General features: G+C 62.0%; 59 protein-coding genes (2 of these 59 cut by a window edge). 33 read left to right on the forward strand and 26 right to left on the reverse strand.

Going from position 1 to position 54476, the window contains the following annotated elements; all coding sequences use genetic code 11:
* Positions 1 to 315, forward strand: the end of a protein-coding gene (locus L8K08_RS21200) for a sulfurtransferase (RefSeq protein WP_242199812.1). Its footprint begins 540 nt before the window's first position; the window shows 315 of its 855 coding nt (coding positions 541-855); its start codon lies beyond the left edge, outside the window; the stop codon is at positions 313 to 315.
* Between the two features lie 121 nt (positions 316 to 436).
* Here the strand turns inward: L8K08_RS21200 and L8K08_RS21205 are convergent, their stop codons facing one another.
* The 4 genes from L8K08_RS21205 to L8K08_RS21220 all read right to left on the reverse strand — a co-directional run bounded on the left by L8K08_RS21205 (position 437) and on the right by L8K08_RS21220 (position 5068).
* Entirely contained in the window at positions 437 to 1432 is a 996-nt protein-coding gene (locus tag L8K08_RS21205) for a hydrolase (protein ID WP_242199813.1), read from the reverse strand.
* 180 nt (positions 1433 to 1612) lie between these two features.
* The gene (rsmD, locus tag L8K08_RS21210; RefSeq protein ID WP_242199815.1) at positions 1613 to 2230 is read right to left on the reverse strand and encodes a 16S rRNA (guanine(966)-N(2))-methyltransferase RsmD; all 618 of its coding nucleotides are present in this window, start codon (positions 2228 to 2230) and stop codon (positions 1613 to 1615) included.
* A complete protein-coding gene (locus L8K08_RS21215; RefSeq protein WP_145157752.1) occupies positions 2230 to 3720 on the reverse strand; it encodes a pitrilysin family protein in 1491 nt (496 codons plus the stop codon). Before L8K08_RS21215 ends, rsmD begins: the two co-directional genes overlap by 1 nt.
* The gene (locus L8K08_RS21220; RefSeq protein ID WP_242199817.1) at positions 3713 to 5068 is read right to left on the reverse strand and encodes a pitrilysin family protein; all 1356 of its coding nucleotides are present in this window, start codon (positions 5066 to 5068) and stop codon (positions 3713 to 3715) included. Before L8K08_RS21220 ends, L8K08_RS21215 begins: the two co-directional genes overlap by 8 nt.
* Positions 5069 to 5406: 338 nt before the next feature.
* On the opposite strand from L8K08_RS21220, the gene ftsY reads away from it, so the two are divergent.
* The 4 genes from ftsY to rpoH all read left to right on the forward strand — a co-directional run bounded on the left by ftsY (position 5407) and on the right by rpoH (position 9508).
* Positions 5407 to 6837 carry a signal recognition particle-docking protein FtsY gene (ftsY, locus tag L8K08_RS21225; protein WP_242199818.1) on the forward strand — a complete coding sequence of 477 codons (1431 nt, stop codon included), beginning with the start codon at positions 5407 to 5409 and terminating at the stop codon, positions 6835 to 6837.
* On the forward strand, positions 6834 to 7505 hold the full coding sequence (gene ftsE, locus L8K08_RS21230; RefSeq protein ID WP_003213784.1) for a cell division ATP-binding protein FtsE: 672 nt from the start codon (positions 6834 to 6836) through the stop codon (positions 7503 to 7505). Before ftsY ends, ftsE begins: the two co-directional genes overlap by 4 nt.
* Entirely contained in the window at positions 7502 to 8524 is a 1023-nt protein-coding gene (gene ftsX / locus L8K08_RS21235) for a permease-like cell division protein FtsX (protein WP_145157743.1), read from the forward strand. Before ftsE ends, ftsX begins: the two co-directional genes overlap by 4 nt.
* Positions 8525 to 8653: 129 nt before the next feature.
* Positions 8654 to 9508, forward strand: a complete 855-nt coding sequence (gene rpoH / locus L8K08_RS21240) for an RNA polymerase sigma factor RpoH (RefSeq protein WP_003176698.1) — start codon at positions 8654 to 8656, stop codon at positions 9506 to 9508.
* 194 nt (positions 9509 to 9702) lie between these two features.
* Here the strand turns inward: rpoH and mtgA are convergent, their stop codons facing one another.
* Entirely contained in the window at positions 9703 to 10425 is a 723-nt protein-coding gene (gene mtgA, locus L8K08_RS21245; RefSeq protein WP_145157741.1) for a monofunctional biosynthetic peptidoglycan transglycosylase, read from the reverse strand.
* A gap of 74 nt (positions 10426 to 10499) precedes the next feature.
* On the opposite strand from mtgA, the gene L8K08_RS21250 reads away from it, so the two are divergent.
* From L8K08_RS21250 to trmB, 4 genes are all read left to right on the forward strand, one after another.
* A complete protein-coding gene (locus L8K08_RS21250; protein ID WP_106575688.1) occupies positions 10500 to 10877 on the forward strand; it encodes a DUF423 domain-containing protein in 378 nt (125 codons plus the stop codon).
* Positions 10878 to 10948: 71 nt separating this feature from the next.
* Positions 10949 to 11149, forward strand: a complete 201-nt coding sequence (gene thiS / locus L8K08_RS21255; RefSeq protein WP_015886354.1) for a sulfur carrier protein ThiS — start codon at positions 10949 to 10951, stop codon at positions 11147 to 11149.
* 65 nt (positions 11150 to 11214) lie between these two features.
* The gene (locus tag L8K08_RS21260) at positions 11215 to 12009 is read left to right on the forward strand and encodes a thiazole synthase (protein ID WP_017530960.1); all 795 of its coding nucleotides are present in this window, start codon (positions 11215 to 11217) and stop codon (positions 12007 to 12009) included.
* Between the two features lie 9 nt (positions 12010 to 12018).
* Positions 12019 to 12744, forward strand: a complete 726-nt coding sequence (trmB, locus tag L8K08_RS21265; RefSeq protein ID WP_060753471.1) for a tRNA (guanosine(46)-N7)-methyltransferase TrmB — start codon at positions 12019 to 12021, stop codon at positions 12742 to 12744.
* Positions 12745 to 12883: 139 nt separating this feature from the next.
* Here the strand turns inward: trmB and L8K08_RS21270 are convergent, their stop codons facing one another.
* From L8K08_RS21270 to L8K08_RS21310, 9 genes are all read right to left on the reverse strand, one after another.
* Positions 12884 to 13207, reverse strand: a complete 324-nt coding sequence (locus tag L8K08_RS21270) for a DUF3392 domain-containing protein (RefSeq protein ID WP_016972961.1) — start codon at positions 13205 to 13207, stop codon at positions 12884 to 12886.
* Positions 13208 to 13224: 17 nt separating this feature from the next.
* Positions 13225 to 14427: a radical SAM family heme chaperone HemW gene (hemW, locus tag L8K08_RS21275; RefSeq protein ID WP_242199819.1), complete on the reverse strand. Its 1203-nt coding sequence runs from the start codon at positions 14425 to 14427 to the stop codon at positions 13225 to 13227.
* Entirely contained in the window at positions 14424 to 15020 is a 597-nt protein-coding gene (gene rdgB, locus L8K08_RS21280) for an RdgB/HAM1 family non-canonical purine NTP pyrophosphatase (RefSeq protein ID WP_049711104.1), read from the reverse strand. The genes hemW and rdgB overlap by 4 nt, the downstream gene beginning before the upstream one ends.
* Positions 15017 to 15451, reverse strand: coding sequence for a DUF4426 domain-containing protein (locus L8K08_RS21285; RefSeq protein WP_106575685.1), 435 nt, complete (start codon positions 15449 to 15451; stop codon positions 15017 to 15019). Before L8K08_RS21285 ends, rdgB begins: the two co-directional genes overlap by 4 nt.
* 21 nt (positions 15452 to 15472) lie before the next feature.
* The gene (gene metW / locus L8K08_RS21290) at positions 15473 to 16093 is read right to left on the reverse strand and encodes a methionine biosynthesis protein MetW (protein WP_003213768.1); all 621 of its coding nucleotides are present in this window, start codon (positions 16091 to 16093) and stop codon (positions 15473 to 15475) included.
* Positions 16094 to 16100: 7 nt separating this feature from the next.
* The gene (locus L8K08_RS21295; protein ID WP_145157735.1) at positions 16101 to 17240 is read right to left on the reverse strand and encodes a homoserine O-acetyltransferase; all 1140 of its coding nucleotides are present in this window, start codon (positions 17238 to 17240) and stop codon (positions 16101 to 16103) included.
* 202 nt (positions 17241 to 17442) lie between these two features.
* The gene (locus L8K08_RS21300; RefSeq protein WP_145157732.1) at positions 17443 to 18030 is read right to left on the reverse strand and encodes a YggT family protein; all 588 of its coding nucleotides are present in this window, start codon (positions 18028 to 18030) and stop codon (positions 17443 to 17445) included.
* A gap of 35 nt (positions 18031 to 18065) precedes the next feature.
* Positions 18066 to 18884 carry a pyrroline-5-carboxylate reductase gene (gene proC / locus L8K08_RS21305; protein ID WP_242199820.1) on the reverse strand — a complete coding sequence of 273 codons (819 nt, stop codon included), beginning with the start codon at positions 18882 to 18884 and terminating at the stop codon, positions 18066 to 18068.
* 33 nt (positions 18885 to 18917) lie between these two features.
* On the reverse strand, positions 18918 to 19604 hold the full coding sequence (locus L8K08_RS21310; RefSeq protein WP_242199821.1) for a YggS family pyridoxal phosphate-dependent enzyme: 687 nt from the start codon (positions 19602 to 19604) through the stop codon (positions 18918 to 18920).
* A 57-nt stretch (positions 19605 to 19661) separates the two neighbouring features.
* Here L8K08_RS21310 and L8K08_RS21315 point away from each other — a divergent pair, with 57 nt between their 5' ends.
* Complete coding sequence (locus L8K08_RS21315) at positions 19662 to 20696, forward strand: type IV pilus twitching motility protein PilT (RefSeq protein WP_242199822.1); 1035 nt, start codon at positions 19662 to 19664, stop codon at positions 20694 to 20696.
* 140 nt (positions 20697 to 20836) lie between these two features.
* On the opposite strand, the gene L8K08_RS21320 is transcribed toward L8K08_RS21315, so the two are convergent.
* Positions 20837 to 21478 carry a C40 family peptidase gene (locus L8K08_RS21320; RefSeq protein ID WP_145158570.1) on the reverse strand — a complete coding sequence of 214 codons (642 nt, stop codon included), beginning with the start codon at positions 21476 to 21478 and terminating at the stop codon, positions 20837 to 20839.
* A gap of 249 nt (positions 21479 to 21727) precedes the next feature.
* Between L8K08_RS21320 and L8K08_RS21325 the strand changes: the two genes are divergently transcribed.
* Positions 21728 to 22156 (forward strand): NINE protein, encoded by a 429-nt coding sequence (locus L8K08_RS21325; RefSeq protein WP_145157723.1) that lies wholly within the window; start codon positions 21728 to 21730, stop codon positions 22154 to 22156.
* Between the two features lie 151 nt (positions 22157 to 22307).
* Here L8K08_RS21325 and L8K08_RS21330 read toward each other — a convergent pair whose 3' ends face one another.
* The 7 genes from L8K08_RS21330 to gshB all read right to left on the reverse strand — a co-directional run bounded on the left by L8K08_RS21330 (position 22308) and on the right by gshB (position 28403).
* A complete protein-coding gene (locus L8K08_RS21330; protein WP_242199823.1) occupies positions 22308 to 23579 on the reverse strand; it encodes a dihydroorotase in 1272 nt (423 codons plus the stop codon).
* Entirely contained in the window at positions 23576 to 24580 is a 1005-nt protein-coding gene (locus tag L8K08_RS21335; RefSeq protein ID WP_159960639.1) for an aspartate carbamoyltransferase catalytic subunit, read from the reverse strand. Before L8K08_RS21335 ends, L8K08_RS21330 begins: the two co-directional genes overlap by 4 nt.
* A gap of 24 nt (positions 24581 to 24604) precedes the next feature.
* A complete protein-coding gene (gene pyrR, locus L8K08_RS21340) occupies positions 24605 to 25111 on the reverse strand; it encodes a bifunctional pyr operon transcriptional regulator/uracil phosphoribosyltransferase PyrR (RefSeq protein WP_106575674.1) in 507 nt (168 codons plus the stop codon).
* A 72-nt stretch (positions 25112 to 25183) separates the two neighbouring features.
* Complete coding sequence (gene ruvX, locus L8K08_RS21345; RefSeq protein ID WP_003195067.1) at positions 25184 to 25621, reverse strand: Holliday junction resolvase RuvX; 438 nt, start codon at positions 25619 to 25621, stop codon at positions 25184 to 25186.
* On the reverse strand, positions 25621 to 26190 hold the full coding sequence (locus tag L8K08_RS21350) for a YqgE/AlgH family protein (RefSeq protein WP_106575672.1): 570 nt from the start codon (positions 26188 to 26190) through the stop codon (positions 25621 to 25623). Before L8K08_RS21350 ends, ruvX begins: the two co-directional genes overlap by 1 nt.
* 276 nt (positions 26191 to 26466) lie before the next feature.
* Positions 26467 to 27372 carry an energy transducer TonB gene (locus L8K08_RS21355; protein ID WP_106575671.1) on the reverse strand — a complete coding sequence of 302 codons (906 nt, stop codon included), beginning with the start codon at positions 27370 to 27372 and terminating at the stop codon, positions 26467 to 26469.
* A 77-nt stretch (positions 27373 to 27449) separates the two neighbouring features.
* Positions 27450 to 28403, reverse strand: coding sequence for a glutathione synthase (gshB, locus tag L8K08_RS21360; protein WP_099550340.1), 954 nt, complete (start codon positions 28401 to 28403; stop codon positions 27450 to 27452).
* Between the two features lie 239 nt (positions 28404 to 28642).
* Here gshB and pilG point away from each other — a divergent pair, with 239 nt between their 5' ends.
* The 19 genes from pilG (at position 28643) to madM (ending at position 48448) form a co-directional block, all read left to right on the forward strand.
* Positions 28643 to 29050 carry a twitching motility response regulator PilG gene (gene pilG / locus L8K08_RS21365; protein WP_106575669.1) on the forward strand — a complete coding sequence of 136 codons (408 nt, stop codon included), beginning with the start codon at positions 28643 to 28645 and terminating at the stop codon, positions 29048 to 29050.
* Positions 29051 to 29096: 46 nt separating this feature from the next.
* On the forward strand, positions 29097 to 29462 hold the full coding sequence (gene pilH, locus L8K08_RS21370) for a twitching motility response regulator PilH (protein ID WP_014720320.1): 366 nt from the start codon (positions 29097 to 29099) through the stop codon (positions 29460 to 29462).
* A gap of 12 nt (positions 29463 to 29474) precedes the next feature.
* The gene (locus L8K08_RS21375; RefSeq protein WP_119737459.1) at positions 29475 to 29999 is read left to right on the forward strand and encodes a chemotaxis protein CheW; all 525 of its coding nucleotides are present in this window, start codon (positions 29475 to 29477) and stop codon (positions 29997 to 29999) included.
* Entirely contained in the window at positions 29996 to 32047 is a 2052-nt protein-coding gene (locus tag L8K08_RS21380) for a methyl-accepting chemotaxis protein (protein WP_145157715.1), read from the forward strand. Before L8K08_RS21375 ends, L8K08_RS21380 begins: the two co-directional genes overlap by 4 nt.
* A gap of 177 nt (positions 32048 to 32224) precedes the next feature.
* Positions 32225 to 38041 carry an Hpt domain-containing protein gene (locus L8K08_RS21385; protein WP_242199824.1) on the forward strand — a complete coding sequence of 1939 codons (5817 nt, stop codon included), beginning with the start codon at positions 32225 to 32227 and terminating at the stop codon, positions 38039 to 38041.
* Positions 38034 to 38489, forward strand: coding sequence for a chemotaxis protein CheW (locus L8K08_RS21390; RefSeq protein WP_242199826.1), 456 nt, complete (start codon positions 38034 to 38036; stop codon positions 38487 to 38489). The genes L8K08_RS21385 and L8K08_RS21390 overlap by 8 nt, the downstream gene beginning before the upstream one ends.
* Before the next feature lie 307 nt (positions 38490 to 38796).
* The gene (locus L8K08_RS21395) at positions 38797 to 39192 is read left to right on the forward strand and encodes a hypothetical protein (protein WP_242199827.1); all 396 of its coding nucleotides are present in this window, start codon (positions 38797 to 38799) and stop codon (positions 39190 to 39192) included.
* Between the two features lie 326 nt (positions 39193 to 39518).
* Positions 39519 to 39767: a DUF6124 family protein gene (locus tag L8K08_RS21400; RefSeq protein WP_242199828.1), complete on the forward strand. Its 249-nt coding sequence runs from the start codon at positions 39519 to 39521 to the stop codon at positions 39765 to 39767.
* Between the two features lie 265 nt (positions 39768 to 40032).
* Complete coding sequence (locus L8K08_RS21405) at positions 40033 to 40662, forward strand: nucleotidyltransferase domain-containing protein (RefSeq protein WP_242199829.1); 630 nt, start codon at positions 40033 to 40035, stop codon at positions 40660 to 40662.
* The gene (locus tag L8K08_RS21410) at positions 40625 to 41059 is read left to right on the forward strand and encodes a hypothetical protein (protein ID WP_242199830.1); all 435 of its coding nucleotides are present in this window, start codon (positions 40625 to 40627) and stop codon (positions 41057 to 41059) included. The genes L8K08_RS21405 and L8K08_RS21410 overlap by 38 nt, the downstream gene beginning before the upstream one ends.
* 259 nt (positions 41060 to 41318) lie before the next feature.
* The gene (mdcA, locus tag L8K08_RS21415; RefSeq protein ID WP_145157701.1) at positions 41319 to 42989 is read left to right on the forward strand and encodes a malonate decarboxylase subunit alpha; all 1671 of its coding nucleotides are present in this window, start codon (positions 41319 to 41321) and stop codon (positions 42987 to 42989) included.
* A complete protein-coding gene (locus L8K08_RS21420; protein WP_242199831.1) occupies positions 42990 to 43823 on the forward strand; it encodes a triphosphoribosyl-dephospho-CoA synthase in 834 nt (277 codons plus the stop codon).
* A complete protein-coding gene (locus L8K08_RS21425; RefSeq protein WP_056857713.1) occupies positions 43823 to 44122 on the forward strand; it encodes a malonate decarboxylase subunit delta in 300 nt (99 codons plus the stop codon). The genes L8K08_RS21420 and L8K08_RS21425 overlap by 1 nt, the downstream gene beginning before the upstream one ends.
* Entirely contained in the window at positions 44115 to 44957 is an 843-nt protein-coding gene (locus tag L8K08_RS21430) for a biotin-independent malonate decarboxylase subunit beta (RefSeq protein ID WP_242199832.1), read from the forward strand. The genes L8K08_RS21425 and L8K08_RS21430 overlap by 8 nt, the downstream gene beginning before the upstream one ends.
* Positions 44954 to 45724, forward strand: a complete 771-nt coding sequence (gene mdcE / locus L8K08_RS21435; protein WP_242199833.1) for a biotin-independent malonate decarboxylase subunit gamma — start codon at positions 44954 to 44956, stop codon at positions 45722 to 45724. Before L8K08_RS21430 ends, mdcE begins: the two co-directional genes overlap by 4 nt.
* Positions 45718 to 46314, forward strand: a complete 597-nt coding sequence (locus L8K08_RS21440; protein ID WP_242199835.1) for a malonate decarboxylase holo-ACP synthase — start codon at positions 45718 to 45720, stop codon at positions 46312 to 46314. Before mdcE ends, L8K08_RS21440 begins: the two co-directional genes overlap by 7 nt.
* A complete protein-coding gene (gene mdcH, locus L8K08_RS21445; RefSeq protein ID WP_242199836.1) occupies positions 46311 to 47210 on the forward strand; it encodes a malonate decarboxylase subunit epsilon in 900 nt (299 codons plus the stop codon). The genes L8K08_RS21440 and mdcH overlap by 4 nt, the downstream gene beginning before the upstream one ends.
* A 67-nt stretch (positions 47211 to 47277) precedes the next feature.
* The gene (gene madL / locus L8K08_RS21450) at positions 47278 to 47682 is read left to right on the forward strand and encodes a malonate transporter subunit MadL (protein WP_106575654.1); all 405 of its coding nucleotides are present in this window, start codon (positions 47278 to 47280) and stop codon (positions 47680 to 47682) included.
* 1 nt (position 47683) lies between these two features.
* Positions 47684 to 48448, forward strand: a complete 765-nt coding sequence (madM, locus tag L8K08_RS21455) for a malonate transporter subunit MadM (RefSeq protein ID WP_145157686.1) — start codon at positions 47684 to 47686, stop codon at positions 48446 to 48448.
* Between the two features lie 102 nt (positions 48449 to 48550).
* Here madM and L8K08_RS21460 read toward each other — a convergent pair whose 3' ends face one another.
* From L8K08_RS21460 to L8K08_RS21470, 3 genes are read right to left on the reverse strand one after another with little or no spacing between them, the layout of a single operon-like run.
* Positions 48551 to 49465 carry a LysR substrate-binding domain-containing protein gene (locus L8K08_RS21460; RefSeq protein WP_242199842.1) on the reverse strand — a complete coding sequence of 305 codons (915 nt, stop codon included), beginning with the start codon at positions 49463 to 49465 and terminating at the stop codon, positions 48551 to 48553.
* A gap of 37 nt (positions 49466 to 49502) precedes the next feature.
* Positions 49503 to 50045, reverse strand: coding sequence for a chromate transporter (locus tag L8K08_RS21465; protein WP_145157682.1), 543 nt, complete (start codon positions 50043 to 50045; stop codon positions 49503 to 49505).
* Complete coding sequence (locus L8K08_RS21470; RefSeq protein WP_106575650.1) at positions 50045 to 50611, reverse strand: chromate transporter; 567 nt, start codon at positions 50609 to 50611, stop codon at positions 50045 to 50047. The genes L8K08_RS21465 and L8K08_RS21470 overlap by 1 nt, the downstream gene beginning before the upstream one ends.
* Positions 50612 to 50786: 175 nt before the next feature.
* Between L8K08_RS21470 and L8K08_RS21475 the strand changes: the two genes are divergently transcribed.
* Positions 50787 to 51404, forward strand: coding sequence for a hemolysin III family protein (locus L8K08_RS21475; RefSeq protein ID WP_242199843.1), 618 nt, complete (start codon positions 50787 to 50789; stop codon positions 51402 to 51404).
* A 126-nt stretch (positions 51405 to 51530) separates the two neighbouring features.
* Here L8K08_RS21475 and L8K08_RS21480 read toward each other — a convergent pair whose 3' ends face one another.
* Positions 51531 to 52433, reverse strand: a complete 903-nt coding sequence (locus L8K08_RS21480) for a LysR family transcriptional regulator (RefSeq protein ID WP_242199844.1) — start codon at positions 52431 to 52433, stop codon at positions 51531 to 51533.
* A gap of 108 nt (positions 52434 to 52541) precedes the next feature.
* Between L8K08_RS21480 and L8K08_RS21485 the strand changes: the two genes are divergently transcribed.
* Entirely contained in the window at positions 52542 to 53783 is a 1242-nt protein-coding gene (locus tag L8K08_RS21485; protein ID WP_242199845.1) for a D-amino acid dehydrogenase, read from the forward strand.
* A 28-nt stretch (positions 53784 to 53811) separates the two neighbouring features.
* Positions 53812 to 54476 carry the 5' portion of a transporter substrate-binding domain-containing protein gene (locus L8K08_RS21490; RefSeq protein WP_242199846.1) on the forward strand. The gene runs 238 nt beyond the window's last position, so the window shows 665 of its 903 coding nt (coding positions 1-665); it begins with the start codon at positions 53812 to 53814; the stop codon falls past the right edge of the window.

A 54476-nucleotide genomic window follows, 5' to 3' on the forward strand; every position in this document is an offset into this window, starting at 1 on the left:
GCGCGTTTTCGCGGTGACGTGGAGCCTATCGACCCGATTGCCGGGCACATTCCGGGCGCCCAATGTGCGGCGTTCAGCGAAAACCTGGGCAGTGACGGTCGCTTCCTGCCAGCTGAGCAGCTCAAGCAGCGTTTCGCTGCGCAGTTGAAGGGCCGTTCGCCGGAAGAGTTGGTGGCGTATTGCGGTTCGGGTGTGACCGCGTGCCATAACCTGTTCGCCCTGAGCCTGGCGGGTTACCCGCTGGGCAAGCTGTATGCGGGGTCGTGGAGCGAGTGGATTACCGATCCGGCGCGGCAAATCGCAACCGGCGACTAAGCCGCCAGCCCTGCAAACCCAATCAAAATGTGGGAGCGGGCTTGCTCGCGAATGCAGAGTGTCAGTCGATAGATTTGTGACTGATACACCGCCTTCGCGAGCAAGCCCGCTCCCACATTTTTTAACCGCGTTGTGTCAGTAGCCATTGCGGGATTCGGCGTTCGAGGTAGTAGCTCGGGCGCCTGAGAGAACCATCGACAAACCCCACATGCCCACCCTTGGCCAGCAGCTCAAACTCGGTGCAGTCCGACAGTTCGCTGGCCTCCGGCAGGCTGTGGGCGAACACAAACGGGTCATCGGCGGCGTGGATGATCAGAGTGGGTGTGCGAATGTCACCCAAGTAATACCGGCTCGACGCGCGACGGTAATAGTCCTCGGCGCTGAGGAAACCGTGCAGCGGCGCGGTCACCCGCCCGTCGAAGTCCCAAAACGTGCGCATCTTCTCCAGCGAGCCCAGTGCCTCGAGGGTTTTCAGCCCGTCAGCTTGGCCATCCTGTAAAAAGCGCCGTTGCTTGACGCGGATATACGCCAGCATCTCGCGCATAAAGTGCTTCTGATACACCCGCGAAAAGCCCAGCCCGATGCGATCCGCACACTGATCCAGGCGAAACGGCACCGACACCGCGGCCGCGCCATGCAGCCCCGACGCTTCGCCGGTTTCGCCCAAGTGCTTGAGCAGCACATTGCCGCCCAGCGAATAACCCACGGCATACAGCGGCGCCAACGGTCGCTTGGCGCGCAGATGCGCAATCGCTGCTGCCAGGTCTTCGCTGGCGCCCGAGTGGTAACTGCGCGCCAGCAGGTTGGGCTCACCCGAGCACCCGCGCCAGTTCAACGCTGCGCTTGCCCAGCCCTGGGCGGCGAGGACTTTTTGCAAGCCGGCCACGTAGGGCGAGTTGGACGAGCCGGTCAGCCCGTGCAGCACCAGCACCAATGGCGCTTGCGCGTCATGGGGGCCGTGCCAGTCAAGGTCGAGGAAGTCGCCGTCGTCCAGCCACAAGCGTTCGCGTTGGCGTTCGATATGCGTGGTGGGACGCCACAACGGCCCCCACAGCGTTTGCAGGTGTGGGTTGCCGAGGCCGAAAGCGGGTTTGAACAGGTCGACGGAAGGGGTCATGGACATCTCTGTGCGAGCAGTCTTGTTGTGGCAAGCGAGGCTTCACGTGGCGAGCAGGCTTGCCCTGCGTTGGGCTGCGCAGCAGCCCCGGCTCAGTCACCGCGATCCGACAGAGTGAATGCGGTGACTGTTTTGGGGCCGCTTCGCAGCCCAACGCGGGGCAAGCCCGATCGCCACACATCAGGCGGCGTTTTCGACCAGGCGGTGCCACAACGCGTAATACACCCGGCCGGACTTCTGCTCGCGGTGCAGGCGCCAGGCGCCCGGCAGGCCGAGGGTAGACGGCGCGGTTTCACTTTCAGTGTAGATCCACGCATCCGCCGCCAGCCACTGACGCTCTTCCAGCAATGCACACACGGTCGGCAACAGGTTCTGATTGAACGGCGGGTCGAGAAACACCACGTCATATTCAGTCGCCGCCTGGGTTTCCAGGTAGCGCAGCGCGTCGGCGGTCTGGACCTGGCCGGTGGTGCAACGCAGGGTGCCCAGGTGTTCCTTGAGGCTGGACACCGCCACATTGCTGGCATCCAGCGCCTGGCCCTGGGCCGCGCCACGGGACAGCGCCTCCAGGAACAGCGCGCCGCTGCCGGCGAACGGGTCCAGCACCTTGGCGCCGCCGATGTACGGCGCAAGCCAGTTGAACAGGGTTTCACGCACGCGATCCGGCGTCGGGCGCAGGCCTACGACGTCGGGGAAGCTCAGCTTGCGGCTGCCCCATTCACCGCCAATGATGCGCAGTTGGCCCACACCGTTATGCACGTTGTGGACGGGTTTTTTTGGGCGAGATGAACTGGCCATTAATGCTCCGGAACCCCGAGCGGCTGCTCGGCAGGTTTATCAGTGGGGGGCGGTAGTGGCTTTTGCGCAATCGTCGGGCCGGCGGTCACGATGACCATCTTGTCGGCGCTCAAGTGTTTATTCATTGCAGCCTTGACCTGCTCTACGGTCAGGGCCTGGGATTGTTTCATGAAATCCTCAAGATAGCTCAGCGGCAGGTTGTAGAAACCCATGGCGCCCAGCTGTCCGACGATATCGGCGTTGCTCGCGGTGGATAGCGGGAAGCTGCCGGCCAGCTCACGCTTGGCGTCGTCCAGTTCCTTTTGCGTCGGGCCGGTCTTGAGGTAGTCGGCCAGCACGTCTTCAACCAGGCGTAATGTGCCGCCGCTCATTTCGGCGCGGGTCTGCAGGTTGATCATGAATGGGCCGCGCACCTGCATCGGCGAGAAGCCGGAGTACACACCGTAGGTCAGGCCGCGCTTTTCACGCACTTCGCTCATCAAGCGGGTGCCGAAACCACCGCCGCCCAGAATCTGGTTGCCCAGCGACAAGGCTGCGTAGTCCGGATCGGCGCGGTCGATGCCCAATTGCGCGAACAGCAGGTGGGTCTGCTTGGACGGGAATTCGATATGGCTCAGGCCGGCTTGCGGTTCGCTCGGCTGGGCGATCTTCGCCAGGGCCGGGCCTTTAGGCAACGACGCGGAGACCTTGGCCGTCATGGCTTCGGCCTCGGCACGGGTCAGGTCACCGACCACTGCAATCACCGCATTGCCCGCCGCATACGCCTTGGCGTGGAACGCCTGCAATTGCGCGAGGTTAATCTTCGCAATGCTGTCGGGCGTGCCTTCGCTTGGGTGGGCGTAGGGATGGTCACCGTACAGGCGCTTGAACAGCTCAAGGCTGGCCAGCTTGGCCGGGTTCTGCTTCTGGTATTCAAAGCCTGCGAGGATCTGGTTTTTGATCCGCGCCAGGGAATCGGCAGGAAAGGTCGGCTTGCCGATCACATCGTCGAACAGCGCCAGGGCCGCGTCGCGCTTGTCGCTGTCGCTCAGGCTGCGCAGCGAAACCAGCGCCATGTCGCGGTAAGCACCATTGCCGAAGTCGGCGCCCAGGCCTTCAAAGCCGCTGGCGATCTGGCTGACATCCTTGCCCGGTACACCTTCGTTGAGCATCGCATTGGTCAGCAGTGCCAGGCCGGGCGTGTCGCCGTCCTGGCTGCTGCCGGCGGCGAACAGGATGCGCATGTCGAACATCGGTAATTCGTGGGCTTCGACGAACAGCACCTTGGCGCCTTCAGCGGTGGTCCAGGTTTGCACGTCGAGCTTGCGGTTGGTCGGCGCCTTGCCATCCAGTTCCGCCAGCGATTGCAGTTTGTTGGCCGATTCAGCTTTATCCAGGGCCTGGCTGGCGACGGATTCGCTTGGGCGCAGGAAGTACACGGCACTGGCGGCGATCAGGGTGACGACGACCAGGCCAGGAAAAATCAGGCGGCTGCTTTTACGATCACTCATGAGCGGTCTCCTCAGGCAAAACATGGGCGACGCTCAAACGCTCGCGGGTGAAATAAGTCCGTGCGGCTTTCTGGATATCTTCCGGCGTCACGCTTTGCAGGTCGGCCAGTTCGGTGTCCATCAGTTTCCAGGACAGGCCGACGGTTTCCAGGGAGCCGATAGCCGTTGCCTGGCTGGTGATGGAGTCACGCTGGTAAACCACGCCTGCAATCACTTGAGCGCGGATACGCTCCAGTTCTTCGCTGGTCGGCGGCTTGGCTTTCAACTCGTCCAGCAGGCGCCACAGGCCGGCTTCGGCTTGGGCAATGGTCTTTTTCTTCTGCTGGTTCGGCGTGGCCGTCAGGGTGAACAGGCTGTCACCCCGGGTGTAGGCGTCGTAGCTGGTCGAGGCGGCGGACACCAACTCTTCACCACGCTCCAGTTGCTCCGAGATACGCGCGCTGTAGCCGCCGTCGAGCAGGGCCGAGAGCAGGCGCAGGGCTTGTACCGAGCGTTTGTCTTCAGCGGTGGCCAGGCCCGGCACGTTGAAACCAAGGATCACGCTCGGCAGTTGGGTCTGCACGTGCATCGTCAGCAGGCGTTCGCCGGGTTCGGCGAGTTCCAGCGGGATTTTCGCGGGTGGCACGTCACGCTTGGGGATAGGGCCGAAATAACGCTGGGCAAGGTTCTTGACCTCATCCGGGGTCACATCACCGACCACTACCAGCGTGGCGTTGTTCGGCACATACCAGGATTGGTACCAGTGACGCAGCTCTTCGACTTTCATGCGTTCCAGGTCCGCCATCCAGCCGATGGTCGGCGTGTGGTAGCCGCTGGCCGGGTAGGCCATGGCCTTGAAGCGCTCGTAGGCCTTGGACATCGGGTTATCGTCGGTGCGCAGGCGGCGTTCTTCCTTGATCACCTCGATCTCGCGGCTGAACTCGTCGGCCGGCAGGCGCAGGCTGGCCATGCGGTCGGCTTCCAGCTCGAAGGCGACGCCCAGGCGATCACGGGCCAGCACTTGGTAGTAGGCGGTGTAGTCGTCGCTGGTGAAGGCGTTTTCTTCGGCGCCCAGGTCGCGCAGGATCAGCGAGGCTTCGCCGGGGCCGACCTTGGCGCTGCCCTTGAACATCATGTGTTCCAGGGCGTGGGACAACCCGGTCTGGCCGGGTGTTTCGTAGCTCGAACCAACCTTGTACCAAACCTGTGAAACCACCACCGGCGCGCGATGATCTTCGCGCACGACCACTTTGAGGCCGTTATCCAGGGTGAATTCGTGGGTGGGTTGTGGGTCGGCAGCCAAGGCTGAAAGGGGCAGACAAACTGTGCTGAGCAGCAGGCCTGCAGCGCGGCGGGCTAGAGCATTCATTCGTTTTTAAACCTGTTGGGCTGCCCGCTTGGTCTTAGCGTCGGCGGGCGAGGAGGTGCTAGGATACTGATCCGATTTAGGGACGGCCACTGCGGCGGCCATCTTGTCCCGGATCCAGTCGTAGAAATGTTGGAATAGAGGGTGGTTTTCCCCGATGATCTTCCACTTTTCGCCGATTTTATCGCTTCAGTCCTTTATTGAAACGATTTGTTGAGGCCTTTATTTACGCCTTGCAGAATGTTGCGCATGAACAAGCGAGCGTTAAAGCAGTCTGTTCTGCATCGAATTTATTTACCGAGGCGCCCTGGCGCATCGCTACTTTGAGATAGCCGTCCTCCATGTTTGGTTCCAACGACGACAAGAAGAGCCCAGCTGCGGCTGGCGAGAAAAAAGGCCTGTTCGGATGGCTGCGCAAAAAGCCGCAGGAAACCGTCGTCGAACAGCCACAGGTTCAGCCTGAGCCGATTCCCGAACCTATAGTTGACGCCGAACCGGTCGCTGAAATCCCGGCGCCGGTGGTGTTGCCGATGGCCGAGCCGGTGTTGCAGCCGGTGGTTGAGGATGTGCCGGAACCCGAGCCTGAACACAAGCCGTGGCTTGAGCTGCCGGTTGCCGAGGAGCCTGTGGCACTGGTCGAGGATGTGCAGGCTGAGCACGTGACGCCGCCGATTCCGGTCGTCGTCGAGCCGGTGGCCGTTGTGGTCGAGGCGCCAGCCGTCATCCAAACGCCTGCGCCGGCAGTGTTTGAGCCAGCGCCAGCTCCTGTCGTCGTTGCCGCGCCTGCCGTGATCGAGCCACCCGTTGCACCGGAGCCGGTCGCCCCTGCCGCTGAAACCAGCAAAACCGGCTTCTTTGCCCGCCTCAAGCAGGGTCTGAGCAAAACCAGCGCGAGCATCGGCGAAGGCATGGCCAGCCTGTTCCTGGGCAAGAAGGTCATTGATGACGAGTTGCTGGAAGATATCGAAACCCGCCTGTTGACCGCCGACGTGGGCGTCGAAGCCACTGCGGTGATCATCCAGAGCCTGACCCAGAAGGTTGCGCGCAAACAGCTGACCGACGCAGACGCGCTCTACAAATCGCTGCAGGCTGAGCTGGCTGCGATGCTCAAACCCGTGGAAGCGCCGCTGGTGATCACGCCGAACAAGCCGTTCGTGATTCTGGTGGTCGGTGTCAACGGCGCCGGCAAAACCACTACCATCGGCAAGTTGGCCAAGAAGCTGCAGTCGGAAGGCAAGAAAGTCATGCTCGCCGCTGGCGACACCTTCCGCGCCGCCGCCGTGGAGCAGCTGCAGGTTTGGGGTGAGCGCAACAAGATTCCGGTCATCGCCCAGCACACCGGCGCCGACTCCGCGTCCGTCATCTTCGATGCCGTGCAAGCCGCCAAGGCCCGTAACATCGACGTATTGATTGCCGATACCGCCGGTCGTCTGCACACCAAAGACAACTTGATGGAAGAGTTGAAAAAGGTCCGCCGCGTCATCAGCAAGCTCGATGCCGATGCGCCGCACGAAGTGTTGCTGGTGCTTGACGCCGGCACCGGCCAGAACGCCATCAGCCAGGCCAAACAATTCAACCAGACGGTGCAACTCACCGGCCTGGCATTGACTAAGCTCGACGGCACGGCCAAGGGCGGCGTGATCTTCGCCCTGGCCAAACAGTTCGGGTTGCCGATTCGTTACATCGGCGTCGGTGAAGGCATCGACGACCTGCGCACCTTTGAAGCCGAACCCTTTGTACAGGCACTTTTCGCCGAGCGGGAGCGTTCATGATTCGATTCGAACAGGTCGGTAAACGCTACGCCAACGGGCATGTGGGCTTGCATGAGCTGAGCTTTCGAGTGCGTCGCGGCGAATTCTTGTTTGTAACCGGTCATTCGGGCGCGGGCAAAAGTACGCTGCTGCGACTGCTGCTGGCCATGGAGCGCCCGACCACCGGCAAGTTGCTGCTGGCGGGCCAGGATCTGGCCACCATCAGCAATGCACAGATTCCGTTCCTGCGCCGTCAGATTGGCGTGGTGTTCCAGAATCACCAGTTGCTGTTTGATCGCACCGTGTTCAACAACATTGCGCTGCCGTTGCAGATTCTCGGGCTGTCCAAGGCCGAGATCGTCAAGCGGGTGGACTCGGCCCTGGAGCGCGTGGCGCTGTCGGACAAGACCGACCTGTATCCGGGCGACCTGTCCACCGGCCAGCAACAGCGCGTCGGCATCGCCCGCGCCATTGTTCACCGCCCGGCCTTGCTGTTGGCGGACGAACCTACCGGTAACCTCGACCCGCGCCTGGCGGCCGAGATCATGGGTGTATTCGAAGATATCAATCGCCTGGGCACCAGCGTGCTGATCGCCAGTCACGACCTGGCGCTGATCGCGCGCATGCGCCACCGCATGCTGACCCTGCAACGCGGCCGTCTGATCGGCGATGGGGAGGCCGGCGTATGAGTGCAACACGCAGCCCTAAAGTGTCCGAGCGTGTGGCGCCTAAAGCCGCCGACCCGCAGCCGCAGAAGAAAAAACGCGACGAAGACGATGGCCCGGATTTCAGCACGCTGCTGCGCGCCTGGATCGAAAGCCATCGCGCCAGCCTGCTCGACAGCCTGCGCCGCCTGGGCAAGCAGCCCATCGGCAGCTTTTTCACCTGCTTGGTGATGGCCGTGGCACTGAGCCTGCCGATGGGTTTGTCGCTGCTGCTTAATAATGTCGAGCGCCTGGGTGGTTCCTGGCAGCGTGCGGCGCAGATTTCGCTGTACCTGAACCTCGACGCCAGCGCCAAAGACGGCGAGAACTTGCGCGATGACATCAAGAACCTGCCAGGTGTGGCGGACGCCGAGTACATCAGCCGCGACCAGGCGCTTGAGGAGTTCCAGCAGCAATCCGGCCTGGGTGAGGCGCTTAAAGAGTTGCCGCAAAACCCGCTGCCGGGCGTGGTGCTGGTAACGCCTAATGAAGTCGACAAGCCGGCGCTGGAGGCCTTGCGGCAAAAACTCGCAGAGATGCCGAAGGTACAACAGGCGCAACTTGATCTAGTCTGGGTAGAGCGCCTTGCCGCGATCCTCAAGCTGGGTGACCGCTTTGTGTTCGGCCTGACGGTGTTGTTGGTGTCTGCATTACTTTTGGTGATAGGTAATACCATTCGTCTTCATATTGAAAACCGTCGCACCGAGATAGAAGTGATTAAACTGGTCGGCGGCACGGACAGCTATGTGCGTCGTCCTTTTCTGTACATGGGCGCGCTTTATGGCTTTGGTGCCGGGATTTTGTCCTGGGGCGTGCTGGCTTTTGGCCTTGACTGGCTGAACGACGCGGTAGTCGGGCTTGCCGGCTTGTACGGCAGCGATTTTGCCCTGGCCGGCGTGCCGGTCGCCGATGGCCTGTCACTCTTGCTTGGCGCGGTATTGTTGGGGTATATCGGTGCGTGGATTGCGGTCGCTCGTCACTTACGTGAGCTGGCGCCGAAGTAGTTAATGTCAGATTAATGTGGTTTCGTTTGTATTGACCGTATCAGTGGTTTAGGGAACTTGTCCTACGGTTCCCGGTCAATTTTCGCAGTGCTGAACTGCACGAGTTATGTGAGTCGGAGGTTTTTTCGTATGACCACTTCTTTGCAACCTGCTTATGCTCTGGTCCCGGGTGCGAACCTGGAGGCCTATGTGCACACGGTCAACAGCATTCCTTTGCTGACGCCCGAGCAGGAGCGTGAACTGGCCGAGAGTCTCTACTATGAGCAGGATTTGGGGGCGGCTCGGCAGATGGTGCTCGCCCACCTGCGTTTTGTCGTACATATCGCCCGTAGCTATAGCGGCTACGGTCTGGCCCAGGCTGACCTGATTCAGGAAGGCAACGTTGGCCTGATGAAAGCTGTGAAGCGCTTCAACCCGGAAATGGGTGTGCGTCTGGTGTCGTTTGCTGTGCACTGGATCAAGGCGGAAATTCACGAGTTCATCCTGCGCAACTGGCGCATCGTGAAAGTCGCGACCACCAAGGCTCAGCGCAAACTGTTCTTCAACCTGCGCAGCCAGAAGAAACGCCTGGCATGGCTGAACAACGAAGAAGTCCACCGTGTGGCCGAAAGCCTCGGTGTGGAGCCCCGTGAAGTGCGCGAGATGGAAAGCCGCTTGACCGGCCATGACATGGCGTTCGACCCGGCCGCCGAAGCGGACGACGACAGCGCCTTCCAGTCGCCGGCCAACTACCTGGAAGACCACCGGTATGACCCGGCGCGTCAACTGGAAGATGCCGACTGGAGCGACAATTCCAACCACAACCTGCACGAAGCGCTGGAAGTGTTGGACGACCGTAGCCGTGACATCCTCTACCAGCGCTGGCTGGCAGAAGAAAAAGCCACGCTGCACGACCTGGCGCAGAAGTACAATGTGTCGGCCGAGCGGATTCGTCAGCTTGAGAAAAGCGCGATGAACAAGCTGAAACTGTCCATCGCCGCCTAAACGCTGCGAAAAGGCAAAAAAATGCCCCGATCGAGAGATCGGGGCATTTTTGTTTGAAGTCGAAAAATCCGATATCCAGCGCGGTTCTCTGTGGGAGCTGGTTTGCCTGCGATGAGGCCTTTTCAGCCAGCCTCTCTGCAAACTGACATTTCGCTATCGCAGGCAAGCCAGCTCCCACAGGGGGCTGTGTTGTGTCAGTCAGCCCAGGGTGCCTTGCGCGAATTGTTCAGTTCGACCAGATAACTATCGCCACCCAACTGGCTCATCTGCTGGCGAATCCACGCCGCCCGTCGCGCCACGTAGGCGGTTGGATGACTGGCGCTCCACACCCGAGGGTTGGGCAACACCGCCGCCAAGTAACTGGCCTGCTGGCGGGAAAGCCCCTTGGCGCTCACGCCAAAGTGATGCCGAGCTGCCGCTTCGGCGCCAAACACACCTTCATCCCATTCGACGCTGTTGAGGTACACCTCAAGAATTCGCTGCTTGGGCCACAGCACCTCAGTCAGCGCGGTAAACCAGGCCTCCAGGCCTTTGCGCAAATAGCTGCGGCCGGTCCACAGAAACAGGTTTTTCGACACCTGCTGGCTCAGCGTGCTGGCGCCGCGAATCGAGCCGCCGCGTTCGTTGTGCAGCAGCGCCGCTTGAATCGCGTCAAAGTCGAAGCCCCAATGCTGCGGGAAGCGCTGGTCTTCACCGGCCATCACCGCCACTTTAAGGTCGTCGGAGATCTCGTCCCACGCCACCCACGTGCGTTGCAGGTCAATCGGCTCGCCGTCGACCCAGGACTCGACTTTGCGCTCCACCATCAATGCGGTGAACGGTGGCGGCACGACACGAAACAGCAACACCAGCAGCACACTGCCGATGGCAAACCATTTCACGACTTTGAGAAAACGCTTGAAGAGGAGACGCAGCATAGAGATGGCTTGGCCGAACCCGTTGAGCGGGCCATTATACAGACCCGGCCCTTTGAGTCTGACTGGAGTTCCTCATGCTGCGTAGCTTTCTGATGCTGGCTGCCTTTTTCGGCTTCACCGGCGTTGCCCTCGGTGCTTTTGCGGCTCATGCCCTGAAAAACCGCTTGAGCGCCGAGTACCTGGCGATCTTCCATACCGGCGTGACGTACCAACTGGTGCACGCCCTGGCGCTGTTCGGCGTGGCGCTGCTGGCCGCGCACATTCCTGGCCGGCTGGTCAGCTGGGCGGGCATCTCGTTTACCGTCGGTATCCTGCTGTTTTCCGGCAGCTTGTATGCGCTGACCCTGACCGGTATCAGCAAACTCGGCATCATTACGCCGTTTGGCGGGCTGGCATTCCTGTTGGGCTGGTTCTTTCTTGGCCTGACCGCATGGCGCCTGCAGGTCATCTGACCGAGGGGCTTGGGCCGACAACGCCAATCGGGCTAGAATGCTGGCCCCTAAAAACGATGGCGGCCCGTGGCATGCGCATTCAGTTGAATGGCGAATCCTTTGAACTGCCCGACGGTGAAACCGTTGCGGCCCTGCTGACCCGTCTGGACTTGACCGGGCGTCGCGTCGCAGTGGAGCTCAACCTGGATATCGTCCCGCGTAGCCTGCACGCCGAGACCGCGCTCACCGAAGGTGATCAGGTCGAAGTGGTCCATGCCATCGGCGGCGGCTAGTCGCCCGGCGCGCCAGCGCGCCAACCCGCATTCTGCAGAACCTCATCCCACCTCGAGGATTTCCCATGAGCATCGTTCGTAGCGACAAGCCCTTCGTTCTGGCCGGTCGTACCTACCAGTCCCGCCTGCTGGTCGGCACCGGCAAGTACCGCGACATGGAAGAAACCCGCCTGGCCATTGAAGCCTCGGGCGCCGAGATCGTTACCTTCGCCGTGCGCCGCACCAACCTCGGGCAGATCGAGGGCGAGCCGAACCTGCTCGAAGTGCTGTCGCCGGACCGCTACACCTTCTTGCCGAACACCGCCGGGTGCTACGACGCGATTGAAGCAGTGCGCACGTGCCGCCTGGCTCGCGAGCTGCTCGACGGCCACAACCTGGTGAAGCTGGAAGTACTGGCCGACCAGAAGACCCTGTTCCCCAACGTGATCGAAACCCTGAAGGCCGCCGAAACGCTGGTCAAGGAAGGCTTCGACGTGATGGTTTACACCAGCGATGACCCGATCATTGCCCGCCAGCTGGCAGAAATCGGCTGCATTGCGGTGATGCCGCTGGCCGGTCTGATCGGTTCCGGCCTGGGTATCTGCAACCCGTACAACCTGCAGATCATCCTCGAAGAAGCCAAGATTCCGGTGCTGGTGGACGCGGGCGTAGGCACGGCCTCCGACGCCACCATTGCCATGGAGCTGGGTTGCGATGCGGTGCTGATGAACTCGGCCATCGCGCATGCCCAGCAGCCGATCATGATGGCGCAAGCCATGAACCATGCGATCGTCGCGGGCCGCCTGGCCTACCTCGCCGGCCGTATGCCGAAAAAACTCTATGCCAGCGCCTCTTCGCCGCTGGATGGTCTGATCAAGTAAGAGCTATTGATGACTGAATCAAACGAAACGCCGAACACCGTGGAAGAGGGCGACGAGTCCAAGCACCGCCGCATCAAGAGCTTTGTGATGCGCGCGGGCCGTATGACCGAAGGCCAGCAAAAGGGCCTGGAGCAGGGCACGCCGCTGTTCGTCCTGCCATTGGCCGACGCGCCAGTGGACTACGACCAGGTGTTTGGCCGTTCGGCCCCGCGTTCCCTGGAAATCGGTTTCGGCATGGGTCACTCCCTGCTGGAAATGGCGGCGGCCTCGCCGGAGCAGGACTTCATCGGTGTGGAAGTACACCGTCCGGGTGTCGGCGCGTTGCTCAACGGCGTGCTGACCCAAGGCCTGACCAACCTGCGAGTCTACGACTGCGACGCGATTGAAGTGCTCAACCGCTGCATCGCCGACAACAGCCTCGATCGCCTGATGCTGTTCTTTCCGGACCCGTGGCACAAAGCCCGTCACCACAAGCGTCGCATCGTGCAAGCTTCGTTCGCGGAGCTGGTGCGCAGCAAGCTTAAGGTCGGTGGCATCCTGCACATGGCGACCGACTGGGAACCGTACGCCGAGTACATGCTGGAAGTGATGAACGTCGCCCCTGGCTATCGCAACCTGGCCGAAGACGGCAAATGCGTGCCACGCCCGGCTGAGCGTCCGATCACCAAGTTCGAACGCCGCGGCGAGCGGTTGGGGCATGGGGTTTGGGATTTGAAGTTCGAGAAGCTGGCTTAATTAGCTGCACATCTGAAATGCAATCCAATGTGGGAGCTGGCTTGCCTGCGATAGCATCACCTGGGTATCACTGATACACCGAGGTGTGTGCATCGCAGGCAAGCCAGCTCCCACATTTGGTTTTGTGTTGGCTTCGGGTTCAGCGACGGTCTGCCACAACCCCAATCAACACCAGCACCACCACCAGCACCGGTGCCAGGCTGTAGTTATTGAACTGGCTCAACCCCCGCACAATCCATGGCGTGGCGTAGATCAACGCCGCACCGCTGCCGATCATGCACACCAGCGCCATCAAGGGGACGCGCAATGCGCCCGCGATACTGCCCAGGCGGGCCTCGACCCAGCCTTTGATATCGGCGCCGAACAACACCAGCAAGCAGCCGACAAGAGCCAGAGAGATTTCCGACAGGTTGCTACGGCTCCAGCGGGATACGGTGGCGAGCAGGTCGAGTACCAAATCCATTCGAATTCCTTAGAGCGTCAGCTCAAAAACTTCTGCAACAGGTCATTGAGAAAGAGTTGCCCGCGGTCAGTCGCCGCCAGGCGTGACGGTTCGACCTGCATTAAGCCACTTTGTTCTGCCTCACGGCGGCCCTCGTCAAGGCTCGCCAGATCAAGGCCGGTGCGCTCGGCGTAGAGCCTGGCGTCGACGCCTTCGGTGAGCCGCAGCGCGTTCATGAGGAACTCGAATGGAAGCTCTTCATGGGTCAGTTCTTTCGCCCCGGCCTGAAAGCTTTTGGCCGGGTTGAGGTAGTCCTTGGGTGCTCGCGTCTTCCAGGTGCGCACGATGCGCCCGTCCGGGTGGCTGAGCTTGCCATGGGCGCCGGCGCCGATGCCGATAAAATCGCCAAAGCTCCAGTAATTCAGATTGTGCCGCGCCGGGCGGCCCGGTTGGGCATACGCCGAGACTTCATATTGCGCGTAACCGTGTTCGGCCAGCAGCGCCTGACCGGCCTCCTGAATGTCCCACAGCGTGTCGTCTTCCGGCAGCACGGGCGGCTGGTTCCAGAACACGGTGTTGGGTTCCAGGGTCAGCTGGTACCACGACAAGTGCGTCGGCTTGAGGGCGATAGCCTGGCGCAAGTCGCTCAGGGCGTCGTCCAGGGTTTGATCGGGCAAGCCATGCATCAGGTCCAGGTTGAAGTTATCAAACCCGGCCTGGCGCGCCATGCCGGCGGCGCGCACGGCTTCGTCACCGTTGTGAATGCGGCCCAGGGCTTCGAGCTTCTCCTGCTGGAAACTCTGGATGCCGATGGACAGGCGATTGATGCCCAGCGCGCGGTAGGCCACGAACTTCTCTTGCTCGAAGGTCCCGGGGTTGGCTTCCAGGGTGATTTCGATGTCGCCGGCAAACGGGATGCGTGCTTCCACGCCCTTGAGCAAACGGCCCAGCGCAGCGGCGCTGAACAGGCTGGGCGTGCCGCCACCGAAGAAGATCGAGCTGAGTTCACGGCCGTAAACCGCGTGCAGGTCTTGATCAAGGTCAGCCAGCAACGCGTCTACATACTCTTCTTCCGGCAGCACCTTGCTGGCGGTGTGGGAGTTGAAGTCGCAATACGGGCATTTGCGCACACACCACGGAATGTGGATGTACAGCGCCAAGGGCGGCAGGTGCGGCAGGGCCGCCCGAGGCGTTTGCGCGCCGCCGTGGATCAGCGGCTGCGCGGAGGTGTTCTGGGTCATTTCAGGCTCAGGCGTTGGCGCAGCAAATCCATTGCGCGGGCGCGGTGGCTGATCTGGTTCTTGTCGGCCGGGCTCAGTTCGGCGCTGGAAACATTACGCTCCGGCACCCAGAACAGCGGATCGTAGCCAAACCCGTGCTCGCCACTGGCCGCATGCAGGATGCGCCCGTGCCACAGGCCTTCGCAGAGGATCGGCAGCGGGTCATCGGCATGCCGCACCAGCGCCAGCACACAGACGAACTGCGCACCGCGCATCGCGTCCGGCACATCCTTGAGGGCGTCCAGCAACTTGGCGTTGTTGGCCGCGTCGCCCTTGCCGTCGGCATACCGCGCCGAGTAAATGCCAGGTGCTCCGCCCAGGAAGTCCACCGCCAGGCCCGAATCATCCGCCAACGCCGGCAAGCCGGAGATACGCGCGGCGTTGCGGGCTTTGAGGATCGCATTTTCGACAAACGACAGGCCGGTTTCTTCCGGCTCGACCTGGCTGAACTCGCCGATCGAGCGCAGTTGCACGGAATCACCGAGCATCGCCTGGAGTTCTTTGAGTTTGCCGGCGTTATGGCTGGCCAGTACGAGTTGTGTGAGGTTCATCAGTCGGCCGGAAACAGTTCTTGGTTGAATTGGAAGCCGTGGGCTTTGCCGCCGGTTTCAACATTGATGGTGAAAATCTTGGTTTCCTGCTGTGGCACCGCGTACTGGGCAACGTACAGCGTGGAGCCGTTCTGGATGATTTTCTTGAACGTGAGCATCTCGCTCTTGCCGCCCAGGTCTTTGATCGTGCCGGTGACGGTTGCGTCGATCGGTTCGACGCCCTTGTTCACAAACACATTGATCATGCCCAGCTCTTTGCTGCGTACGATCCCGGCTTCCTGAGCCATTTCCGGCGTCAGGAAGCTTGTGGTCAGGGTGTTGTAATGCACCGTGATATCGCCGAATTCTTTCTGGCGATTACCATCGATGGCATCCGCCGCCATAGCGCTGACGCCCAGGCACGCGGTGAGTAGAAATACAGCCAAACGACTCATGTTCGTCCTCCTTGAAAATGGTTAGACGGCAATTTGATGGTCTGTGAGGCCAGGACTGCTGACGCGGTAGATCCCGATTTCGCCCAACAGATTGGGCCATAGCTTACTCGCCCAGCCGTGGCGATGCTGTTGATCGACGGCAAGGCGGTTGATGACTTTGGCCTCACGCTCTCCGCACAAGGCTTCGAAGTCTTCGAAGGTGCAGAAGTGGATGTTCGGGGTGTTGTACCACGTGTACGGCAGGAAGTCCGACACCGGCATCCGGCCCTTGGTGGCCAGGTACCAGCGGCAGCGCCAGTGGCCGAAGTTGGGAAAGGTGATGATGCACTGGCGGCCCACACGCAGCATTTCGTCGAGAATGCGGTCCGGGTAGTGCACGGCTTGCAGAGCCTGGGTCATCACCACGATGTCGAAGCTGTTGCTGGCAAAGTTGCCCAGGCCCTTGTCCAGGTCCTGCTCGATCACGTTGATGCCCTTGGCCACGCACTGGGCAATGTTGTCCGGGTCATTTTCCAGGCCGTAGCCGGTGACTTGCTTGTTGTCGCGCAGCCAGCTCAGCAGTTCGCCATCACCGCAACCGAGGTCGAGCACGCGGCTGCCGGCGGGGATCCAGTCTTGGATGATTTCCAGGTCGGCTCTCATGGCGTTCTCACAGAGTTATGCGGTTCATGTAATTGCTGAAAGCCTGCAGGTAGCGCGGGATCGGAATCAGGAAGGCGTCATGGCCTTGCGGAGCATCGATCTCCAGGTAGCAGACATCTTTCTTGGCGGCCATCAGCGCGTCCACCAGCTCACGGGAGCGGGCCGGCGAGAAACGCCAGTCGGTGGTGAACGACATCACGCAGAACTTGGCGGTGGCGCCCTCAAAGGTTTTCGCCAGGTCGTCGTTGAAGTTGGCGGCCGGGTCGAAGTAGTCCAGCGCCTTGGTCATCAGCAGGTAAGTGTTGGCGTCGAAACGCCCGGAAAACTCTTCGCCCTGATAGCGCAGGTAACTTTCGACCTGGAACTCGACGCTGTGGAAGTCGTAGTTGAGCTTTTCGCTCTTGAGGCCACGGCCGAATTTTTCGCCCATGGAGTCATCGGACAGGTAAGTGATGTGCCCGACCATCCGCGCGAGCATCAAGCCACGCTTGGGGATCACGCCTGCTTCCTGGAACGAACCGCCGTGGAACTCGGGGTCGGTGAGGATGGCCTGGCGTGCCACTTCGTTGAAGGCGATGTTCTGCGCCGACAGTTTCGGCGCCGAGGCGATGGCCAGGCAATGGCGCACGCGGTCCGGGTAGGTGATGGTCCATTGCAGCGCTTGCATGCCGCCCAGGCTGCCGCCGATCACCGCGGCCCATTGGCCGATGCCCAGCAGGTCAGCCAGGCGCGCCTGGCTGTGCACCCAGTCTTCCACGGTCAGCACCGGGAAATCCGCGCCGAACGGCTTGCCGGTTTCCGGGTTGAGGCTGCTTGGGCCGGTGGAACCGTTGCAGCCGCCGAGGTTGTTCAGGCTCACCACAAAGAATTTGTTGGTATCGATGGGCTTGCCGGGGCCGATGCAGCTGTCCCACCAGCCGGGCTTGCGCTCGTCGGCACTGTGGAAACCGGCGGCGTGATGATGGCCGGACAGGGCGTGGCAGATCAGCACGGCGTTGCTCGCCGTGGCGTTCAGTTGGCCGTAGGTTTCGTAGATCAGGTCATAGGCCGGCAGCGAACGGCCGCAGGCCAGGGCCAGCGGTTCGCTGAAGTGCGCCACTTGGGGCACGACCAGTCCAACAGAATCGGGGGGGAAGGCAGCTGGCATCGACCCTGCTCTCGTTTAAATGAGGCGTAAGTCTAAAGACCGCTGCACCCAGCGGCAAGCAAAGGCCTGCACGGAGTCAAGTCAGTACGCGGATACAAAATGTGGGAGCGGGCTTGCTTGCGAATACGGTGTGTCAGTCAGCGAAAATATCGACTGATCGACTGCATTCGCGAGCAAGCCCGCTCCCACACTTATCCGCGTTTCAAATCAGGCCGAACAGTTCTTTAGGCATGAACGCGTAGTAGGCCAGGCGCGGGATCACCCAGCTTTGCAGCAGCTGGATCGCGATAAACGCGAAGATCGGCGAGATATCCAGGCCGCCCAGGTTCGGGATCAACCGACGGAACGGCGCCAGCACCGGCTCGGTGATCTGGGCCACCAGCTCCGCGCCAGGGCTACGGCTGCCGGGTGCGACCCACGAGAGGATCACGCTGATGATCATCGACCAGAAGATGATCTTCAAAAACAGCGAGAAGATACCGATCAGGCCCCATGGCAACAGCAGCGGGGTGAAGGCCTGATAGCCGTTGAGCATCAGGATCACCATAAACAGCAAAATCTGCAGCAGCAGCGCCAGCACCAGCGACGACATGTCCAGGCCGAACAGGCTTGGGATCACGCGGCGCAGCGGTTTGAGCAGCGGTTGGGTGGCTTTCACCACGAACTGGCAGAGCGGGTTGTAGAAGTTCGCCCGCACCAGTTGCAGGATAAAGCGCATCAGCACGATCAGCAGGTACAGGCTGCCCAAGGTCTGGATGATGAAAATGGCAGCGTCATTGATTCCGAGCATGTTTGTTTCCTATCGGGTCCAGTTGCAGGGGACGACTATTTGCCCAGTTGCTCGGCCATCTCGGCCGAACGATGTGCCGCAGCACCCAGGGCTTTTTCCACCAGGGCTTCAAAGCCACCGGCCTGGAACGATTCAATGGCCGCTTGCGTGGTGCCACCCGGCGACGTTACGCGGCGGCGCAGTTCGGCGGCGTCCACGTCGCTGTCGACGGCCATGTTCGCGGCGCCCAGCGCGGTTTGCTCAGCCAGTTGCTCAGCCACTTCGTGGGGCAGGCCCAGCTTCACGCCGGCGGCGGTCATGGCTTCGATCAACAGAAAGAAGTACGCCGGGCCGCTGCCGGACACGGCGGTGACCGCGTCCAGTTGCTGCTCTTGCTCCAGCCACACGGCGATGCCGACGGCGGACAACAGTTCTTGCGCCTGATCGCGTTGCTCGGCCGTCACCTCGGCGGTGGCGTACAGGCCGCTCACGCCCTTGCGCAGCAGCGCCGGGGTGTTGGGCATGCAGCGCACGATTGGCTGTTCACCGAGCCAGTTGTTCATGCTGGCGCAGGTGATGCCGGCGGCGATGGAGACCACCAGTTGGTGTGGCTGCAGGCTCGGGCGCAGGCTTTCGCACACGGCCTTCATGGCCTGCGGTTTCACCGCCAGCACGATCACGTCGACGCCCTGGATGGCCTCGGCGTTATCGGCAAAGGTTTCAATGCCGTGCTCGCTGCTGACGCGGGCGCGGGTGTCGGCGCCCGGGTCGCTGGCGCGGATCTGCTGGGCTTGCAGGCCCTTGGCCCGCAGGCCGCCGATCAGGCTGGCCGCCATGTTACCGGCGCCGATAAAGGCAATACGCGTGTTGCTCATGACAGGTCCTTATTCAGAGGAAAGTCAGCCATTTCACGGCTGGCCGTAGTCGCGAGCGCCAAACAGGGCGGTACCGATCCGCACCCAGGTGGCGCCTTGGGCGATGGCCGACTCGAGGTCGTGGCTCATGCCCATGGAAAGTGTGTCCAGCGGCAGATTCAGGCTGGCTTGCAGGTCTCTCACCGCTGCGAACGCCGCATCTTGCGCGGCGCGATCTTCAGTCGGCTCGGGAATCGCCATCAAGCCGCGCAGTTTCAGGCGCGGCAAGGCGCTGATCGCATGGGCCAGGGCCGGCAAGTCGGCGGGCGTAGAGCCGGATTTGCTGGCTTCGCCACTGACGTTGACCTGAATGCAGATGTTCAGCGGCGGCAGGTCGGCCGGGCGTTGTTCGGACAGGCGTTGAGCGATTTTCAAGCGGTCCACGGAATGTACCCAAGCGAAGTTCTCGGCGATCGCACGAGTCTTGTTCGATTGAATGGGGCCAATGAAGTGCCAACTCAAGGGCAGGTCGGTTAATTGCGCCTGTTTGCCCAAGGCTTCCTGCAGGTAGTTCTCGCCAAAATCGTGCATCCCGGCGGCGTAGGCTTCGCGCACGGCTTGCGCGGGTTTGGTCTTGCTCACGGCCAGCAGGTGGATGCTGTTTTCGTCACGTTGCACGGCGTGGGCCGCGGCACGGATCCGCTCGCTAACCAGGCCAATGTTGTCTGCTATCGTCGACATTCAAGATGCACCCGTGGATATGGAGTCCGCGGCATTCTACTGGAAATGGAAAGCCCTATGGATATCACTGAATTGCTGACGGCCAGCGTGCGCCGTGGCGCCTCCGACCTGCATTTGTCGGCCGGCCTGGCACCGATGCTGCGTGTTGATGGCGAGGTCTGGCCGCTGGAGGGCCCGGTGCTCACGCCCCCGCAAGTTGCGGAGTTATTGAGCCCTTTGCTCAACCGCTACCAACAAAAGGATTTCGAAACATCTCTTGAAACCGATTTTGCCTTCGAACTGCCGAGCGTGGCGCGGTTCCGGGTGAATGTATTTCAACAGGATCGCGGCATGGGGGCGGTGTTTCGCACCATTCCCGCCGAGGTGCAGAGCCTTGAACGCCTCGGGCTGGGGGCGGTGTTCCAGCGTATCGCGCAACTGCCGCGCGGCCTGGTGCTGGTCACCGGGCCGACCGGGTCGGGCAAATCCACCACGTTGGCGGCGATGATCGACTACCTCAACGGGCATCGGCGCCAGCACATCCTCACCCTCGAAGACCCCATCGAATTTATCCACAGGCCGAAAATGGCCTTGATCAACCAGCGTCAGGTGCACCGCGATACCCACAGCTTTTCGGCGGCGCTGCGCTCGGCGCTGCGTGAAGACCCGGATGTGATTCTGGTGGGCGAGTTGCGCGACCTTGAAACCATCCGCCTGGCGCTGACGGCGGCTGAGACCGGGCACCTGGTATTTGGCACCTTGCACACCACCTCGGCCGCAAAGAGCGTGGACCGGCTGGTGGACGTGTTCCCGGCAGCGGAAAAGCCCATGGTGCGCTCGATGCTGTCGGAGTCGTTGCAGGCGGTGGTGTCGCAAGTGCTGGTCAAGAAGATTGGCGGTGGGCGGGTGGCGGCTCACGAGATCATGCTGGGTACACCGGCTATTCGTAACCTGATCCGTGAAGACAAAGTGGCGCAGATGGTCTCGGCGATCCAGACAGGTGGCGCGCTAGGGATGAAAACGTTGGACATGAGCTTGAAGGCGTTGGTCAGCGAGGGGCTGATCAGCCGGGAAGATGCGCGGGGGCAGGCGAGGGTGCCTGGGGACATCTGAGGTCTTGCGGGCAATGAAAATCAAATGTGGGAGCGGGCTTGCTCGCGAATGCGCAGTGTCAGTCACCCTCTTAGTTGACTGATCTAACGCATTCGCGAGCAAGCCCGCTCCCACATTGGTTACCGCATATCAGACTGAAATCAGCGCTGCACAACCCGCAGGTTGTTGTTCTGCTCTTTCGGCAGAACCCGTTTGGCAATCACGTAGTTCTTGTCCCAGAACGGCTTTTTCAACGTGTCGATGCTGACCGACTTGCCACGACGCGGTGCGTGGATAAAGCGGTCGTTGCCCAGGTAGATGGCAACGTGGTTGACCTGGCGGCTCTTCAGTTTGAAGAACAACAAGTCGCCCGGTTTCAGGTCTTTACGATCAACCTTCAGCCCGTGACCGGCGGCCATGGCGTTGGAGGTGCGTGGCAAATCCACCGCTTTGACGTCATTAAACGCATATTTTACCAAACCACTGCAGTCGAACCCTTTACTTGGGCTGCTGCCGCCCCAACGATAAGGAGTACCGAGCACATTAACCGCGCGGCTGAGGACGTTGCTGCTTTGTTTGGTGTTAACTGCCATCAGGCCGGGCGTTACTTTACCGTGGTGGGCCTTGCTCAGTTGAGTCGGGCGGTTGACGGTCAGCTTTACCGATTTGGCGGTGCCTGGTGTGCTGTGAACTTTAGGGGTGAAACCGTTAACGTTAGGAAGACGTTGCTCACGATTGGTGGCGTGGGCGGCCAGTGGCATTAATAGGCAGATGGTTAGCCATGTCTTGAAAAATGGTCGCATTAGGCGTGGCTCTTTTAGGTTTGCGCGCAACTTTATAACAGCTTTTTGTGTCGTTCTTAGGCCGTTTGTCGACTGAACCCTGGGGTCAAATTCAGGAAAAGCGCGACGAATTGCCGCTATCGTCCTGCAGAGGTCAGGTGGCATAAGGCTTTGCGGGAGGGAAGATACCATTTGCCGTGTGTCGGGCGCCCGTAAAAAAGTCACAAAGAAAATGAAAAAATTTATCTATCGAGGCAAAAGAGGTACTCCATGAACACCTATCGACAGGATGTGATGCAGCAGGACACCCACAGCAAGGTGATCGGTTACCTGCTGTGGATTTTCGGTTTTACCGGGGCGCACCGCTTCTATTACGGCAAGCCGGTGACCGGGACGATCTGGTTTTTCACCTTTGGTCTTTTCGGGATTGGCTGGCTGATCGACTTGTTCCTGATCCCCGCCATGGACCGTGAAGCAGACCTGCGTTTTACTGCCGGGCCGATCGAATACAACGTGGCCTGGATACTGTTGGCGTTCCTGGGCGTGTTCGGGCTGCACCGCATGTATCAGGGCAAATGGATCACCGGCCTGATCTACCTGCTGACTGGCGGTTTGTTCCTGGTGGGCGTGCTGTATGACTTCTGGACGCTGAATACGCAGGTTTCGATCCGCAATGCCGAGCGCAACAGCGGACGCTGAGCGCGCATTGATTCAATGCGAGTACGGTCAATGTGGGAGCCGGGCTTGCCCGCGATAGCATCACCTCGGTCTGGCTGAACAACCGAGGTGCCTGCATCGCAGGCAAGCCAGCTCCCACATGTACTGTGCCCACTTCAGGTTTTGCGACTTATCAGGCCTGGTAGCTGATCCGCCCATCGACCAAGGTGTACCGCACCGTCGCCGGCAGGCTATGGCCGATGAACGGGCAGTTTTCGCCCTTGGACAGCCAGTGTTCCCCGGCAACCGTGGAGCTGGCCGGATCAAACAGCACCAGGTCCGCCGCTGAACCCACCGCCACTTTGCCTGCCGGCAGGCGCAAGGCCTCAGCCGGGCCGGCACTCAGGCGCGCCAACAGCGTTGGCAGGTCGAGCAGACCGTCTTGCACCAGGGTCATCGCCAGCGGCAGCAACAGTTCGACACTGCTGATGCCCGGCTCGGTCGCGCCAAACGGCGCCAGCTTGGCATCACGCTCGTGCGGTTGGTGATGGCTGGAGATTGCCGAGACCACACCCGACTTCACGGCCGCGCGCAAACCGTCGCGGTCGGCCAACGTGCGCAGCGGTGGCTGCACGTGGTAAAGGCTGGAGAAATCGATCAGCGCTTCATCGGTCAGAATCAGCTGGTACAACGCCACGTCCGCCGTCACCGGCAGGCCGCGCGCTTGCGCCTGGGCGATCAAGGCCACGCCGCGCGCGCTGGTCAACTGGCTGAAGTGCGCACGCACACCGCTTTGCTCTACCAGCAGCAGATCACGGGCCAGGGCCACGGTTTCAGCGGTTTCGGGAATACCCGGCAGGCCGAGGAAACTGGCGACGGCGCCTTCATGGGCCAGGCCGCCTTCGGCCAGGTCGCGGTCCTGGGAGTGGAAGATCACCGTCAGGTCGAAGGTGGCTGCGTATTCCAGGGCGCGGCACAGCGTGCGCGTGCTGCGAAAACTGTCCAGCCCGTTGCCGAATGCCACGCAACCGGCGTCGCGCAGGGCGATCAGCTCGGCGAGTTGTCCGCCTTCCAGGCCTTTGCTCAGCGCGCCGATGGGGAACACTTTGCAATTGCCGGCTTCGCGGGCACGGTCCAGGATCAGCTCGGTCACCGCCGAGGTGTCGAGCACCGGCTTGGTGTGCGGCGGGCAGCACAGGCTGGTGACGCCACCGGCAGCGGCGGCGCGGGTTTCGCTGGCGATGGTGCCTTTGCGGCTGTAACCCGGTTCACGCAGGGCGACGTTCAGGTCGACCAAACCAGGCGCGGCCACCAGGCCTTTGGCGTCGATCGTCTCGCTGGCGCTGAAGCCCGCAGGCGCAGCGCCAATGGCGAGGATTTTGCCGGCTTCCAGGTGAAGATCGGTAACTTGATCCAGGCCACTGGCCGGATCGATGACTCGGGCGCCGAGAATGCTGAGCTTCACTGGGCGTTCTCCTGCTCGAATTGACGTTGCGCGGTTTGCCCGCTCATGGCCATGGACAACACCGCCATGCGCACGGCGATGCCGTAGGTCACTTGGTTGAGGATCACCGATTGGCTGCCGTCGGCCACCGCCGACTCAATCTCAACCCCACGGTTGATCGGCCCTGGGTGCATGACGATGGCATCCGGCTTGGCGCCGGCCAACCGCGCGGTGGTCAGGCCGAACAGGCGGTAGAACTCACCTTCGCTCGGCAGCAGGCCACCGGCCATGCGCTCGCGTTGCAGGCGCAGCATGATCACCACGTCCACGTCCTTGAGGCCTTCGGTCATGTCGGTGTAGACCTTCACGCCGTACTGCTCGATGCCGATCGGCAGCAGGGTTTTCGGTGCGATCACGCGGATGTCCGGGCAACCCAGGGCTTTGAGGGCCAGCATGTTCGAGCGCGCGACCCGCGAGTGCAGGATGTCGCCGACGATGGCCACCGAGAGGTTTTCAAAACCGCCCTTGTGCCGACGGATCGTCAGCATGTCGAGCATGCCTTGGGTCGGGTGCGCGTGGCGGCCGTCGCCGCCGTTGATGATTGCCACGTTCGGGCACACATGCTCGGCGATGAAGTGCGCGGCGCCGGAGTCGCCGTGGCGCACCACGAACATGTCGGCGGCCATGGCTTCGAGGTTGCGCAGGGTGTCGAGCAGGGTCTCGCCCTTGCTCGCCGACGAGGTCGACACGTTTAGTGTGATCACGTCGGCCGACAGCCGCTGGGCCGCCAGTTCAAAGGTGGTGCGGGTGCGGGTGGAGTTCTCGAAGAACACATTGCAGATGGTCTTGCCGCGCAGCAGCGGGACCTTCTTCACCGCGCGGCCACCGACTTCGAGGAACGAGTCGGCGGTGTCGAGGATTTCAGTCAGCAGTTCGCGGGGCAAACCGTCGAGGGACAAGAAGTGTTGCAACTGGCCCTGAGCATTGAGCTGCAGCGGGCGCTTGGCATCTAGAGGCGTCATCGCGGGGACTCTGTACAAGGCGGTTTAAAGGGCAAGGTCTTGCAGTTCGAGTTCGAGCGGCGTGGGACCGGACAATTTTACCCGCTGGTGGGCCTCCAGCGACAGGGTGGCACCGACCACATCCGGGCTGATCGGCAATTCGCCAGCGTCCAGGTCGAGCAGGCACACCAGCGTCACGCTGGCCGGGCGGCCGTAATCGAACAACTCGTTCATGGCGGCGCGGATGGTGCGGCCACTCATCAGCACGTCGTCGATCAGCACCAGGTGCTGGCCTTCAATCTCGAACGGCAGGGCCGAAGGGCGCACTTGTGGGTGCAGGCCGTTCTGGCTGAAGTCGTCGCGGTAGAAAGACACGTCCAGCGTGCCCAGCGGCGAATCGCTGCCCAGTTCTTCCAGCAACGCTTGGGCCACCCACACCCCACCGGTGCGAATGCCGATAAAGCGCGGTTCGCTGATGGCACGGTGTTGCAGGTGCGCCTTGAGGCGAATCGCCATCTGGCTGATCAGGTCGGCGGGATTGGGCAGGCTCATGGTGGCTCCTTCAAGGCCTCGCGCAGGCAAGGTCCGGGCTCAAACGTAAAAAGACGCGGCAAGCCGCGTCAGTCAGGATTCAAATAAAGCGGTGTTTTCATCCAGCCAACCCTGCAACAGCAGGGCGGCCGCGATGGCGTCCACCGGGTTGTCGCGGTAGCTGCCTTTCTGCCCGCCACGGTCACGGCGCTCACCCTTGGCTTCAAAGGTGGTCAGGCGCTCATCGTGGGTATAGAAGGGCAGGTTGTAGCGGCCATTGAGGCGGCGGGCGAACTTTTCGGCGCGCAGGCACATGTCGCTGGGGGTGCCGTCCATGTTCAAAGGCAGGCCGACCACGACGGCGTCGGGCTTCCACTCCTTGATCAGGGCCTCGACCTGGTTCCAGTCCGGCACGCCGTTCTGGGCTTTCAAGGTGCACAGCTCGCGGGCCTGGCCGGTAATTACCTGGCCGACCGCTACGCCGATCTGTTTGGTGCCGTAGTCAAAACCGAGGATCAAACGCAAGGCCATCAGGCGTGCCCCGCCTGGCTGGTCAGCAGGTTGAGGTTGACCCGCAACTTGGCTGCCGCCGCTTCCAGGCGCAGCTCACTGGCTGTGTTGAATAGAATGTCGGCGTCGAACGGACAGGTCAGCCAGGCATTGCTGGCCAGTTCGGCTTCCAGTTGCCCGGCTTCCCAACCGGCGTAGCCGAGGGTGATCACGCTTTGCTCAGGCCCCACGCCGTCGGCGATGGCGAACAACACGTCTTGGGAAGTGGACAACGACACGCCTTCCAGGTCGACCGTGGCCTGGAACTTCGGCCCGGTGGGGTGCAGCACAAAACCGCGATCGGTTTGCACCGGCCCGCCGATGTAGATCGGTACATTTTGGCAGCGCGCCGGCGGGTCGATCTCCGGGCGCAGTTGCTCAAGAATATCGGCCAGGTTCAGCTCTTGCGGGCGGTTCACCACCAACCCCATGGCACCATTGGCCGTGTGCTCGACGATGTAGGTCAAGGTCTGCGCAAAGTTCGGGTCGGCCATATGGGGCATGGCGATCAGGAATTGGTGCTTGAGGTAGGTCGGGCTGACATTTTTCATGTCCGCTAGTGTGGCGTCGGAGGGGCGAACTGACAAGCTGCGGCGGACGCTAATTGTGGCGAGCGGGGCTGTTGTGGCGAGCCGGCTTGTCGTGGCGAGCGGGCTTGCCCCGCGTTGGGGCGCGAAGCGGCCCTGAAATCTGGCGCTGTGGTTTTTCAGGCAGAACGCGGTGGCCCTATTGGGGCCGCTTCGCAGCCCAACGCGGGGCAAGCCCGCTCGCCACGACAGCCCCGCTCGCCACGAGGGCCCGCTGCCTTTGGCAGAGTGCAGGAATGATCAGTTACTGGACAGCCGATCACCCCGGGCAAACTTCCAGGTGCGGATGATTTCCAGGCGGTCTATGTCGTTCAAGTCGCCGGTAAACGGCGCGAAGGGCGCGGCCAGGCGCACGATGCGCTGGGCCGCCTGGTCCAGCAACGGTTGGCCGGACGACTCCAGCACCTGCACTTCATATAACGAACCGTCGCGGTTGATCGACACCAGTAAGCGCAAATTGCCATAGATCTGCTGGCGCCGCGCTTCATCCGGGTAGTTGAGGTTACCGATGCGTTCAACCTTCTTGCGCCATTCGTCCTTATACCAGGCGCCTTTGTCGCGCATGGTCGAGGCGGCGTTCAGGCGATAGATGCGCGGGCGCTTGGCGTACAGCTGTTGTTCGTTGGCCAGTTCGGCTTCGAGGCTGGAAATCTGGTCGGAGAGCTGCGAGCTGTCGAAGGTCGGCGCTGGCTTGACCGGCTCGGGCTGCGGCTCGGTCTTGGTTTTCTCGCGCTGGGTCGGGGCTTTTTGCGGTTTTGGCGCAACAGTGGTCACGGCGGCCTTGGGCGCGGCCTGCTTGACCTCAGGCTTGGGCGTCGGCGGCGGGGTGACTTTATTCACCTTGTTGTCCTGGAACGGCGCCACTTCGGTGGTCTTGGGCACGGCCTTTTTGTCGAGCGTGCCGCTGCCTTGCTGATTGTCCTGGGCCAGAAAGTCAGCCTTTTCAGGCTTTTTTTCGCTTTTGAACGTGGCGAGGGTGATTTCCAGGGTTTTGGTGATCTGCTTGGGCTCGGCAAAGGTGAAACCCAGGCCGAGTAACAAAGCGAGGTGGATCAGCGCTGCCAGAAACAGGGTAAATCCGAGCCGATCAGCCGGGCGCACGCCGCTGTGGGAGAGTTCGGGGGGCAGATCGGGCGGGAGCGTCATGACAAAAAAACCAACATCGCGCGTTTCACAGGTGCCGCATGATAACGCAATGTTGGTGTGTGTCCGGCTGTTCTATGTCACTTGGCTTGCAGCTTGCGCTCGATGGCCGCCATCAGCATTTCGCCGATGTTCGTGCCAAATGCGTTGTCGATCTCGCGAATGCAGGTCGGGCTGGTGACGTTGATTTCGGTGAGGTTCTCACCAATTACGTCCAGTCCTACGAACAGCAGGCCTTTTTCGCGCAGTGTTGGGCCGACTTGGGAAGCGATCCAACGGTCTTTGTCCGACAGTGGACGCGCTTCACCGCGACCGCCGGCTGCCAGGTTGCCACGGGTTTCACCTGCGGCCGGGATACGCGCCAGGCAGTAATCCACCGGCTCACCGTCGATCATCAGGATGCGTTTGTCGCCGTCCTTGATCGCCGGAATGTAAGCCTGGCCCATGATCTGCTGGGTGCCCAGCGCGGTCAGGGTTTCCAGGATCACCGACAGGTTTGGGTCGCCAGCGCGGTGGCGGAAGATCGAGGTGCCGCCCATGCCGTCCAGCGGCTTGAGGATCACGTCGCCGTGCTTGGCGGCGAATTCACGCAACACATCGGCGCGGCGGCTGACCACGGTAGGCGGCGTGCATTGTGGGAACAGGGTGGCGAACAGCTTTTCATTGCAATCGCGCAGGCTTTGCGGCTTGTTGACGATCAGCACGCCAGCGCGCTCGGCCTGTTCCAGCAAGTAAGTGGAGTAAACGAATTCCATGTCGAACGGCGGGTCCTTGCGCATCAGGATCACGTCCAGATCGCTCAAGGGGCTGTCGATTTCATCCGCAAGCTCGAACCACTTTTCAGGGTTGGCAAACACCTGCAGCGGGCGCATGCGTGCGCGGGCCTCGCCGTCGCCCTGATAAAGATCGCGCTGCTCCATATAGAACAGCGTCCAGCCGCGGGCCTGGGCGGCCAGGAGCATAGCCAGCGAGCTGTCCTTTTTATAGGAAATGCTGGCGATAGGGTCCATGACAATGCCGACGCGAACGCTCATGGGGGATTTCCTCTAGCAAATTAGGGCGCATAAAAGTGGCGTCAGAGTGGCGCTGCGGCTGTTGTGGGTCAAGGAAAAACCACCTGGCCGGTTGCTCGATAGATTGCGCCCGGAGACTGTGCTAAAAAGACTCCCACGGTGCAGCAGCCCTTGAATTCCAAGGCTTGCAGCGCTCATCCTGTGCAACATCAGGCAGTACACACCGAAAACCGATTCGCTGTGGCGATGGTAGAGCAGATATGGAACAGCATTCCAACGCCTTGAGAGTGATGGTGATCGACGATTCGAAAACAATCCGCCGCACCGCCGAGACCCTGTTGAAGAACGTGGGGTGCGAAGTCATCACGGCCATCGACGGTTTCGATGCACTGGCCCGGATTGTTGATCATCACCCGCACATTATCTTTGTCGACATCATGATGCCGCGCCTGGATGGCTATCAAACCTGCGCGCTGGTGAAGAACAACCCGGCGTTCAAGTCGATTCCGGTGATCATGCTGTCCTCCAAGGACGGCCTGTTCGACAAGGCCAAGGGGCGCATCGTGGGTGTCGATCAGTTTTTGACCAAGCCTTTCAGCAAGGAAGAACTGCTGAGCGCGATCAAGGCCTACGTGCCCGGCTTCGCCGCAGTAGAACAAGCACACTGACACCGCCTCACAAGGGCCGGCGTCCACCAATGTAGTGGGGAAAACCATGGCACGTGTTCTGATCGTCGACGATTCGCCGACCGAAATGTACAAACTGACCGGCATGCTGGAAAAGCACGGCCACCAGGTCCTCAAAGCCGAAAACGGCGCAGACGGCGTGGCCCTGGCCCGTCAGGAAAAGCCCGACGCCGTACTGATGGACATCGTGATGCCGGGCCTCAATGGCTTCCAGGCTACCCGCCAGTTGTCCAAGGAGCCGGAAACCAACGGCATCCCGATCATCATCATCACCACCAAGGATCAGGAAACCGACAAAATCTGGGGCGCACGCCAGGGCGCCAAGGATTACCTGACCAAACCCGTGGACGAAGAAACCCTGATCGCCACCCTGAACAAGGTGTTGGCCGGCTGACGGCACGCCATCATGACCGAGTCACAAACCGCCTTCGAGCTGCTGCTGGACATCGACCGCCGCTGCCGCCTGCTGGCCGCCGACCTGCCGTCCCAGGAAACCCGCCTGCAACGTTGGAGCGGGATCGGTTTTCGCCTGGGACCGTATTGGTACGTGGCGCCGATGGGCGAAGTCGCCGAGGTGTTGCATGAACCGCGTTGCACCTTGATGCCCGGGGTCAAGCCCTGGGTCAAAGGCGTGGCCAACCTGCGTGGGCGTTTGCTGCCGGTGATGGACCTGGGCGGGTTCCTCGACCTCGGGCTGTCCAGGGCCCGCAAGCAACGGCGAGTGCTGGTGGTGGAATTCAACGACTTGTTTGTCGGGCTGCTGGTGGACGAGGTGGTGGGCATGCAGCATTTCGCACAAGACGCACTGTTGGCGAGCACCGCGCCCACTGCGCCGTTTATCCAGGGCCAGTTCGACAGTGACCAGCTGTGGCAGGTCTTCAGCCCCTTCGCTTTGGCCCAGGCCCCAGGCTTCATGGATGTTGCCGCATGACCACCGCTACCACGCCCAAACCGCAAGCCGCATCGCGCAGCCGTTCGCAGATCATCGTGCTGTTTATCGCGCTGATCGTGTTCATCATGCTGTTGTTCGCCAACTTCGCGTACCTCAATACCCAGTCCACGTACGACAAGCAGTACATCGGCCACGCCGGTGAGCTGCGCGTGCTGTCCCAGCGCATTGCCAAGAACGCCACGGAAGCCGCCGCCGGCAAGGCGGCCGCGTTCAAGCTGCTGGGCGATGCACGCAACGACTTCGCCCAGCGCTGGGGCTATCTGAAAAAAGGCGATACCGAGACCGGCCTGCCGGCTGCACCCAACGCGGTACGCGCCGAAATGCGCGCGGTGCAGACCGATTGGGAAGCACTGCTGAAAAACACCGACGCGATTCTCGCCAGCGAACAGACCGTGTTGTCGTTGCACCAAGTGGCCGCGACCCTGGCCGAAACCGTGCCGCAATTGCAGATGGAATCGGAAAAGGTCGTCGACATTCTGCTGCAACGCGGCGCCCCGGCCAGCCAGGTGGTGTTGGCCCAGCGCCAATCATTGCTGGCCGAACGCATCTTGGGCGCAGTCAACACCGTGTTGGCCGGCGACGAAACCTCGGTGCAGGCCGCCGATGCCTTTGGCCGCGACGCCAACCGTTTTGGCCAAGTGCTTAACGGCATGCTCCAGGGTAACGCCGGCCTGCGCATTGCTCAGGTTGAAGACCACGACGCCCGTGCGCGGTTGGCGGAAATCGCCGAGCTGTTTGAATTTGTCTCCGGCTCCGTGGATGAAATCCTCGAAACCTCGCCGCAGCTGTTCCAGGTACGCGCCTCGGCGAGCAATATTTTCAACCTGTCGCAAACCCTGCTCGATGAAGCCTCGCACCTGGCCACCGGGTTTGAAAACCTCGCCAGCGGGCGCAGCTTTGACACCATCGGCGGCTACGTATTGGGCTTGCTGGCGCTGACCTCGATCATCCTGATCGGCCTGGTGATGGTGCGCGAGACCAACCGCCAGTTGCATGAAACCGCCGAGAAAAACGAGCGCAACCAGAACGCGATCATGCGCCTGCTCGATGAAATCGAGGACCTGGCCGATGGTGACCTGACGGTGACCGCCTCGGTCACCGAAGACTTCACCGGCACCATCGCCGACTCCATCAATTATTCGGTTGACCAGCTGCGCGATCTGGTGGCGACCATCAACCTCACGGCCGGGCAAGTGGCCGGCGCGGTGCAGGAAACCCAGGCCACCGCCATGCACCTGGCCCAGGCCTCGGAGCATCAGGCCCAGCAAATCGCCGAGGCCTCTACCGCGATCAATCAGATGGCCCAATCCATCGACCAGGTGTCGGCCAACGCCGCCGAGTCCTCGGCGGTGGCGGAGCGCTCGGTGGAAATTGCCAACAAGGGCAATGAGGTGGTGCACAACACCATCCACGGCATGGACAACATTCGCGAGCAGATCCAGGACACCGCCAAGCGCATCAAACGCCTGGGCGAATCGTCCCAGGAGATTGGCGACATCGTCAGCTTGATCGACGACATTGCCGACCAGACCAACATCCTTGCTCTCAACGCCGCGATCCAGGCGAGCATGGCCGGTGACGCCGGGCGCGGGTTTGCCGTGGTGGCCGACGAAGTGCAGCGGTTGGCCGAGCGCTCATCCGCCGCCACACGCCAAATTGAAACCCTGGTGCGGGCGATCCAGACCGACACCAATGAAGCGGTTATTTCCATGGAACAGACCACCACCGAAGTGGTGCGTGGCGCGCGGCTGGCGCAAGACGCCGGGGTGGCGCTGGAAGAGATCGAAGGCGTGTCGAAAACCCTGGCGGCGTTGATCCAGAGTATTTCCAACGCGGCGCAGCAACAGACCTCGTCGGCGGGGCAGATTTCCCTGACGATGAACGTGATCCAGCAGATCACCACGCAGACGTCATCGGGCTCGACCGCCACGGCGGAGAGCATCGGCAACCTGGCGAAGATGGCCAGCCAGTTGCGCCGGTCGGTGTCGGGTTTCACCCTGCCACCGCCTAAACAGGTAGACGATTGAAATGCACGCTAGACAACACCCCAGTCCAATTGTGGGAGCTGGCTTGCCTGCGATAGCGGACTGTCAGTTGATCCATCTGCAGCTGACCCACCGCGATCGCAGGCAAGCCAGCTCCCACAGTGGATCTCCATTGTTCTTGGCAACACACGCAATTCACGAATTCTAAGCGGAGCAGTTATGGTTGATCGGCACGACTACGTGGCCCTCGAATGGGTCAAGGGCGACATTGCCGAAACCCTGAAACAGGCCCGTTCGGCGCTGGACGCGTTTGTCGAAACCCGCGACAGCGACGCCATTGCCGAGTGCCTGGCCGGTATCCACCAAGTGCATGGCGCGCTGCAGATGGTCGAGTTCTACGGCGCAGCGCTGCTGGCCGAAGAGATCGAAGCGCTGGCCCTGGCCCTGCAAGCCGAGCGCGTCAGCCAGCGCGATGAAAGCATCCGCCTGCTGCAACAGGCCCTCGGGCAACTGCCGCTGTACCTCGACCGCGTGCACAGCGCCCGCCGCGACCTGCCGCTGGTGGTGTTGCCGCTGCTCAACGACCTGCGCAGTGCGCGCGGTGAAAGCCTGCTGTCGGAGACCAGCCTGTTCAGCCCGCAGCTGTTGTCGATTGCGCCGTTGCCCGACGAGGCCTTGGCCCAACGCACACTGCCGGACCTTCACGAGCAACTGCGCCAGTGGCATCAACTGCTGCAACAGGCCCTGGCCGGTTTGCTGCGTGAGGACCACGGCCCCAGCAACCTGGAAGACATGGCGCGGGTGTTCGCGCGCCTCGAGGCGTTGTGCCAGGGCGCGCCATTGCTGCCGTTGTGGCAAGTCACCTCGGCGCTGGTCGAAGGCATGCTCACCGGCGTGATCGCCAACAGCCCGGCGCTGCGCAGCCTGCTCAAGGCCAGCGACAAGCAACTCAAGCGTCTGCTGGTCCAGGGCATCGGCGGCATTAACCAGCCCGCGCCGGATGAACTGCTAAAAAGCTTGCTGTTCTACGTGGCCAAGGTCACCCGGCCGACGCCGCGCATGCAAAGCCTCAAGGAACGCTACGGGCTGGATGAAGCCTTGCCCGACAGCGCCGTGGTCGATGCCGAGCGTGCACGTTTGGCCGGACCGGACCGCAATGCCATGGGCTCGGTGCTCGGCGCCTTGTGCGAGGAACTGGTGCGGGTCAAGGAGCGCCTCGACCTGTTCGTGCGCAGCGACCGCCAACACACCAACGACCTCGATGCCCTGCTGGCGCCACTGCGCCAGATCGCCGACACCTTGGCGGTGCTGGGCTTTGGCCAGCCGCGTAAGGTCATCATCGATCAACTGGCGGTGGTGCTGAGCCTGGTGCAGGGCCAGCGCGAGCCCAATGACGCGGTGTTGATGGATGTTGCCGGCGCCTTGCTCTACGTCGAGGCCACGCTGGCGGGCATGGCCGGCACCGTCGAGCCGGAGAGCCGCGAAGAGAGCCGCCTGCCCACCACCGACCTGACCCAGATTCATCAATTGGTGATCCGCGAATCCTGCCAATGCCTGCGCCAGGCCAAAGAGCTGGTGATCGATTGCCTTGAGGCCGATTGGGACCGCCAGCGCCTGGAGTCGCTGCCCGAGCTGCTCAGCCAGGTGCGCGGCGCGTTGGCGATGATTCCGCTGCCGCGTGCGGCGAGCCTGATGCGTGGTTGCACCGATTATGTCGATGAACAGTTGATGACCGGCGCTGCGCCACCGCCCGAGGCGCAGCTGGCGCATTTCGCCGACGTGGTCAGCAGCCTGGAATACTACCTGGAACGCATGCTTCAGGACCCCGACGCCGCCGGCGAACGCGTGCTGGAGCTGGCCACCCAAGGCCTGGCTGCACTCGGCTATCTGCCGGTCGAAAAGCCTTGGCGCCAGGCCCTGGCCGCGCCGGATGGCGCCCTGTCGACAGAGATCGCACCGAGCCAGTCCCAATTTGATGCATTGGCCAACCCCACGTCACGCCTGAATCCGCCTGCCCTGCACCGTCCGGGCAGCCTCTTGCCGCCGCCCGTTGGCGAAGAACCTGTCGACGATGAACTGCGCGAAGTCTTCCTCGAAGAAACCGATGAAGTCCTTGAAGTGCTGCACCGCTACTTGCCCAACAGCGCCGACAAAACCGCCCAAAGCGAGATGCGGCGTGCCTTCCACACGCTCAAAGGCAGCGGCCGGATGGTCCGCGCCCTGGTACTGGCCGAGCTGGCCTGGGCCGTGGAAAACCTGCTTAACCGTGTGCTCGAACGCAGCGTGGCGCTCGACGCTGACGTGCAACAGGTGCTGGATGAGGCCGTGGCCCTGCTGCCGGAGCTGATCGCCGACTTTGCGGCCGACGACCAACGCCAGCGCGATGAAGTCGACGCCCTGGCGGCCCGTGCCCACGCCTTGGCCAGCGGCACTCAACCGGCCGCAGAGCCCCATGACCCGATGTTGCTGGAGATCTTTCGCAACGAAGCCCAGAGCCACCTGGAGAGCCTCAACCACTTTCTGCAACAGGCCGCCGAGCATATGCCGCTGCAAGTCAGCGATGAACTGCAACGCGCCCTGCACACCCTCAAGGGCAGCGCCTACATGGCCGGCGTGTTGCCGATGGCCGAACTGGCGCGCCCGCTCGATCACCTGACCCGCGAATACAAGGCCCACCGCCTGCCGCTGGACCTGGATGAAGTGGAACTGCTGCTGGAAGCCGAAGCCCTGTTCCAGCGCGGGTTGCGTCAGCTGGACAGTGATCCGCTGGTGCCGATCAAGGGCGCGGCAGAGTTGATCAGCCGCACGCAAAGCCTGCTCGACCAGCAGCTGCAAGCCTTGCTCGACGCGCCCAACACCGGGCTGCGCATCAAGCGCGACGCGCAGTTGATCAGCAACTTCCTGGCCCAGGGCATGGACATCCTGCTGGATGCCGAAAGCCTGCTGCGCCGCTGGCAGCAACACCCCGGCGAACGCCAGGAACTGACCGCGCTGCTGGACGAGTTGACCACCCTGGGCGAGGGCGCGCACATCGCCGACCTGCACGCCATCGACGAACTCTGCGAAGCCTTGCTCGACCTCTATGGCGCTGTGGAAGAGAGCAGCCTGGCGGTCAGCGAACGGTTTTTCCATGAGGCCGAACAGGCCCATGAAGCGCTGATCAACATGCTCGACCAACTGGCGGCCGGCCAGGAAATCAGCCCGGCGCCGGCTCGGGTAGACGCCCTGCGCGAACTGCTGGACGAAGCCCTCGACCCGTCCGCCACCGGCCTGATTAAAAGCGACGGCGGGCGCGCCCCAAGCATCTCCGAACTGGGCGCTGCCACGGCCCGGTTGGGCCAGGACACAGCGATGGACGACGAGATCGTCGAGATTTTCCTGGAAGAGGCAGTCGACATCCTCGACAGCGCCGGGCAGTCGCTGAAACGCTGGCTGCTGGAACCGGACAGCGCGGCGCCGTTGTCGTCGTTGCAGCGGGACCTGCACACCCTCAAGGGCGGCGCGCGCATGGCCGAAATCGGCCCGATTGGCGACCTCGCCCATGAGCTGGAATGCCTGTACGAAGGCCTGGTGGACCGCCGCTACAGTTACTCGACCGAACTGTCCCAAGTATTGATGGCCAGCCATGAGCGGCTGGCCTTGCAGCTCGATCAATTGCAAGACCACCAACCCCTGAGCGACTCCAGTGATTTGATCGCTCAGTTGCGCGCGTTGCGCCAGAACAACGCGCCCGCCACTGCGCCCACAGAACCTGAAACCGCAGCGGCTGATCCCGAGTTGCTGGATATCTTCCTCGAAGAAGCCGCCGATATTCTCGACAGTTCAAGCAGCGCGTTGCTGCGCTGGCAGGCCGAGCCGAGCAATCGCCAGGAGGTGGAAACCTTGCTGCGCGACTTGCACACCCTCAAGGGCGGCGCGCGCATGGTCGAAATCGGGCCGATTGGCGATTTGGCCCATGAGCTGGAGTTTCTCTACGAAGGCTTGTCTGCCGGTTTGCTCGCGCCGTCGCCGGAACTGTTCGCCTTGCTGCAAGGCTGCCATGACCGCCTGGCGCAGATGATCGACGCGGTGGCGGGCGGTTTGCCGGTGGGGTCGGTGGATAAACTCATCAAGCGCATCAGAAGCCTGGTGCACCCCGGTGATGAGCCGCTGGCGCCCGTAGCCTTGCCGGCCGGCAAGGCCGAAGCGGCGGTGGACCCCGGCGCCGACATGGTGAAAATTTCCGCTGACTTGCTTGATGATCTGGTCAACCTGGCCGGTGAAACCTCGATCTTCCGTGGCCGTATCGAGCAGCAGGTCAACGACGCGCGTATCGCGCTCAACGAAGTCGAAACCACCATCGAGCGCATGCGTGACCAACTGCGCCGCCTCGACACCGAAACCCAGGGCCGCATTCTCAGTCGTCAGCAGGCCGAGGCCGAGCGCCTGGGTTATGAAGAATTCGACCCGCTGGAAATGGACCGTCATTCGCAGCTGCAGCAGTTGTCGCGCGCGCTGTCCGAATCGGCCTCCGACCTGCTGGACCTCAAGGAAACCCTCGACCGTCGCAACGGGGATGCACACAACCTGTTGCAGCAACAGGCGCGCATCAACACCGAGCTGCAGGAAGGCCTGATGCGCACGCGCATGGTGCCGTTCGAACGCATGCTGCCGCGCCTCAAGCGCATCGTGCGCCAGGTGGCGGAGGAGTTGGGCAAGGACGTTGAATTCGTGGTCGGCAATGCCGAAGGCGAGATGGACCGCAACGTGCTGGAGCGCATGGTGGCGCCGCTTGAACATATGCTGCGCAATGCCGTCGACCATGGCCTGGAGTCCCGCGAGGCGCGCGTGTTGGCCGGTAAACCCGAGAAGGGCCGTATCAGCCTGGACCTGACCCACGAAGGCGGCGATATCGTCTTCGACATGCGCGATGACGGCGCCGGTGTGCCCCTGGACGCGGTGCGGCGCAAGGCGATCAAGCGCGGCCTGCTCGCGCCTGATCAAGACATGAGCGACCGCGACGTGTTGCAGTTCATCCTGCAGCCGGGCTTTTCCACCGCCGAAAAAATCACCCAGATTTCCGGGCGCGGCGTGGGCATGGACGTGGTGCACGAAGAAGTGCGCCAGCTCGGTGGCTCGATGTTCATCGACTCGACGCCGGGCGCGGGCGTGCACTTTCGCATTCGCCTGCCGTTTACCGTGTCGGTCAATCGCGCGCTGATGGTGCAATGCGCGGACGACCAATATGCGATCCCGCTCAACACCATTGAAGGCCTGGTGCGCGTGTTGCCCCATGAGCTGGCCGGGCACTATCAGCAAGATCCGCCGCGTTACGAATACGCCGGCCAGCGTTATGAATTGTTCTATTTGGGCGACCTGCTGCACACCGTCGCCCGGCCCAGACTGCTCGGCCAATACCAGCCAGTGCCGGTGCTGCTGGTGCAATGCAACGAGCGGCGCGTGGCGGTGCACGTGGACGCCATGGCCGGTACGCGCGAGATCGTGGTCAAGGGCCTGGGGCCACAGTTTGCCGGCGTGCAGGGTTTGTCCGGGGCGACCATTCTGGGTGATGGTCGCGTGGTGCTGATTATCGACTTGCTGGCGCACATTCGCGCCCGCCAACCGGCGTTGCCGGCCCAGTCGGTGGACGCGCCGCTGATCCTCAACGACCCGCTGAAAAAACGCCCGCTGCTGGTGCTGGTGGTAGACGACTCGGTCACCGTGCGCAAAGTCACCAGCCGCCTGCTGGAGCGCAACGGCATGAACGTGCTGACCGCCAAAGACGGCATCGACGCCATCGCGTTGCTCGAAGAACACACCCCGGACCTGATGCTGCTCGACATCGAAATGCCGCGCATGGACGGCTTCGAAGTGGCGATCCAGGTGCGCAACGACCCACGCTTGATGCGCCTGCCGATCATCATGATCACCTCGCGCACCGGCCAAAAACACCGCGACCGCGCCATGGCCATTGGCGTCAACGACTACCTCGGCAAGCCGTACCAAGAGTCGGTGCTGCTGGAAAGCATCGCCTACTGGAGCAAGTCCCATGCTTGACCACCGCACCAGCCAACTCACCGGCCTGCTGCTGCCCCTGGCCGACCGCCACCTGGTGCTTCCCAACGTCGCCATCGCCGAACTGATCGACTTCCAGCGCGGCGAACCGGCCAGCGACGCACCGCCGTGGTACCTGCGGCAAGTCACATGGCGCGACCGGCAGTTGCCGTTGATCAGCTTTGAAGCCGTGTGCGGCGAGGCCAGCTTGACCGGCGAGCGCTCGCGGATTGTGGTGCTGAACGCACTGGGCGGGCGGCCGACGTTGAAGTTTATTGCGATGGTGATTCAGGGCATTCCGCGTTCGTACAAGCTGGATAGCCAGTTGAGTTACGTGGACGTGCCGCTGTGCCCGCTGGAACTGGCAGCGGTGCAAGTGGGGGAACATGTGGCGAAGGTGCCCGACCTTATGGGGCTTGAAGCCTTGTTGGTCGAATCCGGCCTGGCCTGACCATAAGCCTTGTGAAGATCCAATGTGGGAGCTGGCTTGCCTGCGATGGCGGCCTGTCAGTTACTGCATCAACAACTGACCCACCGCTATCGCAGGCAAGCCAGCTCCCACACTGAATTGTGTTCGGCCCAAGATGATGATCGTACCTTTTCGCCATTTTGATCTGCTCATGATGCGGATTGACCGCTCACATGTCGGAATGGGATGGAGTTGCTGTAGGCGAGTTCTGCATTTGGATTAGCGGGTTTTCAGGTTTGAGTGGAGTGGCTAGTTTCTGCACTCCATCACTGCCAGCAAGGATCCGAAAATGGCCGTACCGTTTCTGCGTAATTGCCTGCTTGTGGTCTGCCTTATCTATATCGGCGTCAGTTGGATCATATCTCCCGGAACACCGGATCTGGATCAAGTGGTGTTGAAACATTCATTGGGCAACGGCACCTCGATCTATGGTGCGCGAGACGGCCAGGGCGGTGCGACCGTAGGATTTTCCTACAGGTACTACGTCCATGAGGACTTGGGGAGTGATCAGGAAATACTCACCGCATTAGTGTCTGCACATCCTTTTCTGAAAACCAAAGAGCCCGATGTTCAAGTGAGTGATGAAGGCGGCGCGCTGCACCTGATTATTCAGGGGAGGGTGTATGAGTACCACAGTTATGCGCTGGAGGGACTTGGAACGGTCAAGGTGATGATGGCTTTGTGATGGGCCAGTCTTCGGATTTTTCCTGCAAGATTTCGGGCTGTGCATGAACTTGTTGCGGGTAGCCATGGCGGCTAGTCTTCGTCCCGTCATCGAAAAAACGGTGACACGGACGTGCAAGTCCGACGAAACTGTTTAGGCGTAAAAACGCCCAGCCAACCACGGGCGTTTTTTGTGCTCGCTGCTTTATGGCGGCTGCGCGCAGGAGGTCTTCGGACCTGCTGGGTGTCCTAAACAGGCCCGGTCTTGCACACCTGCGCACGGTCGCCACCCTCATTCGCGTGCAAGCGAACGGTGGCGCTCCTTACTAACTGTTTAGGAGTTTCATCATGGTCAAACCTACCCCCAATCCACCTGCTTCCAAGCTTTTCACCGTACACCCCCATCAGAACACTGAAACCCTGCTGGTCAACGCCAGCGAAACTTTGTCCTCGCTAAACGCCATGACCTGCAATCTGGCCTTCAACCTGGACACCTCCCAGCGCGCAATCATGCTCGGCATTCAGCAAATGGCCGAGTTGAGTCAGTTGCTGGTCGATAGAGCGCTGGAACACGTCAGCCCTGCGCCGGTAGGTTGAAGCGGTCCCAAACAGGGACCGATTTTTAACAGACACCACCGAACAAATGTGGGAGCTGGCTTGCCAGCGATGGCGGCGTGTCAGTCGACATCTTAATAGCTGACCCACCGCTATCGCAGGCAAGCCAGCTCCCACCTTTCGATCTTCATTCGGCTCGGATCCAGTATTTGCTGATTGATCATTTCCAATATCCCATCCCCTTAAAACTTGATCGTTCCCAAAAAGGGACCTATCGTTCCCTTTTTGGGACTCTTTGGCCGCTGCCATGCAAACCTTGCCGCTCAGCACTGCACTCTTCACCAACACTCAGCAGAAAGTGCTGGGCCTGCTTTTCGGCAAGCCCGATCAAAGTTTCTTTACCAACGAGATCGCGCGCTGGGCCCAGGTGGGCAAGGGCAGCCTTACCCGCGAGCTGGAGCGTTTGCAGTTGGCGGGTATCTTGAGCATGACGCGCCAAGGCAATCAGACCCATTACCAGGCCAACCCCCAATGCCCGATTTACTCGGAGTTGTTGGCCATCGTGCGCAAGACCCTGAGCCTGGATGAACCCCTGCGCAATGCATTGGCACCGTTCGCCGAGCAGATAACCTGGGCCTTTATCTACGGCTCCATCGCCAAGGGTGAGGCGCACTCATCCAGTGACATAGATCTGATGCTGATCGGCGAAAGCCTCAACTACAGTGAAGTCATGGAGCAGCTCATACCGCTGGAAGAGCAACTGGGCCGCACCATCAACCCAACGCTTTACACCCCTGAAGACTGGATCGGCAAATGGAATGCCGGGAACAGTTTTGTGCAGCGGGTCGTGCAGCAGGACAAGATCAATCTGATCGGGGGCAACCCCCTGGAATCCATGGATGGACAGCAAGGCAAATCTGGAAAATCTGCAACGTAGCGGTGGCTTGAAGGCTGAGCCGCCGGATCGCAAGGAGTGTGACGGGCTGATGCGCTCGGCGCGGGATCGGTTAAGGGATGCGGGTAACCCACAGCTATCGTTCGCCAGTCGTTTCGACTTGGCCTACAACGCCGCCCACGCCATCGCGCTCACGGCCTTGCGCCTGCAAGGGTATCGTTCTGACAAACGCTATCTGGTCTTTCAATGTCTGATTCACTCCGCCGACGTGAGCAGGGTGCAGGTGAGGTTACTGGCGTTATGTCATGAGCGCCGAAACCTGGCGGAATATGAAGGGTATATGGATGAGGATGAGGCGTTGCTTGGGCAGTTGATGGGGGGCGCGATGTCTCTGCTGAATAGAGTGGAAGATGTGTTGGCTGTGCGTCAGTGGCAATGACGTGATTCTTCGCAACACCGCCAATCAAATGTGGGAGCTGGCTTGCCTGCGATAGCGGTAGATCAGCTGCAGATATGTCGACTGACAGTCCGCAATCGCAGGCAGCGAGCTCCCCCATTTTTAATCTTTGTTCGGCTTGAGTCCGCGATTGCTGACGATCCATTACTCCAACCGTAACGATCCGCCGTTGGGCTTGATTGATACCCCCCACGTTCACTCCTAAGGTACAGCCCACGACAGCAAACCCCGTGGAGCGACCATGACAACAACCATCACCCCCGACTCGCGCTGGACGCGGCGGCGCGACGAGAAACAGCGGCGCCTCGGGCTGGTCAAAAAATACGCAGACGGGGCGGTGTTGCCCAGTGACAGAATCGTCGAGGCCCTGGAAGCGCTGATTCTCCCTGGCGACCGCGTGGTGCTGGAGGGCAACAACCAGAAGCAGGCCGACTTCCTCTCGCGCTCCCTGGCCAAGGCCGACCCGGCCAAGCTCCACGATTTGCACATGATCATGCCCAGTGTCGGCCGTTCCGAGCACTTGGACCTGTTTGAAAAGGGCATCGCCCGCAAGCTCGACTTCTCTTTCGCCGGCACCCAATCCCTGCGCATCAGCCAGCTGCTGGAAGACGGCCTGCTGGAAATCGGCGCGATCCACACCTACATCGAACTCTACGCGCGGCTGGTGGTGGACCTGATTCCCAACGTCGTGCTCTCGGCCGGTTTCATGGCTGACCGCGCCGGTAACATTTACACCGGCGCCAGCACCGAAGACACCCCGGCGTTGATCGAGCCTGCCGCGTTCAGCGATGGCATCGTCATCGTGCAGGTCAACCAGTTGGTGGATGACGTTACCGATTTGCCCCGCGTCGACATCCCCGCAAGCTGGGTGGATTTTGTGGTGGTGGCCGACAAGCCGTTCTACATCGAGCCGCTGTTCACCCGCGACCCGCGCCATATCAAGCCGGTGCATGTGCTGATGGCGATGATGGCGATCCGTGGCATCTATGAAAAACACAATGTGCAGTCGCTCAACCACGGCATTGGGTTCAACACCGCCGCCATCGAGTTGATCCTGCCGACTTACGGCGAATCCCTCGGCCTTAAAGGCAAAATCTGCCGCAACTGGACCCTCAACCCGCACCCAACCCTGATCCCCGCCATCGAAAGCGGCTGGGTGGAAAGCGTGCATTGCTTTGGCACCGAACTGGGCATGGAAAACTACATCGCCGCGCGGCCTGATGTGTTCTTCACCGGCCGCGACGGCTCGATGCGCTCCAACCGGATGTTCTGCCAGCTCGCCGGCCAATACGCCGTGGACCTGTTTATCGGCGCCACTCTGCAAGTGGATGGCGACGGGCATTCCTCCACCGTCACCCGTGGCCGCCTCGCCGGGTTTGGTGGCGCGCCGAACATGGGCCACGACCCGCGCGGCCGTCGGCATGGCACCCCGGCCTGGCTGGACATGCGCCACGACGACGCGCCGCAAGCCTTGCTTGAGCGTGGCAAAAAGTTGGTTGTACAAATGGTCGAAACCTTCCAGGAAGGCGGCAAACCCACTTTCGTCGAGACCCTCGACGCCGTCGAAGTGGCGCGCAAAAGCGGCATGCCGCTGGCGCCGATCATGATCTACGGCGACGACGTCACCCACCTGCTCACCGAAGAAGGCATCGCCTACCTGTATAAGGCGCGCTCGCTGGAAGAGCGCCAGGCGATGATCGCCGCCGTCGCTGGCGTCACCGCCATCGGCCTGCGCCACAACCCCAAGGACACCGCGCGCATGCGCCGCGAAGGTCTGATCGCTTTGCCTGAAGACCTCGGCATTCGCCGCACCGACGCCACCCGCGAACTGCTGGCCGCCAAAAGCGTGGCCGACCTGGTGGAGTGGTCCGGTGGCTTGTACAACCCGCCCGCCAAGTTCAGGAGCTGGTAAATGCGCGCCCTTAAACTGCACGAACTGAGCCTGGCTGATCGCCTGGCGGACATGGCCGTCGATGCGCTGATCGATGAGGCCGACTTGTCGCCCAAACCCGCCTTGGTGGACCGCCGCGGCAATGGTGCCCACAGCGATTTGCACCTGGGGTTGATGCACGCTTCGGCGTTGTCGCTGTGGCCGATGTTCAAGGAAATGGCGGAAGCCGCGCTTGAGTTCGGCGAAGTGGGTTTGCCTTTGCGCGAAGCCCTCGGGCGCATCGGCCGTGAAGGCGAGCAGGCGATGCTCACCACCACCAACGGCGTGAACACCCATCGCGGCGCGATCTGGGCCCTCGGTTTGCTCACTGCTGCTGCGGCGCTGGAGCCACGCAGCGTCACGCTGACGGCGGCCAAGTTGGCACTGCTCAACGACCGCTACGCCCCGCAGCCGCTGAGCCACGGCGCCCAGGTTGCTCAGCGCTACGGCGCACGCGGTGCCCGTGAAGAAGCACAACTGGGCTTCCCGTCCGTGATGCAACGTGGCCTGCCGCAACTGCACAAAAGCCGCCAGCAAAACGCGGGTGAGCAGAACGCACGCCTGGATGCCTTGCTCGCGATCATGACTGACCTGGCCGACACCTGCGTGCTCTACCGCGCCGGCACCGAAGGCCTGCACGCCATGCAACGCGGCGCCCAAGCGGTGCTGGACGCAGGCGGCAGCGCGACCCTCGCCGGTCGCCGCCAATTGCACGAACTGGACGACCAATTGCTGGCCCTGAATGCCTCCCCCGGCGGCGCCGCCGACCTGTTGGCCGCCTGCCTGTTTATCGACCGCCTCGACGGAGCGTTTTGATGGAAACCTTATCCTTTGAATTCCCCGCCGGGCAGCCGCCCAAAGGCCGTGCGCTGGTGGGTTGCGTCGGCTCCGGCGACCTGGAAGTGCTGTTGGAACCGGGCACGCCCGGCACGCTGACCATTCAGGTGCAGACCTCGGTGAATGGCGCCGAACAACGCTGGCAGCATCTGTTCGAGCGGATCTTCCAGGAGCACACGCCGCCGGCGTTGAAGATCGATATCCACGACTTCGGCGCCACGCCCGGCGTGGTGCGTTTGCGCCTGGAGCAAGGCTTCGAGGAGATCGGCCATGACTGACTTGCTCAGCAAACACAGCTTCGTTGAATTGGGAGCACGGCAGCGGGCCAAGGCCTTGCTCGACGCCGGCACGTATCGCGAACTGATCGACCCCTTCCAACGCGTGATGTCGCCCTGGCTCAGCCGCCAAGGCGTGGTGCCCCAGGCCGATGACGGCGTGGTGATCGCCAAAGGCAGCATCGCCGGAAAGCCGGTGGTGGTGGCCGCTATCGAAGGCAACTTCCAGGGCGGCAGCCTCGGTGAAGTCGGCGGTGCAAAAATTGCCGGTGCCCTGGAGCTGGCGGCTGAAGACAACCGCAAGGGCATCCCGACCGGCGCGGTGCTGTTGCTGGAAACCGGCGGCGTGCGCTTGCAGGAAGCCAACCTCGGCCTCGCGGCGATTGCCGATATCCATGCGGCGATTGTCGACCTGCGCCAGTACCAGCCGGTGATCGGCGTGGTGGCCGGCAGTGTCGGTTGCTTTGGCGGCATGTCCATCGCCGCTGGGCTGTGCAGCTACCTTGTGGTCACTCGCGAAGCACGCCTGGGCCTGAATGGCCCGCAAGTGATCGAGCAGGAGGCAGGCCTGGAAGAATATGACTCCCGCGACCGCCCGTTTATCTGGAGCCTCACCGGCGGCGAACAGCGCTTCAACAGCGGCCTGGCTGACCGTTACGTGGCGGACGATGTGGCGCAGATCCAACAGACGGTTACCGCGCTGTTGCAACAAGGTATGCCCGAACACCCGCGCAGCCGTCAGGCCGATTTCTACCTGACGCGCCTGACCGAGCTGGACGCCACGCCGCAAATCGACGCGGCGACGGTGCGCGACCTGTACCAAGGAGATCGCTCATGAGAGGCCTGCAGTGGTTCAACGCATTGAGTGCCGGCGCCACACCTGTGGACGGTTTGCCGGCCTCGCTGAAAGTCGCCGACGGCGTATTGGGTGAGCAAGCCGTGCGCTTCATCGCCGTGGTCACCGACGCGCACAACCGTTTCCCGCGGGCGCGCAATGGCGAAGTCGGCCTGCTCGAAGGCTGGGGCCTGGCCAAAGCCGTGGACGATGCCATCGCCCGTGGCGACAAGCGCCCGATCATCGCCATCGTCGATGTGCCCAGCCAAGCCTATGGCCGTCGCGAAGAAGCCTTGGGCATCCATCAAGCCCTGGCCGCCGCCGCCGACAGCTACGCCCGCGCTCGGTTGGCCGGGCACCCGGTGATTGCGCTGCTGGTGGGCAAGGCCATGTCCGGCGCGTTCCTCGCCCACGGCTACCAGGCCAACCGCCTGATTGCTCTGCGCGATCCCGGCGTGATGGTGCATGCGATGGGCAAGTCGTCGGCGGCGCGGGTGACCCTGCGCAGTGTCGAAGAGCTGGAAGCCCTGGCCGCCAGCGTGCCGCCGATGGCCTACGACATCGACAGTTATGCCAGCCTTGGTTTGCTCTGGGAGACGCTGTCGGTCAGCCAGATTGAACACCCCACGGCGGACGATGTGGTGCGCGTCAGTGATTGCCTGCTGCACGCCATCGACGATGTCGCGGGCCCCGATTTAAAAGGACGCCTGGGCGCCACCAACCGTGCTGCTTCCAGCCACGTACGCCAACTGCTGCGGGAGCAATGGTGAACGCTCACGATTTGCTCTGGGGCATGGCCCCGGCGCATCTGCCCGCCGACGCGCCGGCTTGGGTGTTGGAGGCTATCAACGCCGGTCATCCGGTGGTGGTGCGTCGCGCCATCGCCGAGCCGGGCCGGGTGGCCGTCGGCGTACGCGGGCGTTTGCGTGAGCAGCGGTTTGCGGCCGTGATGCCTGTCGCGGCGGTGCAACGGCGAGTAGTGCCCGAGGCGCTGCGCGCTGTGACTTCATCACGGGATTTACCAGCGTTGCGCGCGCTCGATCTACTGCGGCCAGTGTTGGCGCAGGAGACGTGGGGCGTCACGGGCAGCGCGGGTTTTGAGTTGGCCAGTGGAGTTGAAGCACTGCATGCGCAGAGCGACCTGGATTTGATCCTGCGCACGCCCCAGCGTTTGGAGCGCGGTGATGCCGAGGACCTGCTCGCGATATTGGACACGGCGCCGTGTGCCGTGGACCTGCAACTGCAAACCCCGTTTGGCGCCGTCGCCTTGCGCGAGTGGGCGGGAGGCTCGCACCGAGTACTGCTGAAAACCGTCAGCGGCGCGCACTTGGTGGTTGACCCGTGGCAGGCGGTGGCATGAGCAGCCTTCTGGTATTTCCGGGGCAGGGCGCCCAGCGTACGGGCATGCTCCGCGCGCTGGCGGCCGACGTTCTGGATGAGGCCAGTGATGCCTTGGGTGAAGACGTTCGCCTGCTCGATTCGGCGCAAGCCTTGGCGAGTACGCGTGCTGTTCAACTGTGCCTGCTGATTGTCGGCGTGGCCCATGCCCGTCAGCTGCAACACACGCCGGATTACGTGGCGGGCCTGTCCATCGGCGCCTACCCGGCGGCAGTTATCGCGGGCGCCCTGGCGTTTGCCGACGCGGTAAAACTGGTCAGCTTGCGCGGCGAGCTGATGCAAAACGCTTATCCACAAGGCTTTGGGATGACCGCGCTGATCGGCCCTGAGTTATCCACAGTCGAAAACATACTGAGCGACATACACAGCCCGCAAACGCCGGTGTATTTGGCCAACATCAACGCCGATAACCAAACCGTGATTGCTGGCAGCGATGCGGCGATGAAGCTCGTCGCAGCGCGCATCAAGGGCAATGGCATCGCCAAGCGCCTGGCGGTCAGCGTGCCGTCGCATTGCGCGCTGCTGGAGGCGCCTGCCCAGGCGCTGGCGCAAGCATTCGTCACGCTCAAGGCGCCGCGCATTACCTACCTGAGCAGCGCCCGCGCGCGGCCGATTCACAACCCCGAGCAACTGCGCGACGACCTGGCCTTCAACATGTGCCGCATCGTCGATTGGCGCGGCACCGTGCAAAGCGCCTACGAGCGTGGTGTGCGCCTGCAAATCGAACTGCCGCCGGGCGCGGTGCTCACTGGCCTGTCACGCCGCGTGTTTGAGCAGGGCACGGTGATCGCCTGCGAAGGCGCGCGCCTGGACACCCTGCAGGCACTGCTGCAAGAGGAGGAACGCCGCCACCGATAAAGCTCCACCCAAGGCTTTCGAAGCACAAAAACAACAATTTCGATGAAGCACTTTGAGGACAACAACGATGATTATTTATGGTGTGGCCTTGCTGGCGATCTGCATGTTGGCGGGAGTGATCCTCGGCGACATGCTCGGTGTGTTGCTGGGCGTCAAATCCAATGTGGGCGGCGTCGGGATCGCCATGATCCTGTTGATCTGCGCGCGCTTGTGGATGCAAAAACACGGTGGCATGACCAAAGACTGCGAAATGGGCGTGGGCTTTTGGGGCGCCATGTACATTCCGGTGGTGGTGGCGATGGCCGCGCAACAAAACGTGGTGACCGCGCTGCACGGCGGCCCGGTCGCTGTGCTGGCCGCCATCGGTTCGGTGGTGGTCTGCGGTTGCACCATTGCCCTGATCAGCCGCACGCACAAGGGTGAACCCCTGCCCGCCGAAGAGCCGCTGATCGCTGCTGCGGGAGGTCGCTGATATGTGGCCTCTGATTGAAAAAGGTTTGGAAAATAACAGCCTGGTCACCGCGTTTGCCTTCGTCGGTGTGGTGATGTGGGTTTCCGTGGTGCTGTCCAAGCGCCTGACGTTCGGGCGCATTCATGGCTCGGCGATTGCCATCGTGATCGGGCTGGTGTTGGCCTGGGTCGGCGGCACACTCACCGGCGGGCAAAAAGGCCTGGCGGACATGGCGCTGTTCTCCGGCATCGGCTTGATGGGCGGCGCGATGCTGCGCGATTTCGCCATTGTTGCCACCGCGTTTGAAGTGCAGGCCACCGAGGCGCGCAAAGCCGGGCTGATCGGTGTGATTGCGTTGCTGCTGGGCACCATCCTGCCGTTCATCGTTGGCGCGAGCATGGCCTGGGCGTTTGGGTATCGCGATGCGATCAGCATGACCACCATCGGCGCGGGTGCCGTGACTTACATCGTTGGCCCTGTGACCGGTGCGGCGATTGGCGCGACCTCGGATGTGATGGCGCTGTCGATTGCGACAGGGTTGATCAAGGCGATTCTGGTGATGGTCGGCACGCCCGTGGCGGCGCGCTGGATGGGCCTGGATAACCCGCGCTCGGCGATGGTGTTTGGTGGGCTGGCCGGTACGGTGAGTGGGGTGACGGCGGGGCTGGCGGCGACAGATCGGCGGCTGGTGCCGTATGGGGCGTTGACTGCCACTTTCCATACCGGGCTTGGGTGTTTGCTTGGGCCGTCGTTGCTGTACTTCATCGTGCGCGGTTTAGTCGGCTAATTGCTGTTGGTGTTGAGGGCCTCATCGCGGGCAAGCCCGCTCCCACATGTTGATGTGTGAATACAGTCAACTGTGGGAGCTGGCTTGCCTGCGATGGCGGTCTCAAGGCTGCCGATTGGCATACATCCGACACTCTGCCAGCAACGCCAGCAAATTCGGGTCGCGCTCCTTGGCCTTCAAAAACACCACGCCAATGTGCTGCTGCAACCGATACCTGGGTTGCAGCGGTATCAGCTTCACGCGGTTCTCATACACCGCCGCAATCCGCCCCGGCAGCAGGGCATAACCCACGCCCGAACTGACCATGCTCAACAGCGTGAAGATGTCATTGACCTGCATCGCCACCTTCGGCTCAAACCCCGCCTGGTTGAACACCCGGTTGCCGTCCTGGTGCGTGGCGAAGCCTTGGGTGAGGGTGATGAAGGTCGCGTCGCGCACATCGGCCAGGTCGATTTCCTGCTCGCGGTCCAAGGGTGAGTCGGCTGGGGTGGCGAGGAAGATGTCGTCGGTGAACAGCGCGATCTGTTCGCAGTCCGGGTCGTTGGCACGTTCGTCGAGGGAGATCAGGATCGCGTCCACTTCCATGTTCTTGAGCTTGTAGAGCAGGTCGAAGTTGGAGCCCAGGATCAGGTCGATATTGAGTTCGCTGCGCCTGATTTTCAGGCCCATGATCAGCTGCGGTACAGTTTTGACCGTCAGCGAATACAGCGAGCCGAGCTTGAAGCGCTCAGCCGAGAACCCCGCGGCTTCGCGGGTCAGGCGCACGCTGTCGACCACGTCGGCCACCAGCTTTTGCGCGCGCTCCTCCAGCACGTACGCGCTTTCCAGCGGGGTGAGGTTGCGCCCTTCGTGTTTGAACAGCGGGCAGCGCAGCGCGTTTTCCAGCGAGTGGATGGCGCGGTGCACGCTGACGTTGCTGGTTTGCAACTCGGCGGCGGCGCGGGCCAGGTTGCCGGTGCGCATGAACGCCAGGAAGATCTCGAGCTTCTTGAGGGTGAATTCTTCGTCGATCAGCATGGCCGTGGCTCTTAGTCGAATGCGGTCGATTGTGCCTCTAAAAGCAGTTCACTCCCAGCCATGCACTGCCCAGGCCCAGCAGCACGCCGCCGATGATCAGCCAGATCGCGTTGAGCCGCGTGTAATACACCACGGCGGCGCTGGCCAGGGTCAGCACCAGGCTGGTCGCGTTGTTTTCCAGGCTGTTCATCAGGATGTAGGTTGAGGCGAGAATCAGGCCGATGGAGATCGGCAGCAGGCTGCGTTTAACCCGTTGCACCCACGGCGTTCGGGTGTGCCGTTCCAGCCAGCCGGCGCCCAGGTAAGCCAGCACCGAACAGGGCACCAGCTTGGCCAATAACGCCACCAGCGCGCCAGGCAAGCCCGCCGCCTGCTGGCCGATAAACACCAGGAACATGCCGTTGGGCCCCGGCAGCGCCTGGGACAAGGCGAAGAAGGCGACAAATTGCGCGTCGGTGATCCAGTGCATATCGACCACGGTGTAGCGATGGATATCGCCGATGGCCACCGTGTTGCCGCCAATCGCCATCAGCGACCACAGCGCGCATTGGATCATCAGGTGCAACAGGACGGTTTGCATCAGCCGGCCACCTTGTTCGAACCGATAAAGCTCAAGGCCAGGGAGCTGGGAATGCAGATCAGCAAGACCATCCACAGCGGCAACACAAAGACGGCCATCAATACGAAGGTCAACACGAAGGCGCTGTAGTTGGCGAGCGTGCGGGGCATGGCCTTGAGCAGGCGCAGCGTGGTGCCGAGCATCAAACCCGTGGCAATCGGCATCACCGCGCCGAAGATCTGCTGCACCACGTCGTGGCTCCACCACTTGGCATAGGCAAATCCGGCGAGCACGGTGATCAACGAGGGGAACAGGTACAGCCCGCACACGGTCACAACCGCACCGGGCAAGCCATGCAGGCGCCGGCCGTAGATGATGCCGACGTTGGCGATATTGGGGCCGGGGAAGAACTGGCCGGTGGTCAGCAGCTCATTGAAGCTTTGCTCACTGACCCAGCGGCGACGGTCGACCATCATCTGCCGCGCCCAGGGCATCACGCCGCCAAAGCCGAACAGGCCGACCATGGCAAAATTGTAAAACAGCTGCCATAGGCTGGGATGAGGTGGGGCGGGTTCTAGCTCGGGCATGGCAATTACCGATAGGACGCTTTTAGGTGGGAGCTGGCTTGCCTGCTCCCACAGGATGAAGCGAATCATCTATGGACGCGTGTATTTGGGCAAATGAAGAAAGGGTGTTACCTGATATCGGTAGGGTGGCGTCAGAATGCTCAAGGTGGGAACGGTTATTCGAGGTGAGTGACACATGTATCACGGGGAACGATTTAACGCCTGGAGCCATTTGGTCGGGGCTGTAGCAGCTTTTGTTGGCGCAGTGTGGATGTTGGTGGTGGCAAGCCTGGACGGCAGCCCCTGGAAGATCGTCAGCGTGGCGATTTATGGTTTTACGCTGCTGGTGCTGTACAGCGCGTCCACCGTGTACCACAGCGTGCGCGGGCGACGAAAAGAGATCATGCAGAAGGTCGACCACTTTTCGATCTACCTGTTGATCGCCGGCAGCTACACACCGTTTTGCCTGGTGACGCTGCGCGGCCCGTGGGGTTGGACACTGTTCGGAATCGTGTGGGGGCTGGCGGTGATCGGCATCCTGCAAGAGATCAAGCCGCGCTCCGAGGCGCGCATTCTGTCGATTGTGATTTACGCGGTGATGGGCTGGATCGTGCTGGTGGCGGTCAAGCCGCTGCTTGCTGCGCTGGGCACGGCGGGGTTTGTATGGCTGGCCTCGGGCGGGGTGTTGTACACCGTCGGGATTATCTTTTTTGCCCTGGAAGATCGCCTGCGCCACTCCCATGGGATCTGGCACTTGTTCGTGATCGGCGGCAGCCTGCTGCACTTTGTGGCGATCATGCATTACGTGCTTTAAAAGCCGATGCGGTCAAAAACTGTGGGAGCGGGCTTGCTCGCGAAGGCGGGTTGTCAGTGACACATGAGCTGACTGACCCACCGCCTTCGCGAGCAAGCCCGCTCCCACATTGGTTGTATGGTGCTCTCACAAGCGTTCCAGCAGTTCACACGCGCGCTTGCCGAAAATCTGCAGCAGGTTCGCCAGCATATGCGGCGGCGGTTCATCGGCGCGGGTCAGCGCGTACAGGGTGATCGGCAGCGGCGGGGTGAGCGTGCGGATGCAGGTGGTGGCCGTCGATGCGCCGAGGGCGGTGAAGGGATCGATCACGGTCAGGCCGGCGCCGGACTCCACCATGGCCCGGGCCAGGGAATAGGTTTGGACAGAAATGGTCACTCGTGGCGGCGGGTCGACATTTTCCAGGTAGCTGTCGAGCTTTGCCGCCAAGGGGTCGGCACTGGACAGGCCAATCAACGGCGCACCCGCCAGGTCAGTCAGTGGCAACGGTTTGCTCATTTGGGCCTCAGGCCAGTAACCCTTGGAAGCCAGCGCCACCAGCCCCCCATTGGCCAACACTTGCGTGGTCAAACCCGGATGGCCGGAGAAGTTAAGCGTCAGCGCCAGGTCGATCTCACGCATCAACAGCTTCTGCACCAGCTCCCGGCTATGGTCGCTGGACAGCTCGCAGGCGATGTCCGGGTAGGCGCGCTTCCACTCCAGAATCGAAGGCGGTAGCAATGACAATGCCAGGGCAGGGATCGCACCGATGCGCACGCTCTGGCCCGGCTCGCGGCGCAAGCTCTTGGCCAGCCGCCGTACACCTTGCAGGCTCTCGGTAACTTTCTCGACTTCGCTTTCCAGCGCCAGGGCTTCCGGGGTGGGCTGCAGTTTGCCGCGCACGCGCAGAAACAGCGGGAAGCCCAGTTGCAGCTCGGCATGCTGCAATACTTTGGTCACCGCCGGTTGCGAGACATGCAGCAACTGCGCGGCGGCGCTGACGGAGCCGGTCTGGCGGATGGCCTGGAAGATTTCGATATGACGCAAGCGCATGGCACGTCCATAACCTTTGTTTATAGGTGAGCCATCTTTATTCATTGTCGGTGGCCTGTCACCTGCCCCTAGGCTTGAGGCCTGTCAATTCAATTGCGGGTGAGGGGAATGGCCAAGCGGGTTTGCATCATCGGCGGCGGTGTCATCGGTCTGGCGAGTGCATACGCCCTGGTGCGCGCAGGCCATGAAGTCACGGTGATCGACGCGCGCGACAGCCTGGGCAGCGAAACCAGTTTTGCCAACGGCGGGCAACTGTCTTACCGCTATGTCGCGCCGCTGGCCGACGCCGGCGTGCCTCTGCAAGCGCTGGGCTGGCTGCTGCGTGGGGACTCGCCGTTGACCCTGCGCCCGCGTCTCGATCCCCGACAATGGCGCTGGATGGCGTCCTTTCTGGGCGCCTGCCGGGGTTCGGTGAACAAGCGTAACGCCGCTCACCTGCTGCGCCTGGCGTCTTTGAGCCAGGCCACTTTGCAGCAATGGCGCGAGGATGATCGCCTGGACGGCTTCGACTGGCGGCGCAACGGCAAGCTGGTGACCTTTCGCAGTACCGGCACCTTTGAGCTTGCGCGCAGCAAGGTCACCGATTTTCTGCAACAGCAGGTGCTGTCGGCCGCCGATTGCGCGCGCCTGGAGCCGGCGCTGGTGGGGGACGGTTTTGTCGGCGGTATTTACACGCCAAATGAAGAGGTCGCAGATTGCCATGCCTTCTGCCAACGACTGGCCGCGCGGCTTGAGGCCTCCGGGCGCTGTTCCTTTTTGCTTGGCCGTAAGGTTACGGGGCTACGTCACGGCGACGGTGCGGTGCAGGCCATCGATTTAGGCGATGAAATGATGCCGGTCGACCAGCTTGTAATCGCTGCCGGGCATCGCAGCGCCGAGTTAGCGCTGCCGGGCCTGGCCCTTGCGCTGTATCCGCTCAAAGGCTACAGCCTGAGCGTGCCGATTGGCGTGCAGCACCGGGCGCCGAATGTGAGCATCACCGACTACGATCGCAAGATCGTCTACGCCCGGATCGGCGAGCAGCTGCGTGTGGCCGCGATGGTCGACATTGTCGGCTTTGACGCCCGCCTTGAGCCCAAACGCCTGGCGCTGATGAGGCGCCAGGCGCTGGAGACCTTTCCCCATGGCGGCGATTACGCCCAGGCGGTCGAATGGGCCGGCATGCGCCCGGCCACGCCGACCGGTGTGCCGCTGATTGGCGCGAGTGCATATCGCAATCTGTGGCTGAACCTGGGCCACGGTGCGCTCGGCTTTACCTTGGCCTGTGGCAGCGGCCAACTGCTGGCCGAGCTGATCGGCCAGCTTGCGCCTTCCATTGATATGCAGGGCCTGGCGCCTCGCGCGGCTTGATTCGTCACACTACCAACGGAGGATAACAATGAAAAAAATCCTGTTGACCGGCTGCACCCTGGGGCTTTTGTTGGGCGCTCAGGTTCAAGCGACTGAAGCACCTCTGGACGGCACGTTGGGCAAGATCGCCAGCGCCAAGTCCATCACGCTGGGCTACCGCGATGCGTCTGTGCCGTTTTCCTACGTAGGTGACCACAGCGGCCAGCCCATGGGTTATTCAGTGGAGTTGGCGGGCAAGATCGTCGAGCGCATCCAGCAGAAAACCGGCGTGCCCAACCTTGGCGTGAAGTACACCCTGGTGACGTCCCAGACCCGCATCCCGCTGGTGCAGAACGGCACTGTGGACCTGGAATGCGGCTCCACCGGGGTGACCGCCGAGCGCCAGAAACAGGTGGCGTTTTCGTACGGGTTTATCTACGTGAAGGGCCAGTTGCTGACCGCCAAGGACAGCGGCATCAACGGGTTTGACGACCTCAAGGGCAAGAACGTGGTGACCACCGCCGGCACCACCAATGAGCGGTACCTCAAGCACTACAACGCCGAACACAAAAGCAACCTGTCGGTGATCAGTGCCAAGGACCACGGCGAAGCCTTCAACATGCTCGAGACCGGCCGCGCGGCGGCGTTCTACATGGATGACGCGCTGCTCTACGGCGAGCGCGCCAAGGCCCGCGACCCGCACCGCTGGGTGGT

This window comes from Pseudomonas sp. TREG-RG-20F-10-E-6-01 (assembly GCF_022662455.1).
Classification (GTDB): domain Bacteria; phylum Pseudomonadota; class Gammaproteobacteria; order Pseudomonadales; family Pseudomonadaceae; genus Aquipseudomonas.

What these genes read in the sequence shown, in the direction of transcription:
- L8K08_RS21205 (WP_242199813.1), bottom strand. Translation starts at nt 1,432, where the DNA reads ATGACCCCTTCCGTCGACCTGTTCAAACCCGCTTTCGGCCTCGGCAAC.
- rsmD (WP_242199815.1), bottom strand. Translation starts at nt 2,230, where the DNA reads ATGGCCAGTTCATCTCGCCCAAAAAAACCCGTCCACAACGTGCATAAC.
- L8K08_RS21215 (WP_145157752.1), bottom strand. Translation starts at nt 3,720, where the DNA reads ATGAGTGATCGTAAAAGCAGCCGCCTGATTTTTCCTGGCCTGGTCGTC.
- L8K08_RS21220 (WP_242199817.1), bottom strand. Translation starts at nt 5,068, where the DNA reads ATGAATGCTCTAGCCCGCCGCGCTGCAGGCCTGCTGCTCAGCACAGTT.
- ftsY (WP_242199818.1), top strand. Translation starts at nt 5,407, where the DNA reads ATGTTTGGTTCCAACGACGACAAGAAGAGCCCAGCTGCGGCTGGCGAG.
- ftsE (WP_003213784.1), top strand. Translation starts at nt 6,834, where the DNA reads ATGATTCGATTCGAACAGGTCGGTAAACGCTACGCCAACGGGCATGTG.
- ftsX (WP_145157743.1), top strand. Translation starts at nt 7,502, where the DNA reads ATGAGTGCAACACGCAGCCCTAAAGTGTCCGAGCGTGTGGCGCCTAAA.
- rpoH (WP_003176698.1), top strand. Translation starts at nt 8,654, where the DNA reads ATGACCACTTCTTTGCAACCTGCTTATGCTCTGGTCCCGGGTGCGAAC.
- mtgA (WP_145157741.1), bottom strand. Translation starts at nt 10,425, where the DNA reads ATGCTGCGTCTCCTCTTCAAGCGTTTTCTCAAAGTCGTGAAATGGTTT.
- L8K08_RS21250 (WP_106575688.1), top strand. Translation starts at nt 10,500, where the DNA reads ATGCTGCGTAGCTTTCTGATGCTGGCTGCCTTTTTCGGCTTCACCGGC.
- thiS (WP_015886354.1), top strand. Translation starts at nt 10,949, where the DNA reads ATGCGCATTCAGTTGAATGGCGAATCCTTTGAACTGCCCGACGGTGAA.
- L8K08_RS21260 (WP_017530960.1), top strand. Translation starts at nt 11,215, where the DNA reads ATGAGCATCGTTCGTAGCGACAAGCCCTTCGTTCTGGCCGGTCGTACC.
- trmB (WP_060753471.1), top strand. Translation starts at nt 12,019, where the DNA reads ATGACTGAATCAAACGAAACGCCGAACACCGTGGAAGAGGGCGACGAG.
- L8K08_RS21270 (WP_016972961.1), bottom strand. Translation starts at nt 13,207, where the DNA reads ATGGATTTGGTACTCGACCTGCTCGCCACCGTATCCCGCTGGAGCCGT.
- hemW (WP_242199819.1), bottom strand. Translation starts at nt 14,427, where the DNA reads ATGACCCAGAACACCTCCGCGCAGCCGCTGATCCACGGCGGCGCGCAA.
- L8K08_RS21285 (WP_106575685.1), bottom strand. Translation starts at nt 15,451, where the DNA reads ATGAGTCGTTTGGCTGTATTTCTACTCACCGCGTGCCTGGGCGTCAGC.
- metW (WP_003213768.1), bottom strand. Translation starts at nt 16,093, where the DNA reads ATGAGAGCCGACCTGGAAATCATCCAAGACTGGATCCCCGCCGGCAGC.
- L8K08_RS21295 (WP_145157735.1), bottom strand. Translation starts at nt 17,240, where the DNA reads ATGCCAGCTGCCTTCCCCCCCGATTCTGTTGGACTGGTCGTGCCCCAA.
- L8K08_RS21300 (WP_145157732.1), bottom strand. Translation starts at nt 18,030, where the DNA reads ATGCTCGGAATCAATGACGCTGCCATTTTCATCATCCAGACCTTGGGC.
- proC (WP_242199820.1), bottom strand. Translation starts at nt 18,884, where the DNA reads ATGAGCAACACGCGTATTGCCTTTATCGGCGCCGGTAACATGGCGGCC.
- L8K08_RS21310 (WP_242199821.1), bottom strand. Translation starts at nt 19,604, where the DNA reads ATGTCGACGATAGCAGACAACATTGGCCTGGTTAGCGAGCGGATCCGT.
- L8K08_RS21315 (WP_242199822.1), top strand. Translation starts at nt 19,662, where the DNA reads ATGGATATCACTGAATTGCTGACGGCCAGCGTGCGCCGTGGCGCCTCC.
- L8K08_RS21320 (WP_145158570.1), bottom strand. Translation starts at nt 21,478, where the DNA reads ATGCGACCATTTTTCAAGACATGGCTAACCATCTGCCTATTAATGCCA.
- L8K08_RS21325 (WP_145157723.1), top strand. Translation starts at nt 21,728, where the DNA reads ATGAACACCTATCGACAGGATGTGATGCAGCAGGACACCCACAGCAAG.
- L8K08_RS21335 (WP_159960639.1), bottom strand. Translation starts at nt 24,580, where the DNA reads ATGACGCCTCTAGATGCCAAGCGCCCGCTGCAGCTCAATGCTCAGGGC.
- pyrR (WP_106575674.1), bottom strand. Translation starts at nt 25,111, where the DNA reads ATGAGCCTGCCCAATCCCGCCGACCTGATCAGCCAGATGGCGATTCGC.
- ruvX (WP_003195067.1), bottom strand. Translation starts at nt 25,621, where the DNA reads ATGGCCTTGCGTTTGATCCTCGGTTTTGACTACGGCACCAAACAGATC.
- L8K08_RS21350 (WP_106575672.1), bottom strand. Translation starts at nt 26,190, where the DNA reads ATGAAAAATGTCAGCCCGACCTACCTCAAGCACCAATTCCTGATCGCC.
- L8K08_RS21355 (WP_106575671.1), bottom strand. Translation starts at nt 27,372, where the DNA reads ATGACGCTCCCGCCCGATCTGCCCCCCGAACTCTCCCACAGCGGCGTG.
- gshB (WP_099550340.1), bottom strand. Translation starts at nt 28,403, where the DNA reads ATGAGCGTTCGCGTCGGCATTGTCATGGACCCTATCGCCAGCATTTCC.
- pilG (WP_106575669.1), top strand. Translation starts at nt 28,643, where the DNA reads ATGGAACAGCATTCCAACGCCTTGAGAGTGATGGTGATCGACGATTCG.
- pilH (WP_014720320.1), top strand. Translation starts at nt 29,097, where the DNA reads ATGGCACGTGTTCTGATCGTCGACGATTCGCCGACCGAAATGTACAAA.
- L8K08_RS21375 (WP_119737459.1), top strand. Translation starts at nt 29,475, where the DNA reads ATGACCGAGTCACAAACCGCCTTCGAGCTGCTGCTGGACATCGACCGC.
- L8K08_RS21380 (WP_145157715.1), top strand. Translation starts at nt 29,996, where the DNA reads ATGACCACCGCTACCACGCCCAAACCGCAAGCCGCATCGCGCAGCCGT.
- L8K08_RS21385 (WP_242199824.1), top strand. Translation starts at nt 32,225, where the DNA reads ATGGTTGATCGGCACGACTACGTGGCCCTCGAATGGGTCAAGGGCGAC.
- L8K08_RS21390 (WP_242199826.1), top strand. Translation starts at nt 38,034, where the DNA reads ATGCTTGACCACCGCACCAGCCAACTCACCGGCCTGCTGCTGCCCCTG.
- L8K08_RS21395 (WP_242199827.1), top strand. Translation starts at nt 38,797, where the DNA reads ATGGCCGTACCGTTTCTGCGTAATTGCCTGCTTGTGGTCTGCCTTATC.
- L8K08_RS21400 (WP_242199828.1), top strand. Translation starts at nt 39,519, where the DNA reads ATGGTCAAACCTACCCCCAATCCACCTGCTTCCAAGCTTTTCACCGTA.
- L8K08_RS21405 (WP_242199829.1), top strand. Translation starts at nt 40,033, where the DNA reads ATGCAAACCTTGCCGCTCAGCACTGCACTCTTCACCAACACTCAGCAG.
- L8K08_RS21410 (WP_242199830.1), top strand. Translation starts at nt 40,625, where the DNA reads ATGGACAGCAAGGCAAATCTGGAAAATCTGCAACGTAGCGGTGGCTTG.
- mdcA (WP_145157701.1), top strand. Translation starts at nt 41,319, where the DNA reads ATGACAACAACCATCACCCCCGACTCGCGCTGGACGCGGCGGCGCGAC.
- L8K08_RS21420 (WP_242199831.1), top strand. Translation starts at nt 42,990, where the DNA reads ATGCGCGCCCTTAAACTGCACGAACTGAGCCTGGCTGATCGCCTGGCG.
- L8K08_RS21425 (WP_056857713.1), top strand. Translation starts at nt 43,823, where the DNA reads ATGGAAACCTTATCCTTTGAATTCCCCGCCGGGCAGCCGCCCAAAGGC.
- L8K08_RS21430 (WP_242199832.1), top strand. Translation starts at nt 44,115, where the DNA reads ATGACTGACTTGCTCAGCAAACACAGCTTCGTTGAATTGGGAGCACGG.
- mdcE (WP_242199833.1), top strand. Translation starts at nt 44,954, where the DNA reads ATGAGAGGCCTGCAGTGGTTCAACGCATTGAGTGCCGGCGCCACACCT.
- L8K08_RS21440 (WP_242199835.1), top strand. Translation starts at nt 45,718, where the DNA reads ATGGTGAACGCTCACGATTTGCTCTGGGGCATGGCCCCGGCGCATCTG.
- mdcH (WP_242199836.1), top strand. Translation starts at nt 46,311, where the DNA reads ATGAGCAGCCTTCTGGTATTTCCGGGGCAGGGCGCCCAGCGTACGGGC.
- madL (WP_106575654.1), top strand. Translation starts at nt 47,278, where the DNA reads ATGATTATTTATGGTGTGGCCTTGCTGGCGATCTGCATGTTGGCGGGA.
- madM (WP_145157686.1), top strand. Translation starts at nt 47,684, where the DNA reads ATGTGGCCTCTGATTGAAAAAGGTTTGGAAAATAACAGCCTGGTCACC.
- L8K08_RS21460 (WP_242199842.1), bottom strand. Translation starts at nt 49,465, where the DNA reads ATGCTGATCGACGAAGAATTCACCCTCAAGAAGCTCGAGATCTTCCTG.
- L8K08_RS21465 (WP_145157682.1), bottom strand. Translation starts at nt 50,045, where the DNA reads ATGCAAACCGTCCTGTTGCACCTGATGATCCAATGCGCGCTGTGGTCG.
- L8K08_RS21470 (WP_106575650.1), bottom strand. Translation starts at nt 50,611, where the DNA reads ATGCCCGAGCTAGAACCCGCCCCACCTCATCCCAGCCTATGGCAGCTG.
- L8K08_RS21475 (WP_242199843.1), top strand. Translation starts at nt 50,787, where the DNA reads ATGTATCACGGGGAACGATTTAACGCCTGGAGCCATTTGGTCGGGGCT.
- L8K08_RS21480 (WP_242199844.1), bottom strand. Translation starts at nt 52,433, where the DNA reads ATGCGCTTGCGTCATATCGAAATCTTCCAGGCCATCCGCCAGACCGGC.
- L8K08_RS21485 (WP_242199845.1), top strand. Translation starts at nt 52,542, where the DNA reads ATGGCCAAGCGGGTTTGCATCATCGGCGGCGGTGTCATCGGTCTGGCG.